This is a genomic window from Emticicia sp. C21 (assembly GCF_003418935.1).
Lineage (GTDB): Bacteria > Bacteroidota > Bacteroidia > Cytophagales > Spirosomataceae > Emticicia.
In genome coordinates, this window is record NZ_QVMT01000003.1 from 57672 (window position 1) to 115342 (window position 57671).

At 39.1% G+C, this 57671-nt stretch carries 54 protein-coding genes (2 of these 54 cut by a window edge); 25 read left to right on the plus strand and 29 right to left on the minus strand.

Features of this window, described 5'->3' with window-relative positions; translation table 11 throughout:
* From D0T08_RS07915 to D0T08_RS07945, 7 genes are all read left to right on the plus strand, one after another.
* Positions 1-771, plus strand: partial view of a hypothetical protein gene (locus tag D0T08_RS07915; RefSeq protein ID WP_116982085.1) — the 3' portion only. 498 nt of this gene lie to the left of the window's left edge; only the last 771 of its 1269 coding nucleotides appear in the window; its start codon lies off the left edge, out of view; the stop codon is at positions 769-771.
* Positions 772-830: 59 nt separating this feature from the next.
* The gene (locus tag D0T08_RS07920; protein ID WP_116982086.1) at positions 831-1700 is read left to right on the plus strand and encodes a hypothetical protein; all 870 of its coding nucleotides are present in this window, start codon (positions 831-833) and stop codon (positions 1698-1700) included.
* Positions 1697-2680 (plus strand): 2-hydroxyacid dehydrogenase, encoded by a 984-nt coding sequence (locus D0T08_RS07925; RefSeq protein WP_116982087.1) that lies wholly within the window; start codon positions 1697-1699, stop codon positions 2678-2680. Before D0T08_RS07920 ends, D0T08_RS07925 begins: the two co-directional genes overlap by 4 nt.
* A 56-nt stretch (positions 2681-2736) precedes the next feature.
* Positions 2737-3408 (plus strand): DUF2461 domain-containing protein, encoded by a 672-nt coding sequence (locus D0T08_RS07930; RefSeq protein WP_116982088.1) that lies wholly within the window; start codon positions 2737-2739, stop codon positions 3406-3408.
* A 303-nt stretch (positions 3409-3711) separates the two neighbouring features.
* The gene (locus tag D0T08_RS07935) at positions 3712-4428 is read left to right on the plus strand and encodes a pirin family protein (protein ID WP_116982593.1); all 717 of its coding nucleotides are present in this window, start codon (positions 3712-3714) and stop codon (positions 4426-4428) included.
* 26 nt (positions 4429-4454) lie between these two features.
* Positions 4455-5030, plus strand: coding sequence for an NADPH-dependent FMN reductase (locus D0T08_RS07940; protein ID WP_116982089.1), 576 nt, complete (start codon positions 4455-4457; stop codon positions 5028-5030).
* Between the two features lie 30 nt (positions 5031-5060).
* A complete protein-coding gene (locus tag D0T08_RS07945; protein WP_116982090.1) occupies positions 5061-5915 on the plus strand; it encodes a pirin family protein in 855 nt (284 codons plus the stop codon).
* Positions 5916-5958: 43 nt separating this feature from the next.
* Here the strand turns inward: D0T08_RS07945 and D0T08_RS07950 are convergent, their stop codons facing one another.
* The 3 genes from D0T08_RS07950 to D0T08_RS07960 all read right to left on the minus strand — a co-directional run bounded on the left by D0T08_RS07950 (position 5959) and on the right by D0T08_RS07960 (position 7962).
* Positions 5959-6762, minus strand: a complete 804-nt coding sequence (locus tag D0T08_RS07950; protein ID WP_116982091.1) for an SDR family oxidoreductase — start codon at positions 6760-6762, stop codon at positions 5959-5961.
* Between the two features lie 143 nt (positions 6763-6905).
* The gene (locus D0T08_RS07955; protein WP_116982092.1) at positions 6906-7400 is read right to left on the minus strand and encodes a hypothetical protein; all 495 of its coding nucleotides are present in this window, start codon (positions 7398-7400) and stop codon (positions 6906-6908) included.
* 13 nt (positions 7401-7413) lie between these two features.
* Complete coding sequence (locus tag D0T08_RS07960; RefSeq protein WP_116982594.1) at positions 7414-7962, minus strand: RNA polymerase sigma factor; 549 nt, start codon at positions 7960-7962, stop codon at positions 7414-7416.
* A gap of 169 nt (positions 7963-8131) precedes the next feature.
* On the opposite strand from D0T08_RS07960, the gene D0T08_RS07965 reads away from it, so the two are divergent.
* Positions 8132-8473 (plus strand): DUF6249 domain-containing protein, encoded by a 342-nt coding sequence (locus D0T08_RS07965; RefSeq protein ID WP_116982093.1) that lies wholly within the window; start codon positions 8132-8134, stop codon positions 8471-8473.
* Between the two features lie 21 nt (positions 8474-8494).
* Complete coding sequence (locus tag D0T08_RS07970; RefSeq protein WP_116982094.1) at positions 8495-9385, plus strand: nuclear transport factor 2 family protein; 891 nt, start codon at positions 8495-8497, stop codon at positions 9383-9385.
* A 185-nt stretch (positions 9386-9570) separates the two neighbouring features.
* Here the strand turns inward: D0T08_RS07970 and D0T08_RS07975 are convergent, their stop codons facing one another.
* Together D0T08_RS07975 and D0T08_RS07980 are read right to left on the minus strand one after the other, a co-directional pair.
* Complete coding sequence (locus D0T08_RS07975; protein ID WP_116982095.1) at positions 9571-10059, minus strand: hypothetical protein; 489 nt, start codon at positions 10057-10059, stop codon at positions 9571-9573.
* A gap of 45 nt (positions 10060-10104) precedes the next feature.
* On the minus strand, positions 10105-10587 hold the full coding sequence (locus D0T08_RS07980) for a DinB family protein (protein WP_116982096.1): 483 nt from the start codon (positions 10585-10587) through the stop codon (positions 10105-10107).
* A 104-nt stretch (positions 10588-10691) separates the two neighbouring features.
* Here D0T08_RS07980 and D0T08_RS07985 point away from each other — a divergent pair, with 104 nt between their 5' ends.
* Entirely contained in the window at positions 10692-11285 is a 594-nt protein-coding gene (locus D0T08_RS07985) for a methyltransferase (RefSeq protein WP_116982097.1), read from the plus strand.
* A gap of 47 nt (positions 11286-11332) precedes the next feature.
* Positions 11333-11854: an acyl-CoA thioesterase gene (locus tag D0T08_RS07990; RefSeq protein ID WP_116982098.1), complete on the plus strand. Its 522-nt coding sequence runs from the start codon at positions 11333-11335 to the stop codon at positions 11852-11854.
* An 8-nt stretch (positions 11855-11862) separates the two neighbouring features.
* On the opposite strand, the gene D0T08_RS07995 is transcribed toward D0T08_RS07990, so the two are convergent.
* The 4 genes from D0T08_RS07995 to D0T08_RS08010 all read right to left on the minus strand — a co-directional run bounded on the left by D0T08_RS07995 (position 11863) and on the right by D0T08_RS08010 (position 15346).
* Positions 11863-12675, minus strand: a complete 813-nt coding sequence (locus D0T08_RS07995; RefSeq protein WP_116982099.1) for a polysaccharide deacetylase family protein — start codon at positions 12673-12675, stop codon at positions 11863-11865.
* The gene (locus tag D0T08_RS08000) at positions 12650-13609 is read right to left on the minus strand and encodes a glycosyltransferase family 2 protein (protein ID WP_116982100.1); all 960 of its coding nucleotides are present in this window, start codon (positions 13607-13609) and stop codon (positions 12650-12652) included. The genes D0T08_RS07995 and D0T08_RS08000 overlap by 26 nt, the downstream gene beginning before the upstream one ends.
* Complete coding sequence (locus D0T08_RS08005) at positions 13591-14751, minus strand: glycosyltransferase family 87 protein (RefSeq protein ID WP_116982101.1); 1161 nt, start codon at positions 14749-14751, stop codon at positions 13591-13593. The genes D0T08_RS08000 and D0T08_RS08005 overlap by 19 nt, the downstream gene beginning before the upstream one ends.
* A gap of 232 nt (positions 14752-14983) precedes the next feature.
* On the minus strand, positions 14984-15346 hold the full coding sequence (locus D0T08_RS08010; RefSeq protein ID WP_116982102.1) for an HPF/RaiA family ribosome-associated protein: 363 nt from the start codon (positions 15344-15346) through the stop codon (positions 14984-14986).
* 633 nt (positions 15347-15979) lie between these two features.
* Between D0T08_RS08010 and D0T08_RS08015 the strand changes: the two genes are divergently transcribed.
* Positions 15980-18427 carry a TonB-dependent receptor gene (locus D0T08_RS08015; protein WP_116982103.1) on the plus strand — a complete coding sequence of 816 codons (2448 nt, stop codon included), beginning with the start codon at positions 15980-15982 and terminating at the stop codon, positions 18425-18427.
* Positions 18428-18592: 165 nt separating this feature from the next.
* Positions 18593-19036 carry an Rrf2 family transcriptional regulator gene (locus tag D0T08_RS08020; RefSeq protein ID WP_116982104.1) on the plus strand — a complete coding sequence of 148 codons (444 nt, stop codon included), beginning with the start codon at positions 18593-18595 and terminating at the stop codon, positions 19034-19036.
* Positions 19037-19268: 232 nt separating this feature from the next.
* On the opposite strand, the gene D0T08_RS08025 is transcribed toward D0T08_RS08020, so the two are convergent.
* The 5 genes from D0T08_RS08025 to D0T08_RS08045 all read right to left on the minus strand — a co-directional run bounded on the left by D0T08_RS08025 (position 19269) and on the right by D0T08_RS08045 (position 26685).
* Positions 19269-20174 (minus strand): M23 family metallopeptidase, encoded by a 906-nt coding sequence (locus D0T08_RS08025; RefSeq protein ID WP_116982105.1) that lies wholly within the window; start codon positions 20172-20174, stop codon positions 19269-19271.
* 292 nt (positions 20175-20466) lie between these two features.
* Positions 20467-23577 carry an efflux RND transporter permease subunit gene (locus D0T08_RS08030; RefSeq protein WP_116982106.1) on the minus strand — a complete coding sequence of 1037 codons (3111 nt, stop codon included), beginning with the start codon at positions 23575-23577 and terminating at the stop codon, positions 20467-20469.
* Between the two features lie 109 nt (positions 23578-23686).
* On the minus strand, positions 23687-24790 hold the full coding sequence (locus D0T08_RS08035; protein WP_116982107.1) for an efflux RND transporter periplasmic adaptor subunit: 1104 nt from the start codon (positions 24788-24790) through the stop codon (positions 23687-23689).
* 22 nt (positions 24791-24812) lie between these two features.
* A complete protein-coding gene (locus D0T08_RS08040; RefSeq protein WP_116982108.1) occupies positions 24813-26105 on the minus strand; it encodes a TolC family protein in 1293 nt (430 codons plus the stop codon).
* 226 nt (positions 26106-26331) lie between these two features.
* Positions 26332-26685 (minus strand): hypothetical protein, encoded by a 354-nt coding sequence (locus D0T08_RS08045; RefSeq protein WP_116982109.1) that lies wholly within the window; start codon positions 26683-26685, stop codon positions 26332-26334.
* A 341-nt stretch (positions 26686-27026) separates the two neighbouring features.
* Here D0T08_RS08045 and D0T08_RS08050 point away from each other — a divergent pair, with 341 nt between their 5' ends.
* The 3 genes from D0T08_RS08050 (at position 27027) to D0T08_RS08060 (ending at position 31156) form a co-directional block, all read left to right on the plus strand.
* Positions 27027-28487 (plus strand): TonB-dependent receptor, encoded by a 1461-nt coding sequence (locus D0T08_RS08050; protein WP_116982595.1) that lies wholly within the window; start codon positions 27027-27029, stop codon positions 28485-28487.
* A gap of 67 nt (positions 28488-28554) precedes the next feature.
* A complete protein-coding gene (locus tag D0T08_RS08055; RefSeq protein WP_116982596.1) occupies positions 28555-30120 on the plus strand; it encodes a hypothetical protein in 1566 nt (521 codons plus the stop codon).
* A gap of 103 nt (positions 30121-30223) precedes the next feature.
* On the plus strand, positions 30224-31156 hold the full coding sequence (locus D0T08_RS08060; protein ID WP_116982110.1) for a DUF4349 domain-containing protein: 933 nt from the start codon (positions 30224-30226) through the stop codon (positions 31154-31156).
* A gap of 171 nt (positions 31157-31327) precedes the next feature.
* On the opposite strand, the gene D0T08_RS08065 is transcribed toward D0T08_RS08060, so the two are convergent.
* A complete protein-coding gene (locus D0T08_RS08065) occupies positions 31328-31879 on the minus strand; it encodes a cupin domain-containing protein (RefSeq protein WP_116982111.1) in 552 nt (183 codons plus the stop codon).
* Between the two features lie 80 nt (positions 31880-31959).
* Positions 31960-32796 (minus strand): AraC family transcriptional regulator, encoded by an 837-nt coding sequence (locus D0T08_RS08070; RefSeq protein ID WP_116982112.1) that lies wholly within the window; start codon positions 32794-32796, stop codon positions 31960-31962.
* Positions 32797-32988: 192 nt separating this feature from the next.
* On the opposite strand from D0T08_RS08070, the gene D0T08_RS08075 reads away from it, so the two are divergent.
* Positions 32989-34044 carry a 3-oxoacyl-ACP synthase III family protein gene (locus tag D0T08_RS08075; protein ID WP_116982113.1) on the plus strand — a complete coding sequence of 352 codons (1056 nt, stop codon included), beginning with the start codon at positions 32989-32991 and terminating at the stop codon, positions 34042-34044.
* A 127-nt stretch (positions 34045-34171) separates the two neighbouring features.
* On the opposite strand, the gene D0T08_RS08080 is transcribed toward D0T08_RS08075, so the two are convergent.
* Complete coding sequence (locus D0T08_RS08080) at positions 34172-34924, minus strand: DUF5602 domain-containing protein (protein WP_116982114.1); 753 nt, start codon at positions 34922-34924, stop codon at positions 34172-34174.
* Positions 34925-35285: 361 nt separating this feature from the next.
* Here D0T08_RS08080 and D0T08_RS08085 point away from each other — a divergent pair, with 361 nt between their 5' ends.
* On the plus strand, positions 35286-38363 hold the full coding sequence (locus D0T08_RS08085; protein WP_116982115.1) for a 3-coathanger stack domain-containing protein: 3078 nt from the start codon (positions 35286-35288) through the stop codon (positions 38361-38363).
* A 94-nt stretch (positions 38364-38457) separates the two neighbouring features.
* Here the strand turns inward: D0T08_RS08085 and D0T08_RS28125 are convergent, their stop codons facing one another.
* Positions 38458-40470, minus strand: coding sequence for an OmpA family protein (locus tag D0T08_RS28125; protein ID WP_116982116.1), 2013 nt, complete (start codon positions 40468-40470; stop codon positions 38458-38460).
* A gap of 191 nt (positions 40471-40661) precedes the next feature.
* Between D0T08_RS28125 and D0T08_RS08095 the strand changes: the two genes are divergently transcribed.
* Both D0T08_RS08095 and D0T08_RS08100 read left to right on the plus strand, forming a co-directional pair.
* On the plus strand, positions 40662-41468 hold the full coding sequence (locus D0T08_RS08095) for an MOSC domain-containing protein (RefSeq protein ID WP_116982117.1): 807 nt from the start codon (positions 40662-40664) through the stop codon (positions 41466-41468).
* A gap of 186 nt (positions 41469-41654) precedes the next feature.
* A complete protein-coding gene (locus D0T08_RS08100) occupies positions 41655-42479 on the plus strand; it encodes a hypothetical protein (RefSeq protein ID WP_116982118.1) in 825 nt (274 codons plus the stop codon).
* On the opposite strand, the gene D0T08_RS08105 is transcribed toward D0T08_RS08100, so the two are convergent.
* Positions 42466-42708 (minus strand): hypothetical protein, encoded by a 243-nt coding sequence (locus D0T08_RS08105; protein WP_116982119.1) that lies wholly within the window; start codon positions 42706-42708, stop codon positions 42466-42468. The genes D0T08_RS08100 and D0T08_RS08105 overlap by 14 nt on opposite strands.
* Before the next feature lie 177 nt (positions 42709-42885).
* Positions 42886-43116, minus strand: coding sequence for a cytochrome b5 domain-containing protein (locus D0T08_RS08110; protein WP_116982120.1), 231 nt, complete (start codon positions 43114-43116; stop codon positions 42886-42888).
* Positions 43117-43355: 239 nt separating this feature from the next.
* Here D0T08_RS08110 and D0T08_RS08115 point away from each other — a divergent pair, with 239 nt between their 5' ends.
* The 5 genes from D0T08_RS08115 (at position 43356) to D0T08_RS08135 (ending at position 49700) form a co-directional block, all read left to right on the plus strand.
* The gene (locus tag D0T08_RS08115) at positions 43356-43796 is read left to right on the plus strand and encodes a hypothetical protein (RefSeq protein WP_116982121.1); all 441 of its coding nucleotides are present in this window, start codon (positions 43356-43358) and stop codon (positions 43794-43796) included.
* 104 nt (positions 43797-43900) lie between these two features.
* Positions 43901-44923 carry a thiamine-phosphate kinase gene (thiL, locus tag D0T08_RS08120; protein WP_116982122.1) on the plus strand — a complete coding sequence of 341 codons (1023 nt, stop codon included), beginning with the start codon at positions 43901-43903 and terminating at the stop codon, positions 44921-44923.
* A gap of 21 nt (positions 44924-44944) precedes the next feature.
* Positions 44945-46126, plus strand: coding sequence for a C40 family peptidase (locus D0T08_RS08125; protein WP_116982123.1), 1182 nt, complete (start codon positions 44945-44947; stop codon positions 46124-46126).
* An 82-nt stretch (positions 46127-46208) separates the two neighbouring features.
* Complete coding sequence (locus tag D0T08_RS08130; RefSeq protein ID WP_116982124.1) at positions 46209-49217, plus strand: PVC-type heme-binding CxxCH protein; 3009 nt, start codon at positions 46209-46211, stop codon at positions 49215-49217.
* A 198-nt stretch (positions 49218-49415) separates the two neighbouring features.
* Positions 49416-49700 (plus strand): SelT/SelW/SelH family protein, encoded by a 285-nt coding sequence (locus D0T08_RS08135; RefSeq protein WP_116982125.1) that lies wholly within the window; start codon positions 49416-49418, stop codon positions 49698-49700.
* Positions 49701-49833: 133 nt separating this feature from the next.
* Here the strand turns inward: D0T08_RS08135 and D0T08_RS08140 are convergent, their stop codons facing one another.
* From D0T08_RS08140 to D0T08_RS08180, 9 genes are all read right to left on the minus strand, one after another.
* A complete protein-coding gene (locus D0T08_RS08140; protein WP_116982126.1) occupies positions 49834-50433 on the minus strand; it encodes an intradiol ring-cleavage dioxygenase in 600 nt (199 codons plus the stop codon).
* Positions 50434-50655: 222 nt separating this feature from the next.
* Positions 50656-51411 carry a LytTR family DNA-binding domain-containing protein gene (locus D0T08_RS08145; protein ID WP_116982127.1) on the minus strand — a complete coding sequence of 252 codons (756 nt, stop codon included), beginning with the start codon at positions 51409-51411 and terminating at the stop codon, positions 50656-50658.
* The gene (locus tag D0T08_RS08150) at positions 51408-52475 is read right to left on the minus strand and encodes a sensor histidine kinase (RefSeq protein ID WP_116982128.1); all 1068 of its coding nucleotides are present in this window, start codon (positions 52473-52475) and stop codon (positions 51408-51410) included. The genes D0T08_RS08145 and D0T08_RS08150 overlap by 4 nt, the downstream gene beginning before the upstream one ends.
* Positions 52472-52981 (minus strand): hypothetical protein, encoded by a 510-nt coding sequence (locus tag D0T08_RS08155; protein ID WP_116982129.1) that lies wholly within the window; start codon positions 52979-52981, stop codon positions 52472-52474. Before D0T08_RS08155 ends, D0T08_RS08150 begins: the two co-directional genes overlap by 4 nt.
* 6 nt (positions 52982-52987) lie before the next feature.
* Positions 52988-53467: a hypothetical protein gene (locus tag D0T08_RS08160; protein WP_116982130.1), complete on the minus strand. Its 480-nt coding sequence runs from the start codon at positions 53465-53467 to the stop codon at positions 52988-52990.
* 2 nt (positions 53468-53469) lie between these two features.
* Positions 53470-53823 (minus strand): hypothetical protein, encoded by a 354-nt coding sequence (locus tag D0T08_RS08165; RefSeq protein WP_147322733.1) that lies wholly within the window; start codon positions 53821-53823, stop codon positions 53470-53472.
* Positions 53824-53849: 26 nt separating this feature from the next.
* On the minus strand, positions 53850-55343 hold the full coding sequence (locus D0T08_RS08170) for a hypothetical protein (protein WP_116982132.1): 1494 nt from the start codon (positions 55341-55343) through the stop codon (positions 53850-53852).
* A 183-nt stretch (positions 55344-55526) separates the two neighbouring features.
* On the minus strand, positions 55527-56597 hold the full coding sequence (locus D0T08_RS08175; RefSeq protein WP_116982133.1) for an SO2930 family diheme c-type cytochrome: 1071 nt from the start codon (positions 56595-56597) through the stop codon (positions 55527-55529).
* Positions 56598-56655: 58 nt separating this feature from the next.
* Positions 56656-57671, minus strand: the 3' portion of a protein-coding gene (locus D0T08_RS08180; RefSeq protein ID WP_116982134.1) for a parallel beta-helix domain-containing protein. 166 nt of this gene lie beyond the right edge of the window; 1016 of the gene's 1182 nt are visible here — the last part of the coding sequence; its start codon lies off the right edge, out of view — the gene reads right to left on this strand; the stop codon is at positions 56656-56658.

Genomic DNA, 57671 nt, shown 5'->3' on the forward strand with positions numbered 1-57671 from the left:
GCCAATCAGGCCATGGCCTGGATTGATGAAATGCCGATTACTGCCGAGACTCCCGATAAATATCTGTCACTTTTTGCGCAAAAAGTAGCAATTCCTGAGGAATTGGTGCCTACTAAAGCTGTTTCAGTTTCTGAAGTTATCAGCAGCCCGGCTTCATCTTCTTTCTTTGATTTAGAATTGAATAAACCTGTGGTAGAAGAAAGACCTTATACACCTCCTCCGGTAGTAATTCCACCACCGGTGGTAATTCCTGAGCCTAAAATACAAGAATATAATGCTTATGTGGAAACTCCGCAGTATATAGAACCACCCAGGCCGGAACCGGTAAAAGAAATAGTAGTTGAAAGACCTGTGCCTGTATTTGAGCAAAAACTCAATTTGGTGGCATCTAAAGTAAATGAATCGGCTTATGATAAATCGCCATCAAAAGAGCTGGAAGAAATGCGGTTGAATGAGAGATTGGCCAGTGAACAAAAAAGTCTGAACGACCAGACTAAAGCGAACAGAACGATTCTTGATCACCATCAGAATAACCGCATTGAGGGCATTAATAGTGCAATCTCATTGAATCAACGATTCTTATTTACTAATAATCTTTTTGGAGGGAACATACAGGCATTTTCGAATGCATTGGATGAAATTGAATTGTGCAAAGATTTCAGTGAAGCTAAAGAATTGATTCTGAAAAAATATGTTCCTCGCTACTTATGGGATATCACAGGTGCAGAGGCCGAAGAATTTATAGAAATTGTAAAGCGCAGATTTAATTGATTATTTGATTTGCCTTTTTCTGAGTAACCCCGTATTTTGCTTCAAAATCAAACGCTACCTTGGCTAAGAAAGAAGTAAAATATGGGGTTAAGTTTTTTCAGGGCAAAAGACTGAATCTTCTTTGCTTCTTTTGTCTTCTTTCTATTCATCAGGTAAATGCTTCGGGTGAACCTTTTCCCATAGGAGCCAGAAGCTGGGGCATTGGCAATGCAAATGCAGCCATTGCCGACAAACAATCCATTTTTAATAATCCTGCCGGATTGGGATTTCTGACGGATAATTATATTACCACATCTTATCATAATCGCTACACTGTTGCCGGATTGAATACTTTTTCTTTAGGTGGAAACTATACTACTCAATTTGTCAATATAGGGTTAACCGTAGAGCGTTTTGGTGATAAATTGTATCATGAAGAGAAACTGGGAATGACCTTAGCCAAAAGTACCAACAGAGTTTCTTTGGGTATAAAAGTATCTTACCTGCAAGCGGCGGTTGAGGGTTTGGCTGTTAAGCAAACAATCCTGACAGAATTTGGGGTAATGGCCAAACTGAGTTCGACTCTGCAACTGGGTTTTTGCGGGTATAACCTTACCGGTGCCAGGCTTTTTGTTTCGCAACGCGTACCTACTGTGCTTCGTTTGGGCTTGGCTTATCAACCCACTAAACAGTTATCATTGGTTGGGGAGGCTGAAAAAGACATAGTTCTGCCCATCTTATATAAAGTCGGACTAGAATATCAGATAGTCAAAAATTTTTATCTTCGTACAGGTATTACTTCTAAGGTTAGTAATGTCCATTTTGGCATTGGTTTTCAGGCAAAACAATTTATCTTTGATTATGCCGCCAGTAGCCATTCAATACTGGGTTTTTCGCATCATCTGACATTAGCCTATCAATTAGGTAAAGTACCAAAGAAATCGTTATGAAAATCGCATTTTTCAGTACAAAACCCTATGACCGGGAGTTTTTTGAAAAATATAATGAAGCAAATCAGATTAGCTTCTATGAAGTAGCTTTAAACGAACAATCCATTCGTCTGGCAGAAGGTGCTGAGGCAGTCTGCGTATTTGTGAATGACAAAATCAATGCTTCAATTATTGAGGCATTACAAAAAGCAGGTGTTCAGTTAATTGCGCTCAGATGTGCAGGTTTTAATAATGTAGATTTAGGAGCTGCCAGAAATGCCAGTATCAAAGTAGTTCGGGTACCTGCTTATTCGCCTTATGCTGTGGCAGAGCATGCTTTGGCCTTGATTATGACCTTGAACCGTAAAACACATAAGGCCTATAACCGAGTGCGTGAGGGTAATTTTTCTTTAGAAAAATTGACAGGCTTTGATTTATATCATAAAACTGTTGGCATAATAGGTACAGGTAAAATAGGAGGAATATTTGCTAAAATCATGTTGGGTTTGGGTTGTAAAGTGCTGGCTTACGATATGTTTCCTGATGAGCATTTAACAGCTGCAGGAGTAAATTATGTGGACTTTGAAGAGTTGCTCATTCATTCCGATATAGTTTCTTTACATTGCCCATTGACAGAAGCTACCCGACATCTGATTAATGCAGAGGCACTGGCACAGATGAAACTAGGAGTGATGTTGATAAATACGAGTAGGGGAGCCCTGATTGATACCCAAGCTGTAGTGGAGGCGCTAAAGAATAAAACATTGGGTTATCTGGGCATTGATGTATACGAACAGGAGGAAAATATATTCTTCAACGATTTGTCGGGACAGATTCTCCAGGATGATACGCTGGCTAGACTGATGACTTTCCCGAATGTATTAATAACCTCTCACCAGGGCTTCCTGACTGAGGAGGCATTGACGCAAATAGCCATTACCACCTTGCAGAATGTCAGCGATTTTGAACATAAAATTGCCCTGATAAATGAAGTAAAGTAGTCGGGAACTTTTCACATGAACTTATTATTTTTATAGATAAACTCAACACTATAGACATGATACAAGCGCAAACACTACAATTTTTAGAAGATTTAAAGGCTAATAATAATAAGCCCTGGTTTGATGCCAATCGCAAAACTTATGAAGCTGCCAAGGCAAACTTTGGTGAGGTTGTGGGGCAACTTATTATAGGCCTTGGTAAATTTGATGTGGGCATTGCAGAGACCAATCTACAGGTAAAAGATTGTATCTTCCGTATCAATCGTGATGTACGTTTTTCCAAAGATAAATCGCCTTACAAAACTAATTTCGGTGCATGGTTCAATGGAGGAGGGAAAAAAGCACACGGAGCTGGCTACTATTTTCATATTGATGCCAATGAGTGCTTCCTGGCAGGTGGAGTCTGGATGCCGGAAACAAACGATTTAAAGAAAATCCGTGATGAAGTTGATTATAACTACGAAGAAGTAAAAGGCATTATTGATGCCGAGAGTTTCAGAAAACAATTTCCTAATGGGCTTGACAGAGAAGCAGCTACTGTTCGTCCGCCCAAAGGATATGATGAAAGTAATCCTGCCATTGAACTCTTAAAACTCAAGAGTTTTACTGTCTCTAATGCCTTTAATGCATCAGAATCACTCAAAAAAGATTTTGACGCTACCATCCTGGCGGGCTTCGAAGCCATGCATCCATTTGTTGAATTTTTGAACAGGGCAATCAAAGGATAATTTAGTGAATGAGTGAGTTAGTGATTGTGTGATTAATCTTGAACTTTGATTTACTTGATTTATGTGATTGCACTGAAATAACTACCTATATTTTCATAAGGATAACTGATTTAACCATTCTTTATTAAATCAGATTAATCACATAAATCAGGTAAATCAAAGTTCAGACAGCTATTCACTAATTCGCAATTCGCCATTCACGATTAAAAATTAATCACTAAATCGCTCATTCACTAAATCACTCAATAGCTTTGAACTAATTCGTAAATATATATGTATATACATTAAATGTAAATGTATAAAATGAGAACAATATATTATAAAGCTGATGAAAGAGGACATGCCAATCATGGTTGGTTAGATGCCTGGCATTCTTTCAGTTTTGCAGGATTTCAGAATCCAGAAAAAATACACTTTGGTGCTTTACGGGTATTAAACGATGATATGATCATCGGTGGCAGAGGTTTTGGAATGCACCCGCACGATAATATGGAAATTGTTACCATTCCACTTTCAGGTGATTTAGAGCATGCTGATAGTATGGGTAATAAGGGGGCTATCGGTAAAGGCGAAGTACAGGTGATGTCGGCTGGTACAGGAATTTATCACTCTGAACGAAATAAGAATATCGACAGAGCACTCAGGCTTTTACAAATCTGGGTATTTCCGAAGTTGAAAGACATTCAGCCACGTTACGACCAGAAGGCTTTTTCTATTAAAGGTAGAAAAAATCAATTGCAGACAATAGTTTCACCACTTGGTTCGAAAGATGGGGGCATGGGTATGAATCAAGATGCGTGGTTCTCTCTGACTGACCTTGACCAGAATAAGGAACTGACCTATACACCTAAATTGAGTACAAATGGTGTGTATGCCTTTGTGATTGAGGGAGAAGCGGAAATAAACGGACAACTGTTAGGACGCAGAGATGCTTTAGGTATCAGCGAAACCGATGAAATTTTAATTAAAGCCAATACAGACTCGGAAATTCTCCTGATAGATGTTCCGATGTCGTTTTAAGCTAAATATCTTAAACCAGAGAAAATATGAAAATTGAAATCATTTCAGGAAGCCCAAGGCAAGAAAGCGTTACGGCGAGAGTGGCCACTTATTTACAAAAACACCTGAGCGAGATCACGGATGCCGAGGTAGGCATTATTGATGTAAGAGATTATGAATTACCTTTTGTTCAAAAAGTCTGGACTTCGGTAGACGCGGTTCCTTCAGAATGGAAATACTTGGGTGAACGTATGTTTTCGGCAGATGCGTTTATTCTGGTAACACCCGAATACAATGGTAGCTATTCGCCTGCAATGAAGAATTTATTAGACCATTTTCCGAAACAATTACATAAACCTTTTGGTATCGTAACAGCTTCGACAGGAATAATGGGTGGTATGAGAGCCAGCCAACAAGTAATAAGCCTGGTTGCTGCTTTGTTTGGTATTGCTTCTCCGCACATGCTGATTGTGCCCACTGTAGACAAGAAATTTGATGCCGAAGGGAATTTAACAGATCCGACATTCTTTAAAGCGATTGAGATGTTTACCAACGAATATATCTGGTTAGTAAATAAAATAGTAGCCAGAAAAGAAGAACCAGTATTACAACCACATGCCTAGTGTTTAAGGAAACACACTATCTCTGAAATAATGAAAGCTCGTACTATTCAGAACATTAGTTTTGCAAATGAGGTCCAGATGGGGCCCATGCGAGTAAAACAACCTTTACCTGCCACCAATATCAGACAGGTGAGTCCTTTTATATTGTTACACCATGCAGGGCCAACTTATCATAACCCTGATGCCAGTAAGCCACGTTTAAGCCCTCACCCACATAGAGGATTCGAACCTGTTACCTTTTTGTTTCAGGGAAAAATCCATCATAAAGATTCTTTAGGAAATGAAGGATTTTTGAATGCCGGAGATGTTCAATGGATGACTTCCGGCAAAGGCATTATCCACTCAGAAGGGCCATCGGCAGAATTTATGCGCGAAGGTGGTAATTTTGAGTTGATACAATTGTGGGTAAATCTGCCTCGTGCACATAAAATGACTGAACCAAAGTATCAACACCTGACTAAAGATACCATGCCTGTAATCAAGGAAGAGGGAATAGAAATGCAGTTAGTTGCAGGGAATTATAAAGGTCAGGCAGGCGCGGCTTCTACTTTTTCACCCATATTAGCAATGATGGTAAATTTTGAAGCAGGAGCCAAGACTTTCTTTGAGTTACAAGGGTCTTATAATGCCTTAGTGTATGTACTTGATGGAGAAATAAAAACCAACGAAACTATTATAGAAAAATTGAATATGGTCACATTCGACCATGAGGGAGAGGGGATAGATTTTGAGGCCATTACCAAAGGCAAACTATTGTTTCTGGCAGGCGAACCTATTCAGGAGCCACTTTCTACCTATGGGCCTTTTGTAATGAATTATCCTGCTGAATTGAAGCAGGCCATAGAAGATTATGAATTAGGATTGATGGGAGTGCTGGAAGATTGATTGAAAGCGAAAAGGGTGGTATATTTTATACCACCCCTTATTTTTACTTCTGCACACCCTCTTTAGGGCCTTGCTGTTTATAAACTCTTTCAGCCACAATTTCGTCTGGGGTTATACTGCTCATGGCTACTTGTAGCTTATTATTTAAGCCGGATACTACCATATCGTCTCCATTCATCAGGGCATTGTATCCATCCATTGCCACATCGGCTGGGTCAGCTAGTTTACCATCTTTTACTGTTTTAGAATGTAGCATATCAGCTTTTCTGAAAAAATCAGTAGCTGTTGCTCCCGGTAGGAGGGAAGTAATCACCACACCACTATCTTTTACCTCGGCTCGTATCGCTTCAGTAAATGAATGCACAAAGGCTTTAGTACCATGATAAACTGCCTGAAAAGGCCCTGGTACCTTACTTGCCACCGAAGCCAGATTCAGAATCTTACCACTTTTTCGCTCAACCATTTCTATCAGAAACAGTTTAGTCAGCGCTACCAGACTGGTAATATTCAACTGGATAATGTCCATTTCCCGCTCAATATCAGTATTAATAAATTCGCCATATTGCCCTTGTCCGGCATCATTTACTAAAATATCTATCTGTAAGCCTTTTGATTTTACAAAATCATATACCTCGAAAGGGGCATTTTTCTTAAATAAATCTTTGGCAAATGTCACTACTTCTATGGTATATGCTGCTGCTAATTCATGAGCTACTCTATCTAATTCTTCCTGACTACGGGCGACAATGATAAGGTTATGACCGTCTTTTGCCAATAATCTGGCTAATTCGTAGCCAATACCACTTGTTCCCCCTGTGATTAATACGTATTTCTTATTCTTTGCCATAATTATCTGTATAAATGATTATGCTTTAAGAAGCGCAAAAATATCACCATCATAATTTTGACAGAAAATACCAGTTGTTGGGGGAGGATTTCAACAAAACGCAGGTATTTGAGGAAGAATACCCACATGGCACGAAGAGAGTTTTACACCTGATATTTCTTTCTGTTTGAAAGAAAATAGTCAATCAAAACCAAAGAGCTAACGGCAAATAAACACGCTAACATGAGCGCAGGAAGCGCATTGATTTGCCTGATAATTTCGCCCGTAACCTGATTAATGTTACTAGCTAGTGGAAGAGGTTTATTGTTCGTTTGAGCCGATTTACCGAAAAGGCTAATTAAAGTTATAATAAAAGTGGCGGTCATACCTATACCATACCAGACCCTTTTACTGATAATAGGCTTAAAAACTACCTTACTCTCTAATCGCTCTATATCTTTCATCAAATTTTGAGTAAAATCAATAGATGGCTCTTCTATCAGATGTTTCTCCAGTAAAGCGTCTAAAGCCGGATTGACTACAATGGCTTCCTGTGCTTCAATCTTTTGGATAAGTATAGTAGTAAAATCAGCCGTTGGCTGGTCTGGTTCTACTGATTGAATCAGTTTTTTTAGCTTGTATTCTTTGTCCTGTGCCATCCTCCTGAATTTTTTATAACAAAAAATGCAATTCCTGTTCTAATTTTTTCCTTGCCCGAAACAGCTTAATCTTGATATTATTCATAGCCAATCCTGTTATTTCTTCAATCTCTTTCAACGAATTTTCGTTCAGATAATATAAAGTAATCAGCAAGGCTTCACCTTTAGGAAGCCGCTGAATGGCCTCCTTTACATATCGCTGCTCTTCTTTTGTTTCTAATGCAATAGATGGAGGGCTTGTTTCATCAATTACATAGTTCTGATGAGCCTCATCGTCAATCGTTAAAAACTCTACTTTATTTTTAGGTAACTTATTGAGTGCGGCTCTATACACAATGGTATAAAGCCAGGTTGAAAACTTTGATTTATTCTCAAATGTATGAATTTGCTGATAAGCTTTCAGAAAACTTTCCTGAATGATGTCTTCGGCATCTTCTCTGTTGTTTATAATTTTTAAAGCTACCGTAAAAGCCATGTTTTTGTATTTATTCACAAGAAATGCATAAGAAGCCGAATCTCCCTTTTTTACTCGTTCTATATAGGCTTGGTCTTCTGTATACATTAATTCTTGGGTAGTCTTTGTTGTATAGTAAGACAAACATCTGCCAGCGGTGGTTACAGGATAATCAGTATTTTTTATGAAATTTATTTTTTGAAAAATCTGTAACCAACCATTCATTCCCTTTGTCTTATGGGTGTTAGTTCGATAATCATTTAAAATTACTACAAAAATGGATGAAATATTAAGAGACGCGTTGGTATCGGTTTCTGCCTTTGCAGGGATTTTCGGTATAGTCTACGTTTATCTGACTGCCCGCAACCGCGAACGCCTACTGATGATAGAACGCGGCACAGATGCCTCAAAACTGTTTAATTCCAGAGGTCGCTTACAGTTACAGACACTAAAGTTCGGAATGCTTTTCGTAGGCATTGCCCTTGGGATTTTAATAGGGAATATTCTTCATAAAAAATATGATTTAGACAAAGGAGTAGCCTTTTTCTCGATGGTATTCCTCTTTGGCGGCCTCAGCTTAATAATCCACTTTCTTATCGATAGGAAAATCAAAGATTAAATTTAAACACAAAATTATATAATGAAAAAGCAAAGTATCTTACTGGCAGCTATCTGCCTTATGAACCTCCTTTTGCCTTTAGGTAACCTAAAAGCGCAATCAAAGCCCAATTCTCAGACTATTTTTAATGAACTAGCCCAGAAAGATAGTGTTTTGTTCAAAGCCGTATATAACTGCGAGGTAGATAAAATAGACGGTATTTTAAGCAAAGATTTCATGTTCTACCACGATGGGGGTTACTTTGGTGAAACTTCTAGTGAATCATCTGCTCAGTTTAAAACCAATTTGCAAAAGAACTTTTGCGATAGAGGAATCAAAGTAAAAAGGCAACTAGTAAAAGGTAGTTTGCAGGTCATTGTAGTGAATGAAGAAAAAGCGACGCAATCGGGGGTACAACGTTTTTATATGGGAGAGAAGCTGGTAGAAGAATCTAAATTTTCTCGTGTATGGCAAAAGCAAAAAGGCTTATGGAAAATGACACAAGAACTGGATTATCTGGTGAATACTAAGTTTGCTTCAAGAACTGAAGGAAATAAGCTCTATAATGAGATTGCTCATATGGATAGTGTATTATTTAATGCCTTTAACACACAAGATCAGGAGACAATAAAAAATGTCTTTGACCCAAGCCTCGAGTTTTATCATGATAAGGGAGGACTCACTAATTATACCCAGAATATAGATTCATTCAAAACCCTGTTTGCTAATAATAATGGATTGAACCGTAAGTTAGTTGAGGGAAGCATGGAGGTATATCCCGTCAAAGATTATGGTGCTATAGAAGTTGGGGAACACACATTCTGTCATAAAGAAAACGGAAGAGATGATTGCGGCACTTTTAAATTCCTGCATATCTGGCAGAAAAAAGATGGCGTTTGGAAAATTACAAGGGTAGCTAGTTATGACCATTGATACCACCGCGTCACGCCTCTACTCGTCCGAAAAAGGGCGTGGCACGGTTGTGCGCTTAGGTATATATATTATTACAACATCATACATATTATGTAATAATTACTAGTAGATAATTCTCCAAACGCTTTAATCGTGCCACGGACTTTCTCGGCCGAGTAGAGCCGTGGCACAGTTATAATTTACGCTTATTTAATACCCTGCAACAATTTATTGGCGCTACCTGCCATATAGCCAAGCCCATCATAATTATTATAAAAGGCTATTTGCTCATTTAATACTCTTCTGAATATCTCTTTTGTCTCTTCGCTTTTTCTATTAATAAGCCCGCTAAGGATTGTTCTTTTTTCTTCGTCAATAAACCATTGTGATAGTATAAAACCATAACTCATAATTGCATGATCATTGAATATTTCAATGGCATCGACTAATTTCTCAACATAAGTTTCGATAGGATAGCCTTCCATAATACGATTCAGGCATTCGCTAAGCCCTTCTGACAGAAAATCAAAATCTTCGCTATCGTCATAAAAGCCATGACATATGGTGTCGAAATCTTCAATCGTTAGAGTGCCTTGGTTGGATAGTTGGGCAATCTCCTCAAATACTTGATAGTCTTGATCATTAGTTAATTGACGAGCATTGATGATGGATTCTTTATTTAGCTGTGGGTTCATTATAAAGTATTATGTAAATATGAAAATTTTACTGTGCCACGATTGTTAAACATTATAAATATTCTGAAACTTACTGATAATATTTGCCTCAGGCAAAATCACCCTTAAGTGATGTTTCATATGCTCTACATAATCTTCCATAATAAAAGCAAGGGTGAAAGGTTTACTTCCTCCGATACTTATGGTGTTTTGTAGATGTGCTGGATTTACTGATTCTATAATATGTGCAAGGTGCATATTATAGGCATACCAGAAACTAATAATCTTTTGCCAATTGCTAATATTATACTGCTGTTCAGCTACCCAGAAGTCCTGCGCGTAGCCTACAAATTCAGTATGTGGTTGTGCCATGGTGCGCACAAACTTATGATGGTTGTTGGAGGCAGAATCTATCAGATGGCCTAAAATCTCTTTTTTTGACCATTTATGTGGTTGCGGTTTAATGCTGGCATCGGGCTCTGAAATGGCTTGCAAGGCAGGTAAAACCTCTTGTAATGTCTGGCGTAGGGAGTCGGCAACGGCTTTCATTTTTCTTGATATACTTGTGTTAAAGGCAAATCTGCAAATTATCGGGCTGATGTGCTAACATTTGCCTATAAATTACAGTTCATTATCAAAAAAGTAAAAAATTGATGGATACTTTGTTGAATGATGACTATTGGAGTCAACGCTATGAAGCAGGTGAAACAGGTTGGGATATTGGTTATGTATCTACTCCGTTAAAAGAGTACTTCGATCAATTGACAGATAAATCTGTTTCTATCCTGATTCCGGGTTGTGGAAACTCTTACGAGGCTGAATATTTGCTTCGACATGGCTTTACGAATGTTACCTTGATTGATATTTCGGCGGTTTTAGTAGAACGTTTGCAGGAAAAATTACAATTTTACATCGAAAATGGTAATTGTCGGGTAATTCATCAGGATTTTTTCTTCCATCAGGGACAATATGACCTGATTATTGAACAAACCTTTTTATCAGCGCTTGACCCTGCTTTAAGACCAAGATATGTAGAGCAGATGCATGATTTACTAAAGCCCGGAGGTAAGCTGGTAGGTGTGATTTTTGATTTTCCGTTTGAAGGAGGCCCTCCTTTTGGAGGTTTAAAAGAAGAATACCTAGCTATGTTTGCGCCCTATTTTCAATCTGTTATTTTTGAGAGATGCATCAACTCTATTCCTCCACGAGCAGGAAACGAATTGTTTATTCGTCTCGACCGTAAATAGTAACCTAAAAGCACTATTAATAAACAACCATATAAGAATACATTTTTATGCAAAAAGCCAGAAAAGCACAGGAATCGCTTACAGTAATGACAGAAATGGTTTTCCCGAATGATACCAATACCCTGGGTAATCTGATGGGTGGAAACCTGATGAGATTGTTAGATATAGCAGGCGCTATCGCTGCTCAGAAACACTGTAATCGCATTGTTGTGACCGCATCGGTTGATAATGTTTCATTTAAAGAAGCTATTCCATTAGGATCAGTAATTACTTTACAGGCCAAAGTAACCAGAGCATTCAATTCATCCCTCGAAGTAGGAATTGATGTGTGGGCAGAGAATATTCCGGCAGGAACAAAAATCTACACCAACAAAGCCTTTATGACTTTCGTAGCCGTTGACCAGGTAGGCAGGCCAATTGAAGTACCACCTGTTGAACCCGAAACTGCCGAAGAAAAAGAATTATACGCCGGAGCACTCCGCCGCCGTCAGTTAAGATTAGTACTGGCAGGCAGAATGAAGCCCGAAGAGGCCAAAGAGTTGAAAGAGATTTTTAAAATAGACGCATAGGCATTAGCCTATGCGTTTTTTAATGTCCGTTCAGGAAATAAATATGGTTGCTCAATTAACCACGAAGTAGTTCTGAATGTAAAACCCTCACGCTGTAAAAAAGCCATCAACTGGTTGAACCTTTCCCGCATTCTTTTCCCATTATTTCTATGTAAATAAAAAGGATACTTTGCCCCATTAAGCAAATTGATATAGTCTGTAAATTCCCATGGATGGAAATATAGATGCAGGTAACCATCGGCCTCGGCTACTTTTTTGCATAAGTAGAAAAAATACGAGAGTGGATAATTATGAAAAGCTATCCAGAATAAGGGCAAGCGCCATTTTGGAGATACTGATGCCGGCACATGAATCAGGTCATTTTGTTGGAAGACCGTTCTCGGTATATGCCGATAATCGTATCTGCCTGGCAGGTAAGTTGGGTTATAAGAAGCATTGTAGGCATAGCCTGCTGCCAGCAAATCGGCATCTGATACAGGCGCCATGCGCGGCATCCGGAAACCCTTCACTTCTTTTTGCGTAATATTTTCTAAAACCTGCTTAGAAGCCAGTAAATCTTCGGTTTTGTGGCTCGAATGATAATAATTGTGCGAAGCAATTTCGTGTCTTCGGCTCAAATCCTTGATACTTTCTGACTGCGCCTTTGCATATACCCCTGTACAATAAAAAGTAGCTGTTGCTTCGTAGTTATCTAAAATGGTTGTTAAACTCTTCAAGCCAGTGCCTGAGGTATCAATTTGTTCCTCCATCGATGGCTTGCCGCCATATTCAAAAGGCATATCAAATTCTTCTACATCAAAACTGAGAATAGCTGTTTTCATAAATATTGTGTTCCTGAACGATGTATAGTGGGCGCTCCTTATTCTGAATAAGTATTTTGCCTATATACAAACCTATGATTCCTAAAATAAATAAGTTTAATCCACCAAAAAAGGCAATGGTAATGATTACCGAACTCCAGCCGTCAACTGCTTCACCACTAAAGAAACTGTAAAGCACATAAGGCAAATACAAAAATGAAGCAAGAGCAATCAAAAGACCCACATAAATAGCGCCATGAAGCGGTTTCACACTAAAAGACGTAATACCTGCCATAGCCAGCTTAATCATTTTCTTCAGGGTATATTTACTTTCACCCGAAAAACGCTTATGCGGCTGATAAGGGATATTGATTTGCTTAAATCCAATCCACTGAATCATACCGCGCAGAAAAACGTCTTGTTCTTTTGAGTTTTTCAGGGTTTGCGCCACCTGTCTGTCTATCAGACGAAAATCTGCCTGTCCTGGTTCCAGAGAAAGGTTACTCAAATTGTTGATTACCTTATAAAACCACTGGCTTGATTGCTTCTTGAACCATGACAAATCACGGTCTTCTTCTCTCAATGTATTTACAATGTTTACCCGTTTCTGTAGCCATGTCTCAATCAGGGCTGGTATCATAGCAGGCGGATGCTGCAAGTCGCTGTCCATCATAATAATCGCATCGGCATCGATCGAATCAATGCCTGCTTTTAAGGCAATCTGCTGCCCGAAATTTCTTGAAAAAGAGAGATATTTTACCGAACTATCTTCTCGTGCGAGATTTCTGATAATCCGAAGTGTCCCATCAGTACTGCCATCGTTTACAAAGCAGAACTCGAAAGAATAAGGTAGCCCATCAATGACATTCTTAACAGCATTGTAGAAAACGAGTACGTTTTCGTTTTCGTTGTAAGCAGCTGACAGAATACAGATTTTTAGTCTTGAAATATCCATTTTTTGTCGGTTAGGGAGTGTTTGTCGGTTAGTAATTGGTAAATGCACGCAAACCATAAAACACAACAAGGGAAAGCCTTGAGTGAGTAGATGATGAAAAGGTGCCGTATATGGGAAGGAAAAACGTCAAATGCTGTGAGCGAGGTAAAGACAAGCACTGTACCAAATAAGACCCATACCCAAGGCTTAATAGGGTACTCTTGTGTAATAAACCAAATAGCTATCCCCGAAACCGCTATGATATAAGTAGAGGATTCGGAAGAAGAAGAAAAGATAACTACGAATATCAGGATAGTGGCCAGGTATCGCAGTTGGAAAATGATATTGTTATAATAATTAATACGCAACAAAGGAGCCAGTTGTAAAAGCAAACCCGGAACGATGAAGATCAGATTAGAAAGGTTTAGTCCGCCCACACGTCTGAAAAGGCCCATCAGCGATACATCCTGATAGCTGCCTATGCCCTGGCTTCCGGTCTGATTGGAAAGGTTTTTCTCAACCAGACTATGATACCAATCTACATATGATTGTGTGACAAACGCCGGAGAACTGATAATCATAGGCAATACAAAAAGTACTCCTGCCCAGAATACCGACGAGTAAATATATTTAAATTTATGTTTCGAAAATAGCCAGAAAACCAATCCTACAATCCCGTAAAGTTTTACAAAAGCACCAATCATGACAAACAAAGGTGCCCAGAAATCTTTCTCTTCTTTCACAAAATACCATGAAAGAATTATTAATGCGCCAATGCTCGGATTGACCTGTGTATTGTGTGAAGAGGTATTCAGATCAACAATACATATCATCAATACTATCCAGAGATTGACGTCTTTGAGAGGGAGGGTTTTAAATGCTTTATAAAGTACAAAAGCGTGAAAGGTTGTCCAGAGAACTAAGCCGATGTAGTCAGGGAAGACAGTAAAAGGCATTATAATCAGACCAAAAAATGGGCCGTAGTGATTGGTATCGAAATATTCGTTTGGGTAAAGACTATAAAGATTAGTTTGGGCAATGAGGTGATGGAAAACACCTTTGTAAATGGCGTAGTTATTCGAAGGACGGAAATAATGTATTAAACCTACAACAGCAGGCAAGATGAACCACGCAAGACGTGGCATCTCTTTTCTTATTCTCATAAATAATAGTAGTATGACCGAAATCTTATGCAAGATAATGAATAGATTCTGAACTACTGATATTGGTTGGAATAAATTGTATGGATTTAATTTTTAATTAATTGGCCTTATGAAATATTAATGTTTTTGCAACTATGAATATCATAGCAGATATTTTGATTTTGTCATGTTTGCACACAAAAAAAGCGGCAGCCTCTCTCGAAACTGCCGCTTTGCTTATATAGAAACCTGATTAATATTCATCTTCAACCAATTCTTCTGCTCCTATTTCTATTTCAGGTTTTTTATGCTCCACTATATTTTTCTTATCTTTAAATTTCTTAATCTGTGATTTTAGTATTTCAATTAATAAATCTGTAGCTTCTTCAAATGTATCTCCTTTTTGTTCTACAAAGATTGTCTGGCCTGGAACAATTAATTTAACTTCAACGAGTTTCTTTTGAACTTTACTTTTTTCACCTTTACCTAATTTCAAAAATACCTCAGCGCTTGTTACACGGTCGTAAAAGGTTTCTATTTTATTTAACTTGGTTTGAATGAAACCGACCAATCTTGGGTCAGCATCAAAATGTACTGCATGCACATGAATCTTCATAACTCACTAATTTAAAGTTAAAAAATATATTAACTGTTCAGATTCATAAATCAAATATTTAGTTGTGTTGTTGTTACTGCTAAATTTATGAATCTGGGGTTTCAAAGAACTATCTTAGAACTAACCTATGAAAAAAAATAATACCAGTCAAGAAGAATTTAAAGAAATTTATCTGCCGGATACCTAAATGATTGAATCTCAAAGCATTGCCGTCTATATACGAAAATCAGACTTTTAAAAAAGCATAAAAGCTAAAAATTATTAACTATTTAATAGCGGAATTAATAATTTTTTATGCTTGATAACTTGCTTATTTTCAGTGGTTTACAGGTTAAATATTGAGCAGGTCTATTAGTAAGCTAAACAGAGAAATCATCATAAATTTTTATGAATAGATTTTAGTGGTTTCTAAGCAAATTCTAATCCAATTTTATATTTTTGTTTGAGAAACAGGTAGGAACACCTACTATTACAGTACTGATGGCAAATCATGACAACAATCAACACATTGGGCATGAAAATACCCGTCTTCAGAATGCCTGGGATAGTATTTAACCCATATTGCACTGTTGAAAATGTAATAATTTGCCGACTAAAAAAGTTTATAATATACACACATTCAACTCTTTGATTATGAAAAAATTAGCGTCAATATTTGCTGTTGCTGCTATGCTGTTCGCCTTCACCTTCCCTGAGGGGCTGGCTGATAGCATTGTGAATCAATTCAATAAATATGCAGGTACTTACCCACAGGAAAAAGCTTATCTGCATCTGGATAAACCCTACTATACAGCCGGAGAAACCATCTGGCTGAAAGCTTACCTTATAGAAGCAGCAACAAACTTACCCGATACTGCAAGCATTCCGCTGAATGTCGAATTGATAGATAACCAATTGGGCAGAGTAGTTACCAAGAAAATATTCAAATTAGAAGGGGGCATGGCTGCGGGTGATTTTGCATTATCTGATAGCCTGCGTTCTGGTTACTATCGACTGCGGGCCTATACTAACTGGATGCGGAATTTTGATGAAAGCCTTATGTTCAGCAAGGAGTTTAAAGTATACAAAATTGGTGAGGAGATAGCGCCGACTAAATTCAGCGTACAGGAAATCGACTTTCAGTTTTTTCCTGAAGGAGGTCAGATTGTAGAAGGCATGGACAATAAAATAGCTTTTAAAGCTACTGATATAGTAGGCAATGGGATTGATGTAAACGGCGCGATTGTGTCTGACAAGGGAGATACAGTTATGATATTCGGGAGTGAGCATCTGGGAATGGGTGTGTTCAATTTCAAGGCTGTGCCTGGAGAAACTTATACGGCAAAAATCAAATACCGCAACATTTTTGAAAAAGAGGTGCCATTCCCCAATATAGAAAAGGAAGGATTTATTATGGGGGCAGAAGGGGTAGTTGATAAAAACCTGATACGCTTGTATGTGGGACATAATTACAACAAACCCAAAGGTAGTGGTGATATTGTAATAGTGGGGCAGTCGCAGGGAAGAATCTGCTATGTAGCCCGAACTCCGGCACATAATAAGGCCATGTCTGTAAAGATTCCTAAAGACAAATTCCCTGAGGGTGTGGCGCAATTTACTGCTTTTGATGAAACGGGTCGTCCCCGCTGTGAGCGACTGGTTTATATCTATAAAGAAGATTATGTCAATGTGAGTATCACACCCAACAAGCGGAGCTACCTGCCTAAGGAAGAAGTAAAATTGGAAATTGAAGCGAAAGATATGGACGGGCAACCGGTTGAGGGTAATTTCTCGGTGGTAGTATCTGATGGCAAGCAGGTATTAATGCCACCGCACGAAGAAAATATCCTGACTTATTTGCTCTTGAGTTCAGATGTAAAAGGTAAGATTGAGCAACCTGATTATTATTTCTCCCAAACTAAACCGGAAGTGCGCAGGCACATGGATATTCTGATGCTGACACAAGGTTGGAGACGTTTTAAGTGGGAAGATATTCTGAAACCGACATTGCCGGAACCTCTTTTCGCATTAGAACAAGGAATAGGTATCACAGGAGAAATTACAAGACCGAACGGGAAATTATTTGAAAAGCCCGTGAATATTACTTTTATGCTGTGGTTAGGCGAAGATGATCGCCGCTTTGGAACTGGTCAGGCAGACGTGGAGGGTAGATTCTCTTTACAAAACCTTGATTTTAATGGCACAGGTAAAATTCTGGTTCAGGCAGTAGTAGGTAAGTTGAACCGTAATACCAAGATTTTTGTCAACAGACCGTTACCACCTAGATTGCAGAGAAATCTTTTCCCTTTTAATCCGATAACTTTTGATGAAAACGATTTAGCCGATTATCTGAAAAGAACCGGAGATGATCTGGCCATAGAAAAATTGTTGAGAGAAAGAAGAGAGCGGATGCTTGAAGAAGTAACCATCAAAGCAAAAAGAGAAAAAGAGAAAGAGAGCAGGGTATTATACACGCATGCTTCTAACTCTTTGAAAATAACTCCTGATATGCAGGTGTCAGGCAATGTGATAGATTTGCTGAGAGGAAGAGTACCGGGGGTACAGGTATTAGGTAGTGCAAGTGACCCTACCGTAATTATCAGAGGTATCAGCTCCATTATGGGATCAACTGAACCTACCTTTTTGTTAGATGGTATGATGGTAGATAAAATGACTTTATTAAGTATTCCGGTTTTTGATGTAGACAAAATTGATGTATTGAAAGGAGCCGATGCTGCTATTTATGGGTCAAGAGGAGGAAATGGGGTAATATCGGTACTCACCAAAAGAGGAAGCTCTGGCAATGACGGCGGACCACCTCAAGGAATTGATGTAAGTGATATATTTGGTTATGCAGTACCGAAGGAATTTTACTCGCCGAATTATAACGAACCCCGTACAGAAGATTTTACAGCCAATGCCAGACCTGATTACCGATCAACTATTTATTGGGCACCTACTGTAAAAACCAATGCTAATGGCAAGGCAACCATTTCTTTTTTTAATACCAATGCCGAAACAAATGTCGATGTCAGGTTGGAGGGAATGGCTTTGATAGGAATGCCTGTGCGGGCAAAAAGTAGCTATTTAGTAAAAAAATAGCTATATTAGCTATAAATACGAGTCTCTGATGATTTTAATGCGATTGAAATAAGGGATTTATTGCAAAACCAAGAAAAAATTTTACTTTTGTTTGATTCATCCGGGAATATAGCTAATTATGCTCCGAGAATGAACCAAATAAAAATCACGTCAGCATACTAATAAATGATTTCTAAAAAAGCAAAATATGCACTAAAAGCTTTGAAGCTCCTTTCGGAAAGGTTTGACTCAAAGCAACCTGTTCTTATTGCTGAAATAGCCGAAAAAGAGAATATTCCGAAGAAATTTTTGGAAGCCATATTGCTCGAATTGCGTAATAATGGGATATTACATAGCCAGAAAGGCAAAGGAGGGGGGTATCAGTTAAGGCTGCCACCCGAGCAGGTAACTATCGCAAAAATTGTACGGATTGTTGATGGGCCTATTGCCCCTATGTTGTGTGTGTCGCTACACTTTTATGGTAAATGTGATGATTGTGATAATGAAGTAACCTGCCGTATCAGACCAATTATGGAAAAAGTAAGAGATGCGAACCTGGCAGTTTATGAACATACCACATTAAAAGACCTGTTAGAAGAAACGCCACTACTCATGGAGCATAATAATTAAAGTATTAATACAGAACAGTTATAATAGCCCTCAGAAAGAGGGCTATTTTTGTATACGAGGTATTGGTGTATTAAATATCTTCCCGAGATTTAGGAACAAATAATGCAGAAGAGAAAAAAGAGAGGGATTACCTCTCTAGGCGAGCCCCTCTCTTTCTGATAGTTTGTTCATTATGCGATTTGATCATCACACGTATATTTAAGACGTTAATTTTTTGATTGGTCACATATTCTCATGCCCTCGAACGTCTTCTCTTCTTTTTATCCTCTACAGGTAATACCTCATTTTTTACAATCTGTGCTTTAAATGCCAGCGTTGGCAAAACCTTAGCCTTTACCTTCATTGGCCTGATATTCCAATGATAAGCCAATGGTTTTAAATCGGCAGCAATGCGAGGGTCAAGCAGTGTAGCAGCATTTTTTAACCAGCCATAGGTATTAATAGGAGTCGGATTGCCCTCTTCATCTATTCTTAAATAAGTCAAATGCAAATGTGTATCCGAACGCTTCATGGCGGCATTATAGCCTGTGCGACCGATAATCGATATTTTTTGTCCGGCTTTTACTATATCACCTGTTTTTACATAGATTTCTTTCTGGTGGGCGTAGTACCAGAGTCCACCTGTAGAAGTATCATAAACCCAGATATAATTGCCTCCTCTATACTCACTGCCCGGTTGCCAGTCGTTTTCTGTGCCTATTACTACTCCATCACTTACTGCCAGAATACTTACATAATCTCCGGTTCTATCGTCTTTACAATCCTGATTTTTGTCTTTAATAAAAATATCATGTGCCGGGTGACTGCCTTTTGCATTCTGGTCGAATAAATCATAGCCAGCCGCGTGAAAACCACTACCGTTTTTGCCACCAACTGCTCTATAATCAAAACCCATTAGCGGGAAGAAGATATTTACCTGCGAAGAATCATATGATACTGTTGGGTTTGCCTCCTTCATGATATGCATAATCTGCTGAAAACGATTGCGGGCTTCTTCGGGCGTAGCTCTGTATTCGCGTATATCAACTAATAAAGGTTTATACCCATTAATGGCACTCTGGTAGTTATCATAGGTAATGGCTGAAGTATCCTTCTGATAAATCAGAAGGTTCAGGCAGAAAGCAAGAACGTTAATCATACTTTTCAATTATTGAATGGCCTATATGTGGAAATTAAACAAATTAATCAATTAAGCCTACAAATTACGCCTTTTTTGCCCAAATTATTGTATGGAATTTATCAAACGGCTTGATTTATGTTTGAGATGGGATTTATGATGTATCAATTGTGAAAGAACATTAAGTGGTGATTTGAATCTTAACCACGGAGGCTCACGGAGTTGAAAAACACGGAGTATCACAGAGTTTTTAAAATTCACTCTGTGATACTCCGTGCAAAACTCCGAGTCACTCCGTGGTTAAAAAACAAGATTACTCCAAATCCCGTAAAGTATGCACATGATGGCGATAGAAGAAGCGATAAATAATCGGGAAAATCAACAAAGTCAAAATCGTTGCTGAAATCAACCCACCAATTACCACAATCGCCAATGGTTTTTGTGTCTCCGAGCCGATACCAGTGGATATAGCCGCAGGCAATAGCCCAATGGCTGCCATCAGTGCTGTCATTACCACCGGACGAATTCTGGATTTAACACCCTCTTTAATAGCATCATCCAACGACATCCGGGAGGCAAGATTCTTGTTAAAGACCGAAATCAGAATAACCCCATTCTGGACGCATATCCCAAACAAAGCAATAAATCCAACCCCGGCCGAAATACCAAAGATAGTACCCGTAGTGTGCAAAGCCAGAATTCCCCCAATCAAAGCAAAGGGTACATTAACTAATACCAGACCTGCATCTTTAGCATTACCGAACATGATAAACAGAATGACGAAGATAGCAGCCAGACATAAGGGAACTACCTGACCCAAACGCTCACTGGCACGTACCTGATTCTCAAACTCGCCGGTCCATTCAATGCTGGCATCTCTATCCAGTTTCACTTTTTGTGCCACCTTTGCCTGTGCCTCGGCAATGGTACTACCCAAATCACGTTCACGAACTGAGAATTTCACCCCGATGAAACGTTTGTTTTTATCACGATAGACAAAGGCCGGACCTGTTACGGTTTCAATGGTAGCTATCTCTTTCAAAGGTACTTTGGTGCCTCTGGTGGTAGGAACTAACAGACTGCTCAAATCATCTTCATCTTTACGATATTCTTGCAAATAACGTATTCTGATATCAAACTTTCTTTCGCCCTCATACATGATGGAAGCAGTTTTACCACCAATCGCCATTTCAATTACCGCCTGCGCATCACTGGTTTGTACCCCATAAAAAGCCATGCGTCGCAGATTGAGATTTACACGCATTTCCGGCTGACCCACATTTCTTAAGATACCGATGTCTTTAATACCCGGCACATCTTTAATGGCTTCCAATACCTCATCTGCATACTTGTTCAGATCATCCAGATTATTCCCAAAAATCTTTACGGCATTAGAAGCATTCATCCCTGCCACTGCTTCTGCCACGTTGTCGATGATAGGTTGTGAATAGTTATAGTTCACCCCTTGAAACTGCTTCAATTCCTTATCCATTTCCTCAATCAGCCCATCAGTTGTGATTTTCCTTGTCCACTCTTTCTTAGGTTTCAGATTTACCTGCATCTGCACGTAATAAAATCCTGACGGGTCAGTACCATCATTGGAGCGACCTGTTTGTGATAGCACCCCATTTACTTCAGGATATTTCTGTAGTTTATCCCGCAGGGTATGCACCATTTTAACAGTTTCATTCAGCGACATACTCATCGGCATTTTGGCTTCTACCCATAGCGCACCTTCGTTCAATTGAGGCAAAAACTCAGTGCCTAATAAGACTGTTGAGGCAAATGTAACACCCATAAAAACAAAAGACATCAATACACTTAGGCGCTTGTTTCTATAAGTCCAGCCAAACCATGCCGTAATACCTTTATCGAAGAACCGAACAATCGGGTTGTTTTTCTCTTTTACGTTTTTCTTCAATAAAATTGAACACAAGACGGGTACGAGCGTCAACGTAAATATCAAAGCTCCTAATAAGGCAAAACCTAATGTCCATGCCAATGGGCTGAACATCTTGCCCTCTACCTTCTGAAAGCTGAAAATAGGCATCAGGGCAGTAATGATAATCAGCTTGGAGAAGAAAACGGCTTTACCCATTTCGGCTCCTGTCTTCTTAATCAAACCTAATTTGGAAAGCTTATTAAACTTTTCCATGCCCACTTTATGGGAGAGACGGTCAAGTGCCACAAATATTCCCTCAATCATCACCACCGCCCCATCGATGATAATCCCGAAATCGACAGCTCCCATTGAAAGAAGGTTGGCTGACATGCCTTTGAGCCGCAGACAGAAGAAAGCAAAGAGCAAGGCTAAAGGAATGATAATTGATACAATCACTGTCGTTCGCCAGTCAGCCATGAATAAGAGTACGATAACCGTTACCAGAACAATGCCTTCGGCCAGATTATGTAAAACGGTTTCGGTACAGAATTTCATCAGATTATCACGGTCGTAGAAAGTAACCATTTTTACGTCTGATGGCAGAATCTTGTTATTCAGTTCATCAATTTTGGCTTTTACACGTTCCAACACCTCACTCGGGTTTTCGCCTTTACGCATGACTACGATGCCCTCCACTACGTCGTCATCATCATCCAGACCTACCTGTCCTACACGTGGGAAATTTGATTCAGTTATCTGTGCTACGTTTTTCACATAAATAGGCGTACCATTGATATTTTCGATGATGATATTTTCAATATCCTCCTCTTTGGTCAATAAGCCCAGGCCTCTTACTACATAAGCTTGTCCGTTCTTTTCTATCACATCGCCACCTACGTTTACATTGCTTTTGCTAACAGCATTGTAAACCTCTAAAGGCGTAATATCATATTTATGCAAAAGCAATGGATTAACCATGATTTCGTAAATCTTCTCACGCCCACCAAAAGCCACCAAGTCAGCTACACCTGGAACGGCTCTTAACTGACGGTCAATTACCCAGTTCTGAATCGTCAACAAGTCTTTGGAATCGCGGTTCTTGCTTTTTAGCGTATAGCGGAAAATCTCACCAGTTGGACCATAAGGAGGCTGAACATCAGGCTCAACTCCCTCTGGCAGGCTAACTGTTCTTAACTGATTATTCACCTGCTGACGGGCAAAGAAGTCGTCTACATCGTCTTCAAAGATGATTTTCATTACCGATAGCCCAAACATCGTGATACTCCGCACATTGGTTTTCTTCTGCACAGAGTTCATAGCTACCTCAACCGGAATCGTAACAAAACGTTCAATTTCTTCGGCACTACGGCCGTTCCATTCGGTTACGATAATTATTTGTGTGTTAGTTACGTCGGGAAAAGCTTCAATAGGGGTATTCAGGTAACTGATAAATCCGGCAATGGATAGCACCCCTACAAAAAAGAAAGTGAAAAAGCGGTTCTTTAAAGAAAACGCTATGATATTTTTAATGAATTTATTCATGAGAAATTTGCTTTAGGAGCTAACTCAATGTGTATGATTGGCCATAGTATTCTTGCAGGATATACCATGTATACCCTTTTACGTTAGCGACAACGATTAATGGCTGGTCTTAGTCGTTCAGGGCATCATATACCAGCAATTGCTGGCTGGAAATGATTTTCTCGCCTGCATTCAGACCTGACTCTATATAAGCATTGTCTCCTACAGTTTTGAAAATCTTTACCTGACGGGTTTCTATATGCTGTCGGTCTTTGAAAACCATTACCCACTGTTTGCTCTTATCAAAAATGACAGCTTTAGCAGGAATCGCAAGCATTGATTGCGGTTCTTCATGGTATACTCTCACAATAGCAAACATTTGTGGTTTAAGCGTATAGCCCGGATTTGGCAGGCGGATACGCACTTTCATTACCCGACTTTCAGGGTCTAGTACATTGAAGATTTTATCAATTTTCCCTTTAATCTTTTTATCAGGGTCGGCCAATGTTGTAATATCGCAGGTATAACCTACTTTCACTTTATTAATGTCGGTTTCGTACACATCGGCCAGAATCCATATATCGCTCAAATCTGAGATAGTGAAGAAATTATCAATGTTTTCGATATTGAAATCCATGCCCTCTACTGCATTTTTCTCAATCAAAAAGCCCGAGATAGGTGATTTTATCTGATAAGTCGCCTCTTTGCCTATATCATAAATCTTCATGGTTTCGTTTACGCGTTTCAATTCAGATTCGGCTTTTTGCACTTCCTGACGGGCATTCACCACATTTTTTTCAGGTTCAAGCCCCGATTTGAATAGTTCTTCTTCTACACCCAGATTTTTTCTGGCGATTTGCAGGTTCGACATTGCCATGCTCAACTGATTGTCCATTTCAGCTACCTGACGGCTTCTGATAATGGCCAATACCTGCCCTTTTTGTACATAGTCACCTAACTGCACATTCAGTTTTTCAATATTGCCATCTACTCGCGGGAATACCTTCGCCACTTTGTCTTCGTTGGCAGTTACTTTTCCGCTTAGTTTTACTTCTGATAGTAGTACTTTCGTAGCCACTTCATCGAAGCCTAACTTCGACATCATGGTATCGGTCAGAACGAAGTTTCCTTTCGCGGGTTCTTCTTGCTTTTTCTCACTTTGGCAGCTCTGGAAAAGCAACGATGCCATGAGTAAAAAGCTGAATAAATAAAAAATCGGTTTTATATTTTTCATTGTCTTAAAATTTGTCTGATTATTATGGCAAGCTGATAACTTCTTTGCCTGCCATGAAATTGATTTCTTCTATGGCATTGATACGGTCGTTCTGCAGGCGATTCATCTGCACAGCGCTGCTTTTATAAGATTCATAAAAGTCGATAAATTCGAGCATGGATATAATCTGCTTCTCGAAACTGGCCTTTACATTATCAAAAAGCTTGTCGAAGTCAATCATAAAGGCTTTGTCGTAGCCTTTGTAAAGTTGGTCAGCTTCCACTGCCTTTCTGTAAGCCAGTTGTATATCACCAATCACTCTGTCTTCCTGACTTACAAGCTGCTTCTGTGCCGACTGAATACGGTATTCAGCTGCTTTGATATTCCCCTGATTTTTATTGAAAATGGGTAAACCTATCTGAAACGTAGCCGCAAAATAATTGGGTACACTACTACCTGCCCGGTCGTAGCTAAGACCAGCCTGCAAATCAGGCACTTTAAGAGCCTTCTGATACACGAGATTTTGTTGTTCGTATTTCAGTGAAGATTGTTGGAGTCTTAAATCAGGACGATTTTCGAGTGCTGTAGTAATCAGATTATCAATTGTAAGCGTCTGAATGTTCAGGGCATCAATCACGTTCTTATCTACCTGCGGAATAAAAAAGACCTCCTTACGCGTGCCTGTAATGGTGCGCAAAATTACCTGACGTTCCATTATCTGTAATTTCAGATCCTTGCGTTCGGTTTCCAACGAAAACTGTAAGGCTCTTACACGCGTAATATCTTTGATAGGAATAATCCCCTTTTGCAGCAATGTATTCATGCCTGTCAGGGTCTTCGCAAGAGAAGCCAATTCTTCATCATATATTTTTACGATACCTTGTAGAAAGTAGAGGTCGTAAAAATTATTACGCAATTCATATTTTAAGCCTCTTAGTGCATTGTAATAGTTATCTTCTGCTATTTGCGTACTTGTTTCAGCCAAAGCCGTGCGTTTGGTACGTTTTCCTGCCAGATAAAACAACTGTTGCAATTGAACCGCCTGTTGGGTAGTCGGTGAGCCTTTGGCATCGTTTAAACCTAAAACAGGCAATAGGCTTCTGGTGCTGTTATTATAGAGCATCTGCTCGAATGACAGCGTGGGGTTCTCCCATAATCTGGCCTGGATAATTGTGGCACGATTGGCCTCAATATCAAATTTATGCGCCATCAATAAGGCATTTTTCTGTAGGAATATATCTTCCAACTCCCTCAAATTTATCTTCAGAGAGTCTCCGGTAGCAAAAGCCTGCGCACAGAAAAGCCATAGAAAAGCAATTTTTTGTATTCTTTTCACGGTAATGTAATTATTGTAAATACGATTAGAAACGCAGCTTTGAAGGGGCTGTCAAAAGCTTCAACCCCACACCCCAACCCCTCCGCAGCGGCGGCGGCTCCCCATTGTTGGGAAGGGTTAGGACGGTCGCCCGCTGGCGTGGGGTTGTAAAGGCAAAATAATTTCTTACCTCTTTTTTTGAGACAGTTCCATGTTTTTGATTAGAAAAAATAAGCAGAAGAAGGTATCAGATGAGCCAGATGCAATTAAGAAGATAGATACACTGGCTTTTAAAAAAGTTTAAAGTTTTTTGAACAAATACGGCTGATAAAGCATTCTCTTTTAAGAAGAGATAAGCATAGGTGCTTAAATGACCATAGTCACTTTGTTTATCGTTTAGATTATGTATAAAGTAATAATTAGTACGGAAGTCTATCGAAAGGTAGTCGTCAGCATTTCGCGAAGTATTTTTTTCTTTGTTAGCCGTTGTACGTATGCCCTTAGCGGTAGCAAGCGAAAGCGAAGTTACTTTTTGCTCACTGGCAAAGAGTAGCCCACTCAGACTTAAAAACAGTATAAGATATGTTAACCGCTTGAACATTACTTTTTTTATAAAAGGAAGTACTTTTTATAATAACCCGAAAAGGTTTTAACGCCTGAACAAAAAGATTTGATAAAGATTGTTTTAATACCATAATCTATGCAAAACTTTCCAAATACAAAGTTAAGGTATACCGAACACTTAAGCGGACAAATGTTCCTTAAGAATTTATTAAAAGTTGTTTTTCAGTGCAAAAAGTCATTGATATTATCCTATTCATTCGGCATTAACCTTGCTTGCTTTTAAGTTATATACTTGGAAAAGTACAAATATGGGGCTAACTTTGCATAGACAAATAAGGTAAGGAGCGAAAGAATTACATGAGTAAAAAAACATCAGCAATGGAAACCATCTATGAGAAAAATCTGGGTACCAAGCAAAAAGCATTACGTATCAATCTGAACAGTCAGATTTACGGGTGTTTTGCTGAAATTGGGGCAGGTCAGGATGTAGCGGCTAATTTTTTTAAGGCAGGTGGGGCATCAAAAACAATTGCCAAAACTATGTCTGCCTATGATATGACCTTCTCTGATGCCATCTACGGCGTGATGGAGAATGGTCGGTATGTGTGTGAACCCCGTTTGATGAGTATGCTAGACCATGAGTATGGTCTGCTGATTGAACGCCTGGGGGAAAAAAGGGGTGAAACTTCTACGTTTTTTGCATTTTCGGATACAGTAGCGGCATTGAACTATCATAAAACCAATGACGCTCACGGCTGGATGGGGGTGAGGTTTCAGCTGACACCTAAGGGCGGCTACAACGATATTATTATTCACGTAAAAATGCTGGATAATGATAATGTATTGCAACATCAGGCTTTGGGAACATTAGGGGTTAACCTGATGTATGGTTGCTATTTCTATAATAAAGACCCTGAAACTTTGTTGCTCTCGTTGATGGACGATTTAACGAAAGACCGGATACAGATTGACATGATTCGCTTTGAAGGGCCGGATTTTAAGGATGTTGACAATCGTTTGATGAGCTTACGTCTGGTAAGTTATGGTTTTTCAGATATTGCCCTTTTTGGAGCAGATGGGAAGAATCTACAACCATCGGAGGTCCTTTTCAGAAAACATGCACTGGTCTTGAGAGGAAGATTCCGCCCGTTGGTGAATGTACATCTGGATATGCTCGAAACAGGCCGTAAGCAGTTTATGCGTGAGCCTGATGTAGAGAAAGATAAAGTAGTAGTGCTCTCTGAAATTACCTTGCAGGGGTTGAAACAGGCTGACTCGGAAATTGACGAAAAAGACTTTCTGGATAGGGTAGATATCCTCTGTTCTCTGGGACAAATGGTGATGATTTCAAACTATCAGGAATACTATAAACTGGTGGCGTATCTCTCAAAAATCACCAAGCTGAAGATGGGGCTGATTATCGGTTACCCGAATCTGGAATACATTTTTGAGGAGAAACACTATACCGATTTACCAGGGGGAATTCTGGAGTCTTTTGCGACATTATTCAGCAGAAACCTGAAATTATTTGTGTATCCGACCTATCAGAACAATAATATCATGAACAGTATGCGCTTCACACCGCCCATACATTTACTTGATTTATACCGTTATCTGATAGCCAATAACAAGATTGAGGATATACACCATTATAACGAGAAAAACCTTACGATTAACACCGATAAAACCCTCGAATTGATTAAACAAGGAGAGGAAGGCTGGGAAGAAAACGTCCCTGACGAAGTAATAAAAATGATAAAAGACCGTTGTTTGTTTGGCTTCCCTTGTGTAGTTGTACCGGGCATGAGCAAGCACGACATGGCTACAGAAGAGAAGTAATTGGTAACTGAAAAAGTTGATTATTACTTGATTTACCAATTTTTAAATGATTTACTGTATGATTAAAATGAGAACTAACATACTGATTTTTAGTTTATTAGTATTTTTTCAACAAGCATTCGCACAAGACTCACCAAAAATTGTTTTACCTGCAGGCACCGATTGGACACAACTGAAAGAAGGCATACCTGTTTCGTTTAACCTGAAAGTAGAGGGTAAAAATTGTGAAAAATATCGTTTCTCTATTCCGCAAGGAAAAGTAGAAGGTATGGAACTTGATTCGCTCGGTGGATTCCATTGGAATCCCTCTTTCGATTTGGTTGACCGTCTGGCCGGATTCAAGTATCAACAGGTGATTTTTGAAGCCCGTTGTGATACTGCCGCTGATGCCATTTCGTCAAAGGTGGAATTCAGGATTCAGCACGTAAACCGTGCGCCTATGGTAAGAGACCTGAAACCATTTTACGTACAGTATAATACGACAAATATCTATAAATTTGACCGTTACTCGGTTTTTGATGAAGATAATGACCCAATTGTGGTTGTACCATCAATGGAAACTCTGCCGGAGGGTATGAAGATGTCGTCGCAGGGAGAGGTTTCGTGGACACCCTCGCTTACGCAATTCAAACAGATAAAAAACCAGCCTATCTATATAGAGTTTTATGTAGAAGACCAGCCATCAAAGGCGCAGGCAAAAGGCCGTTTGAAAATAGAAGCTACGCAAATAGATTTGCCACCCGAAATAGTAGTAGTGCCTCGTGAGAGCAATTTCTTCATCAGAGAAAATCAGACAGTTAGCCTGCGGTTTTATTTGTCAGACCCGAATGGTGATGATGATATTCAGGTATTTGATTTTCTGACAGATAATCAGAACATCACGAAAGATATGCTGGTGAAGAATACGCCTAATCAATATGAGTTTATCTTCAAGCCCAACTATGATTTTGTAAGAGACCCGTTGGATACTTTGGCATTTACGGTAGATTTCTTTGTATTAGATAAAACCAAGAAACGTGATGTAAAAACCATCAGATTTGTGGTGAAAAATGCCATTAACGAAGCAGAAACCGACCAGAAATTATATAATCTGTACAGAGGAACCCTGCTAAGAGGCTGGGAGCTGATGGAGCAGTTGAAAGAGAAAGAATCTGAACTGAAAAAGCTGTATTCTCAAGCCAAAAAAGGCAAGAAGAACCGTTCGATAGTGAATGCTTCTTTAGGGGCTACTACCAGTTTATCTTCATTCCTGATTCCGAAAGAAAAGCCTGATCAGCAAAGATTGGTTTCAACCCTTGGCGGTACAACCGTGCTGACGATTGGCACATTAGAAGCGACAGAGGTAATCGGTAAATCGATGAAAGATCTGATAGACCGATTGAATTATATTATCGAAAAGAAAAATGAGATTCAAAGCAAAGGAGATATTTTTGCACGTGATTTCTCTTTAAAATCTTCCCGCAGAAGTCCTGATTTTATCAGAAAAGTCGATGATTTTATGAATGCCATGAGTCTGAAAGGCTTGGTAGTATTGGATTTAGATGCCGGATGGGAGCCTAAAAATAAGCCAACTGATAATAATATTAAGAAGACTTTTAAGGATTTTAACCCGGAACAACCAACGCCGAACTGATTCTTAAATTAATCTTAAATAATTCTTAAAATTTTCTTAAAGAAAATGCAATACTATACAATCGCATGCGTTTTTGAGGTATAATCAAAACCTTAAGAAACCTATGCGATTTTATTTTTTATCTAAAGCAGCGTTATTCGGAGCAATGGGCTGCTTCTTCATGGCTTGTTCAAGCAAAGTAGATTCTGATTTTAAGGCAGAACAATCTGACATAGCAGCAGATACTGTTATAGTAGGAGAAAAAGAGGAAACACCAAATACACCTGCCAACCCTGCTGATGCCTCTCAAAGAAAGTTCCTCCGCACAGCCGACATGCAATTTAAGGTAAAAGATGTCCGGAAATCCTCTGAACAAATCGAAGATCTCACTAATAAATATGGCGGCTTTGTTACTTACTCTCATATGCACTCAGATGAACAGGAAAAGAAAACAGTGATTATCAGTGAAGATTCATTGCTAAACATAAGTTTAGTAACTGTAGAAAATGATATTATTATCAGAGTACCCAATCAGCATTTACCAAGCATACTGAAAGAATTGAATAGCATGATGCTATATGTAGACTACCGCACTATCAAGGCAGAAGACGTTAGGCTGCAAATATTATCGAATGATTTAGCTAATAAACGACAGGAGAAATTTGTAGACCGCAATCAGAGCGTACATAAGGATAGAAAAGAGAATATAGGCACGGCCGTAGAAGCAGAAGAAACTCTGCTAGACCACCAGACAGTGGCCGATAATCATAAAATCCAGAACCTGAGCCTGCAAGACCAGGTAGATTTCAGTACACTTACCATTAAGCTATATCAGGCTGCATTTCTGAGTAAAGTAATGGTTGAAAATCGCCAGCATATTGATAATTACAGACCTAATGTTTTTATGCGCATCTGGGATTCTGTGAAAACGGGGTGGATGTTTTTGGAGGATGTGATTGTGATATTGATGAGATTGTGGGTGTTTATTTTGTTAGGTGGAGTAGGAGTTTTCTATTGGCAGTCTAGGAAGAAAACTCAGGATGTGATTAAGAGTTGATCAATACTGTTAATACGGATTCTGTTATTTCTTTTATTGTGAAACATCGTGGCCGTCGTGTACATTGTGGCAAAATAAAATATTTCCGAAAAGTTGCCGCAAAGTACACAAGGGACACGGGGACGCCCAGTCAATGTTTCACTATTTATTCTTTGCAGAGTAGCCATCTAGTTAATATTCCAAAGGTGGCCCAACCACCTGCATGTCATGGTTAGTAAATAGTTTAGCGCCTTCCTGTGGAGATGGTTCTCCCTTGATTGTTCCTATGCTGCGAAAGAAATCTTCCATTTTTCCAGATGGTTGGAATAGAAAGAACATCTGCCCTTTATCGCTCGTTTGGGCAAAAGTATGAGGTACCTTACGAGGTAGAAAAATCGTGTCTCCACCTTTAAGCGTATACTTTTCTTCTCCTACCTGAAAGAGATATTCACCTGATACCACAAAGAATATCTCATCCTGATTTGGATGAATGTGTAGTGGCGGCCCACCTTTTTCGTTGCCTACATATTCAAAAACGCTTAATTGCCCGTTGGTATCTTTGGTTGAAACCTTGATATTATTAGGGTTTTTGCCGTTAACCATCGTTTTCTCATGAAAGCGACTTTCGTTGGCTTTTACAACAAAGCCTTTTTCGGTGCGCTCTTCGGTAAATTCAGATAGTTTTGCTGATGCTATAGTGGGAGCGGCTAGTGCCGATGTCAGTAAGAAGTTTCTTCTTTGCATAGTTTTAAATGATATGATGCAAAGTTGAGATAAGTACAGAAATGTTTGGTGGTAAAAAAACGACAACTATTTAAGAATGATTAATATGTATCAGCATCCCCAAAGGCTCTTTCAGGAGAAGATAAATCTATCAAATGAAATTCGTTAGGTGTTTGTTGGGTAATTGCCTTATAATCTTTTACCAGGTGCTGATAATCGTGGTAACCATATTGGATGGCAATGCTTAACCAATCCAATTTTGGGAATTGGTTTTTTAAACGAAAGGCATTCTCAAAGCGAATAATCTTCTGATAGTATTTGGGAGATACGCCCATGCGCTCCATAAACTTACGTTCATATTGACGGGTACTCAGACAAGATTCCTTGGCTAACCAATCAATACTCAGGTTTTTCTCAGTATGCAACATCAGATTACATACTTTATCTAAGGCGTGTATATCAAGTTTGCTTTGCCTGATTCTTCTGGAAAGAAACGATTCTATACACTCAATCATGGAACTGACATGAACTGCTCCTGCCAGCCTTTCGTTTATTTCTTTTAGCTCAGCCGCCGGAAAAACTGTTTCAGCATCAACATAGGCATTGGTAATTTCATAAGAGGGAATACCTGTAAGCCGATACAAAGCACCCGGACGAAACACTATCTGAAACAGCAAAAAATCTCTCCCTACATAGCGGTTACTTACTTCATTTTGCTGTCCGAACAAGACAGATTGCAGATTTGAAAATGTTTTACCGCTACTAATATATTTAACGGTTTCGGTATCTTTTGGATAAAAACTCAGACAATGCTCGGGGCGAGGTGGATAAGGTTTAGGTGGGATAGAACTAATATCAGTAAACTGAAAATCTACCACCCGATAAGTACGGACAATATTGTTCAATGCCTGACCTGGTGGAAAGAAATACAGCCCCATATGATTAATGATAGCAGGTTTAATTGATAGCCTGATAGATAAAACCTACGCAAGGTATTGAACTAAACTGGAAAATAATGGAATATAAGACGTATTTTACTAAGTGGGAAATATAAGTACTATTCCAAGATTGTCTTGCACATTCAAGCGATTTTCTTGTAACTTCGTGGCTGGATTCAAACAGCAACAAATATGGTCAATTCAAAAATAGCAGGTATCGGTTTTTATGTACCTGAGCAGGTAGTTACTAATGCAGATTTAATGAAGGTTATGGATACTTCTGACGAGTGGATACAGGAGCGTTCGGGCATTAAAGAAAGAAGATACGGCAAGAAACACGAAGAAACACCCACCACGATGGCGGCAAACGCTGCCAGAATCGCATGCGAAAGAGCGGGCATCAAACCGGAAGAAATAGATTTTATTGTATTCGCTACCCTAAGTCCTGACTATTATTTTCCGGGTTGTGGTGTGCTATTACAACGTGAGTTAGGTATCACCCAAAAAGAAATGGGGGCTATTGATATCAGAAATCAATGTTCGGGTTTCATTTATTCACTTTCGGTAGCCGACCAGTTTATTAAAACCGGTATGTATAAAAATATACTGGTCGTAGGCTCTGAGATGCACTCAATGGGTCTTGATTTCACCACCCGGGGGCGTAATGTAGCGGTTCTTTTCGGTGACGGCGCAGGAGCAGTAGTGCTACAACCTACTACTGAAGAGGGTAAAGGTATACTGACCACACATTTGCATTCAGATGGTACTTATGCAGAAGAATTGGCCTTGATTAGCCCTGGTAGCCACGGAGGGAAACATTTAGGTAAAGAGCAATTCGGTTTCCCTGATGCTTTGTATGGAGAAATCTTTGTCTATGAAGACCTAATTGAAAATAAGACTTATTACCCGAATATGAACGGACAATTAGTGTTCAAAACAGCAGTTACAAAGTTCCCTGAGGTAATTATGGAAGCATTGAATAAAGTAGGCTTAACGCCTGCTGATATAGACTTGCTGGTACCACATCAGGCCAATCTACGTATTGCCCAGTTCGTGCAAAAGACTTTAAGATTACCAGACGACAAGGTATACAACAATATCATGAAATACGGTAATACCACAGCGGCCTCTATTCCAATCGCTCTATGCGAAGCCTGGGAAGCAGGCAAAGTAAAAGATGGCGACCTGGTATGTCTGGCTGCCTTTGGTAGTGGCTTTACATGGGGCTCGGCGTTGATTAGATGGTAGAAGAGATTGAGTGATAGAGTGAATTAGTGATTAAAAATGAAGAATAGCGATTTTAAACTATAATCACTCATTCACTCAATCGCTAAATCACTCAATATATTTTTTTTACAAAAGTCATTTTAGAATCTTATTGCATGAGCATCATAGCATCGAGGCTTACCTGAATATCATCTCTTACCTTCTTGATGCTATAATTCATTGGGTAATACCCTGCCTTCTCAAACTTGGTCGGTAACGGCAAAAGCTTATTTACATTCGGGCTTCCTTTCAAAAACTCATGGGCTATCATCGGCTCAATAAATGTCATTTTCCCGTCATAAGAGCCATAGATTAAGGTTTCAGTAAACTTGCCTGTTCCTGCTAGTTCAGGTGATTTTGGATCGGCCCAGTGAACACCCATCGCAGGTACACCAGCCGGAAGACGGATATAGCCATTAGGTATAAACCCAGCCGGAGGAAGATTATCAAACTTGGCAGGTGCCATTGGATAAGGAGGAATCGCCTCACGTTCAGCCTGAGACTGAATGTAGAAATGCATATCAAAATGCGCAACATCGTAAGTACCCGGAGGTTCATGACCCGTATGCAGATAATCAATCATGATGTGGCTGAAAGGCGTTTTGCCTACTGCCTGAGTTGGTAAAGCTAATACTAAAGCTACACCAGTGTGAGGGATGTTGTCGAGCGCTCCTTTGGTAAGCGTAATACCGATAGACAGTGGTTTGTTGTCGGCTGCAAAGGTTACCCATGAGTAGGCTTTGCCATTGCCTAAAGTTTGTTCAGTGCCTTTGTAGGTTGGGTTACCCGGAGCTTCTTCGTTTTTCTCGCAGCCCATCAGTAATACAAACGCTACCAGCGTTAAGGTAAGAAGGTGTTTCATAATACGTGAAATAATTTATTAGATTGGAAAATGATTTATAAACGGTAACAGGCAGACGACGAGATAATGCAAAGTTGGTGAAATTTATAAGGTGAACGTTAGCTCAAATAGAACAATCTTTAACTCATTTTGGACATTCTTATTGAGTGGTAGGATTAAATAGAGGATTCTACAAAACCTTTGTAAGAAACAGTATTTTTACACCACTTACATTTAATAATTGCTATAAACTGGAAAAAAAAATAATATACCACAGAATATTTTTTAATAGTATTTGAATTAATATTTTCTGTAAATTGCGCATAATCTGAATATTGTTCTAAAAATCTGTAACTAAAAAACTACCGCTCGGCGGCCACTTATGAATCTTCGATTTATACTATTCTTCTTATTAACAACTTCGTTTCATTCGTATTCACAAAGACTTTTAAAAGACATTGCCTCTTCTGATGCAAGTTCGAATATTAATCAGAGTTTCGTAGATTTTAATAATAATCTGATAAAAGGCGATACGCTATTCTTTCTGGCTCAGGATACTTCTTTTTTCTATAAACAATATAAAGATATCTGGTTTACAACTGGTACAGCAGCGAGCACAAGGAAAGTAACCAGTGGGGATTATTATTCATCAAGTTTTTATACCTTTCTGACTTCTTTTAAAGGTAAAGCTTATTTTAAAAACCTATATGAGCCAAATTTATATGCTGCTGATGGCAATACCATTACGGTTGTAAAGACTTTTAACAATAGTATTATTAAAAAGGCAGGTATTATAAATGGATGGCTCTATGTATTTGTAAGTAATAATACCAACAATACTTTAGAACTGTGGAAAACTGACGGCACTGAAGCCAACACAAGTAAAATAACCGATGTGTATAGCGGTACACATTTCTTTTATGATACGCTATATGAAAGCAATTTTTTAAGTACAGGAGAAAAAATTTATTTTAAGCTTACAACTGATGCTTATGACAACGAACCATGGGTTACAGACGGAACCTCAAATGGTACCAGACTATTAAAAAATACAGTCAATGGACCAAGTTTACTTAAGGACTTTAAGAAGGTGGGTAATACCGTCTTTTTTTGTGCTTATAACACCATTAATCAATCTAAATTATGGAAAACCGATGGCACTGAAGCAGGAACGGTTGTGGTTGCTGACGCCATTGATGGCAATCAGAATTATAATCCCCAGACTAGTATAAGCTATAACAATGAATTGTATTTTATAGCAAACGATAATAAATTCTATAAAACTGATGGGAGTACCATCACATTAGTACGAGATAATCTAACAGTATTGCATAATCAACTGATGTTGGGAGATATTGTAAAAATGAATGATCTGATGTATTTCATCAGAAAGAATGCTTTTGATTTCGAACTATGGAAAAGTGATGGAACAAACAACGGCACACAAAAGATTAAAACAATCCTGATGACCCCCTATAATAATTATATGAACATCAGAATTCTTGCCGGAACTTCAAAAATATACTTTCAATTGGCAGTGACCAGTGGTGGGGTATTTGAAAATATTACCCAGCACTGGGTAAGCGATGGCACTGCTGAGGGAACTATCAATATCAGTACGCTGAATCCTATTTTTTCTAATGGTTCTTATAATGATCAACTGGCTGTTGTTGGTGATACCTATTATTTTACTGCCTATGACGCCCTCAACGGTTTTGAGTTATGGAAATCTAATGGTACACCGATAGGTACCATGATGGTGAAGAATATCAACCAAAGTGTCACTTCTTCTGCTCCGGCACAGTTTGTAGCGTTCAATGATGAAGTCTATTTCACGGCTGATGATATAAAACATGGACGTGAAATCTGGAAAACAGATGGTGCCTCTGCCAATACTACGCTGGTAGCAGATTTGAATGCGAGTTCTATTTCTGATATAAATTATTCCTCTGACGTTTCAGGGATGATTGCCTATAATGATGTAATTATTGCGCAAATTACTCATCAGTTAGTGAAGTTTAACAAAACTATGCCTCCAACAGTTTTTTTTGTTTCAACTCATGGAAATCCAAAGAACCCTGAATTTACCAGATTTAATAATAAAATTTATTATAAGGGCTGGGTTAATGATAATAACCCCGGAGGCGGAGGCTATGAACTTTTTGCAACTGATGGCACTGATGCTGGTACCGCTAAAGTGAAAGATTTTAGTAACTATTATTTAGGCGGAGATCCGAGTAACCTGCTGGTTTGGGACGGCTTATTATATTTCATAACAGAAGATAATACCAAAATATGGAAAAGTGATGGAACCGAAATAGGTACAGTTTTAGTAAAAAACCTTACGGGGGGTACTATTAAATCAAAATTTTATGAGGCAAACGGTGTGCTGTTATTCCTTTATGAAAGCCCAACCTATGGGCTTGAATTATGGAAAACCGATGGCACAGAGGCAGGTACTGTTTTGGTAAAAGATATTAATCCGGGTGTAGGAGGGGCTGGCATCACAAATCCGGCTGTGTATAATAATAACCTCTTTTTCGTGGCTACTAACGGAAGCAGTTATGCCCTCTACAAGTCTGATGGCACCAGTGCCAATACTCAGGTTTTTAGTAGTGTAATAAGTACTAACATACCTGCAGTATTTAAGAACAAACTATTCTTTATCTCCTATGATCCAAACGGTTATGCGTTATGGGCAATAGACGGAAATTCGGCGCCGGTTAAAATACAGAAATTGACAAGTACTATGCATAATGCGGGTGCTGCTGTATTGATGAATGTGAATGAAGAGATACTTGTTTTTGACGTAGCCCCTAATACCGCCAGGCACGAATTATGGGCTTCTAATGGTACCACAGCAGGCACAAAACTGGTGAAAATTATCCGGCAAAAAGAATTCAATGATACTTCCATAAGGATTACGGAATATATTTATAATAACCGTAAACTCTATTTTGCAGTTGATGACGGAATTAATGGGAAAGAACTCTGGATGTGGGATTTCGATTGTCAGGAATTGATGACTATCACCAATCCTATCACTCAGGATTATGATTATACAGTTGATAAATATATAGTGGGCAGTAATAAAATTAATGCCAACATAAAAGCGAGTTATAATGCTAACAAATACATTACGCTCAATCCAGGATTTGAAACAAAAGCAGGTGCCCGTTTTTCGGCTACTATGAATGGCTGTATCGTGGTTGCTACCTCGTCTAATTCAAGTTCGAACGAGCCTGTTTTTAAGAATTTCCCTACAAAAGTAGATGCTATGCCAGGTATTATTCAATTTTTGAATAACCCTATAAATGCTGAATTACTATCGGTATATCTATCAGAAAAAGAGAACAATAAAGAACAGAATATAGTCTGGATTTTTGATGAATCGCCGGATAAATATATCTTAAAAATGCATGTAAATGAGAAAGAGTATATAGGTTATCTTAACAAATAGAAAATCTTATTTTACTAAAATCTTTTTAATAAGCCATAGAAACACAATAGCCCCGAAAGAATCCGGGGCTATTGCTTTATGGAGGGGGTTATTATTACTCAATTTCAATAATCTTGAACTCCGTACGGCGGTTGGTCTGGTGTTCATCCTCAGTCCTGGCATTCTTAATCAATAACTCACTTTCACCATAACCTCTGGCTGAAATACGGGCTTTATCTATTCCCTTAGAAACAATGTAATTCACGGCAGATTCTGCACGTCTCTGAGACAGACGTTGGTTATACACCTCGGTTGCACGGGAGTCTGTGTGCGAGCCTAACTCAATTTTGATAGTCGGATTATCATTCAGTACCTGAACGAGTTTATCCAACTCTATAGCAGCATCAGTTCTGATGTCCCATTTATCCAGATCATAATAGATATTTTCAACACGGAATGTTTTCTCCAAAGCTATTTCTTCCAGATTCAACGTTGTATAAAACGTAGTATCGGTAATGGCTTTAGTGAGTAGTGATTGCGGAATAGCCCGACCATTCATTGAAAAATCTTCACGTTTGGCCAGATAATTCTTTTTGCTGCCCAGAATCACATAATCACCATCTTCCTGCACACCAATAGGGCCAAACCTGCCATCTTTTCTGGTAACTATCTCGGTCATTGGCTCTTCCTGACCAGTGGTTAGGATTTTTATTCTTACCGAATCTAAAGGTATATTTTCGTTATTGGCATTTTTGGTATAAACCGTACCTGCCAGATAATATCTCACCGTTTTGATTTCAGTAGGTTTACTTAAGCTATCTGGTTTTGAAATCGGAATCAGAGGCGATTTGCTTGGGTCATTTGTAGCTACGTCAGGCTGGGGTGCTTCATAATAATAAATATCATCGTCGCCCGTACCTCCGGCTCTGTTTGATGAGAAGAAAATATCTCCTTTTTTACTCATCACCAAGCCAAAATCATCCATGTTTGAGTTATAGGGAGCACCCATATTTTCGACGGTGATTTTACCGGCAGAACGAACGGCTATAAACAAGTCAAGTTTACCCAGACCCGGATGTCCGTCAGAGGCAAAATATAATCTGCCGTCTTCTGATACATAAGGAAACATTTCATCACCTGCTGTATTTACTTCTTTACCCAGGTTCACCGGATTACCGAAACGACCAGAGGCATCCATATTGACACGATACAGGTCAATACCCCCTAAACCTCCCGGACGATTTGACGCAAAATAAATCGTTTTACCATCACGTGAGAAAGCAGGAGAACCATCCCAACTGGCAGAATCTGAGGCACTCACATAACGTGGTTCTGTCCAGCCGGTACCATCTACATAGCGCGAGATATACAAATCCATATCAGGCGATAAGTCTTTTCTCTTACCTGTATTCCCTCTGGCATAAATCATTGTTTTACCATCAGGTGAAAACGTTGGTGTACCCTCGTTACGTTCTTCATCAAAAAGCGCTGCGCTGAATTTCTCCGGTTTTCCTAGTTCTGCCATCGAACGCGCCAATCTGGCTTTATACAAACCCACGTACGGTAGACCGTTAGAGTAGGTTTTACCTTTGCGTGAAGCAGTGAAAACCAGTTCATCTCCATGTATCATCGGAGAGAACTCCGCTCCTGCAGTGTTAATCTGAGAAAGATTTTTGAAAGTAACTTCAGTTTGTTTTTTCTTTAATTCACCTATAATTTTCAGCGTATTCACCTCACGGTAGGCTTTTTCATTATAGGCTTTAATAGTGCTTTTAGAATCGATAAACTGTTGAAGCTCTCTAAGCGCCATATCATATTTTTCGGCAGCTTTTAGTGCAAAAGCATAATGGAAATGCGCTTCAGGTATCAATAATTTTGCTTCAAAAGCTTTTTCGTAATAGGGGATAGCTTCAACCCAACGATTCGACAAACGATAGGCTTCCGCTATTTTGTAATTCAAATTCGCTTTTTCACTTTCGGCAATATTATTTACCTTTGCCAGGTCTTTAATAGCCAAATCGTACTGACCTTTTTCGAAACTTGCCAGACCTCGTTTGTACATTTGGAGTTGCGCAAAAACACCATTCGAAAGGAGCAGAAGTGTAATGAGATAAAATATTTTTTTCATTGTATAAATGGGTAGGGCCACCATACACGCCCACAATTTTTATAGGTTGTAGCTATAAGTTTATTGTTAATCACCAACACAAACAGAGGCTTGCTATAACGCCTTGAATTTTCCTCCAATTTATATGTTTGACCTAATAACTCAAACGATTTTATGTGAGAATTGTTGTATCCGAAAAAATATAAGTAAATATGGCAATAATTATTACTGAAATAAACATTTACCCCATTAAATCTTTGGGAGGAATCTCGCTTCATTCAGCGCAGGTAGAAGACAGAGGGCTACAATATGACCGCCGTTGGGTGTTAGCTGATAGCGAGAATATGTTCAGAACTCAAAGAGAAAATGAACAGATGGCCCTGATTGAGGTAGCGATAGAATGCGATGGTCTGAAAGTAAGTCACCGCAAGAAAGATATTGCTCCATTAAAAGTGCCGTTTGACCCTCAAACAAATGATAATCAAATGATTACTATCTGGGACGATGTGGTGAGAGGCGTAAGAGTAAGTGATGAAGCCGATGCCTGGTTTACCGAAGTTTTAGGAAAAGAAACGCGTCTATACTACCAGCCTGATGATTCTATCCGACCGACAGACCCTAAATATTCAATCACACACGAAGAACATACAAGTTTTTCTGATGCTTATCCGGTTTTAATTATTGGGGAGTCAAGTCTTAATTACCTGAACGATAAACTGGAGGAAAAAATGGAAATGAAGCGTTTCCGGCCGAACTTGGTTTTTTCAGGTGGCAAAGCGCATGATGAAGATAATTTCAGATACTTTCAGGTAGGAGAAGCCAAACTGGTAGGTGTAAAACTCTGTGCGCGTTGTGTACTCACAACCATCAACCCCGAAACCGCTGAAAAAGGCAAAGAACCGCTGAGAACATTAGCTCAATACAGAAAAAATGGCAGTAAAATTTTATTCGGGCAGAATCTTTTAGTGGTTGAAAAGGGGCAGATTAAGATAGGGGATGAGATTGTTTTGGAAATTTAGTGATTTGGTGAATGAGTGATTGTGTGATTAGTGTCTTGAACTTTGCCGCGACGGCGGACCGTTTTAACTGATTAAGCTGATTATTATGATTAACTAGAAAAAATGGTTCTTAATTATATCAAGTAAGATTATGGTATCAGTTAAATCATGAAATCAGGTAAATCATAGTTCAAGACATCATTCTTAATGAAAACCAAACCTACCAATATCCTCCAAACCCTCCACTACTTAAGCCTGGATGTAGTGATTGGAGCACTATTGAGTAGTATCATGTTCTGGAAAATGTCTGATGCAAATAGCCAGCCCAACGCTTTGGTATTAGTAGTTTTAGCAATATGCACCTGGATTATTTATATCTTCGACAGACTACTGGATAATATTAAATCAGAGCCGCAGGATGCCCGGCATCAGTTTCATTTTACTCATCAGTATTATCTGCAGGTAGTCGTTATCGTTTTATCTATTCTGGCACTCTTTCTCGTTTTCTTTTTACCCAAGCCTGTTATCATTTTTGGAATAGTTTTTTCGGCATTCCTGCTTCTTTATTTTTTTTTACTTCAAAAGAAAACTTCTGCATCAGCCTATCATTATTATAAAGAAATTGCTACTGCACTATTGTATAGCCTACCCATTTTTGGGAGTGCTTTTGTAGGTAAAGCTGTAGGCTTCTGGCAATATTTATCGGCTTTTAATTTCATCCTGCTTGTTCATCAAAGCATCCTGGTATTTTCCTGGTATGAAATGCAGGAAACGCCAGAGGCAAAGAATTTTGCTCAAAAAATAGGAAATAAGGGTGTCAGATGGATAGTAGTAGGCATTACTATTCTGATGGGAGTCAGTTTTTCAGCAAGTGCAGAGGGCTATATGCAGAACGTATTTCTGATAGAGTTTGCTATGGCTTGTGCTACTCTGGCCGTTTTTATTTTCTCTAAAAAACTCTCCATTAACCAACAGTATCGTTGGGTAGGTGAACTGGTGTTCTGGTTGCCTGGGGTGCTTATTTTTTCTTAAGACGTTGCTCAATATTTTTAGGCTTTTCATCTTTTTTAGCTTCTGCCTCCTTTTTTTCTTTAATCTTTCTTAGGCCCCTACGATAGGTATAGTAGAGAAAACCAGCCAAAGAAAACATCAGAAAGAAATAGCTATCGCTCAAAGGTACTTTCTTATAAAGCGCCTGATCGACGAACATAACCAAAAAAGCTAAACTAGCAAAAAGTATAATTGATTCAATGAGTTTCATGAGTGAATAACTAATTAGTGATTTAGTGAATTAGTGATTGAGCGGCCGCCGCGCGGTGATTATAATCTTGAATGCGGACGTCGCGCGGGTGAATTGTGAATTAGTGAATAATAATGAAACATAGTGTGCCTTTATGTACATATTTGGTAAATTCTAATCACTAAATCGCTCAATCACTCATTCACTCAATTTTCCCACCGCCTTAAACCTCTGGAAAACACCCTCTGCGTGCGGTGCGTCTTTCAGTTCATCGGTTAGGTCTTGTCCGGCCCAGTGTTCATAGTGTTTACCGTTACGCCATAACCTTGAATGGGTTACATCATAGATAATCGACTGATAGGCAATCCAGATTTCTTCCTTATCCTGACCATTACGCAAAGCCAACTGATTTCGGGTATACTCTTTCAATAGAATTTTTTCTGCAAAGGTCGTAAAGATTTATGAATGCTGACAATGAAAATTCAGATTAATTCGTTTCCCTGATATTTAGTCGCTGATTATTACAACCATTTTCTCAAAAAATACGTCAATATAGTTAGAGAAATTTTTTTTTAGTTTATATTTAAGCCATATTTGTCGCGTGTTCTATTGCGCAACTATAATGTTGATTAAAAAAGGTTGAAAAACATATTCAAAAATAACATTCTATGAAAAAGATTGCCATTCTATTGTTTGCTTGTAGTTTTTTCATCTTTTCTTGCGGAAAAGATAATAAGACTGTGCCGGTGTCAGAAAAAATTAAAAAGAACTGGGTTGCTAATACAGTGAAAGAGGGTACTGCGATTGTGTATACCAAAGGAGCAGCCAGCAACACTAAACCAGGCTATTCAAGTTTTCAATTAAGATTATTAGCTGCGCCATCAGCTACTTTGGTAGAATTTGATGGTAATACATTTTCTGGACAGTACGAACTATCAGGTGAAACAAAATTGATTCTGAAAAACCTGAGCCCTGCCCCAACAGGTACTGGCGGAACTATAGAATTTAACATTGATTCGATTACCGATACACAATTGGTATTGACGCGTACTACACCAAGCCAAAAAACAGGTGGTACTACCAATACATATACCTTGACTATCCAGTAAGGGACAAAGGTCTTGAGACAAAGGGTGGGCTGAAAAGTCCACCTTTTTTTGTGTATCTTTGTGAAAAAATAGATATTAGCAGAGTAGAACATTGAACAGGAGCTATGGAAAGAACAGAACTGAATGCATTGGGAGAGTTCGGCCTGATTGACCGGATAAAATCAAAATTTACCACACAAAACCCTGAGACTATTACAGGCATTGGCGATGATGCCGCTGTAATAGATTTAGGTGACAAATACATGCTTATTTCGACGGATATGTTGTTGGAGGGAATTCATTTTGATTTATCTTACGCACCACTTCGCCATTTAGGTTATAAGGCTGTAGCCGTGAATGTATCTGATATTGCCGCCATGAATGGCATAGCCAAGCAGATAACCGTAAGTATAGGCTTAAGCAATAGAATATCGGTTGAAGCCGTTGATGAAATTTATGAGGGCATTCGTTTTGCCTGCGAAGATTATAAAGTAGATCTGATTGGGGGCGATACCTCTGCTTCACGCTCAGGGCTGATACTTTCTATAACCGCAACGGGCTTAGTAGATAAAGACAAAATAGCCTATAGAAATGGCGCAAAAGTCAACGATATTTTGTGCGTAACAGGCGATTTAGGTGCGGCTTATTTCGGTCTGCAGATATTAGAAAGAGAGAAGCAGGAATATCTGGCAAACCCAAATATGCAGCCTGATCTGGAAGAGAAATCTTATCTGGTAGGTAAACAGCTTAAACCTGAAGCCAGAGCGGATATTATACACGAATTGGCCGAAGCGGGCGTTGTACCCACATCAATGATTGATATTTCTGATGGGTTGGCCTCTGAAATCATCCATTTAAGCACGCAATCTGGCGTAGGAGCATTGATTTTTGAAGAGAAATTACCGATTGAAGATATTACGATGCTGACGGCATCAGAATTTAATATAAGTCCAATCACGGCGGCATTGAATGGCGGAGAAGATTATCAGCTACTATTTACCGTAAAACAGGCCGATTTTGATAAAATAAAGAACGTGTCAGATATTACGCCAATTGGCTATATGACTGAAGATAAGGCCGTAGAACTGGTATTGAAAAGTGGAGCAAAGGCAAGCATCAAAGCCCAGGGCTGGAATCATTTACAATAGTTATATACAGTGATAAACGCAATGTATTATTCCCTGAACACTCGTAACAAACTTTACTTATTAATTCTGTTTACCTGCCTGAGCAATGCCCTGTTTGCCCAGGTAAATCAAACGCCTGTTACACATCCAACGGTGCATGCCATTATTGAGCAGGTGAAGAAAAAATATGCGCCTGATAAAAGGGTAGCTGTTTTTCAGGTAGATTTAGATAGTAATTTACTGGTAGGTAAAACCAATTTACCGTTAGCCAAAAAGGAGTTAATGAGTCGTTTGAAAACCAACGGTTATAACCTGGCTGATGAAATACGGGTTTTGCCTGAGGAAGAAGAATTAGAAGATAAAATTTATGCTTTAGTGAATGTATCTGTTGCTAATATCCGTTCACAACCCAAAGAATCAGCTGAACTGGCAACACAATCATTGCTGGGTACAACGTTGAAAGTATTAGAGAAAGAACGAAACTGGTATCTGGTACAAACACCCGACCATTATATAGGTTGGGTAGATGGTGGTACTATCAAACGCAAACTCAAAGATGAGGTAGAAGCTTATCAGAATCAAGCGAAGCTAATGTATGCCAGACCTTTTGGATTTGCATTTACAGAAGCCGACGAAAATACGCAAACAGTTTCTGATCTCACCTGGGGAGATTTATTTGTGGTAAAAGACACCTTAACAGATTTTTATGAAGTGATATACCCTGATGCTCGCAAAGGTTTTATCCCAAAACATGAAGCTATATCTTATCAGGATTGGAAGAAAATGACTAACCCCAATCCGGAAGCCTTGACTAAAACAGCTTTCCGTATGATGGGTTTGCCTTACTTATGGGGTGGTACCTCATGGAAAGGGGTTGATTGCAGCGGTTATATGCGCATGGTATATCAGACCAATGGCATTTTACTACCCAGAGATGCGTCTCAACAGGCTTTTGTGGGTGAAGATGTAGCTTTTGAAAAACTAAGCGTAGGCGATTTACTATTCTTTGGCGAGAAAGCTACGCCTGAAAAACCTGAGCGAGTCGTACACGTAGGTATGTGGCTGGGCAATAATGAATTTATTCATTCATCCGGAATGGTAAGAATCAGTAGTTTTGATAAAGATTGTGCCAATTATGATGCCGGTAACGCGAATCGTTATCTGAGAGCGAAACATATATTAGGAGTAGGTGCTGAGAAAGGAGTGGTTTCACTGAAGAATTGATTTGGGATTTTTATTTGTCAAATCAACACTTATTCTATAATTTTAGCGTATCTATTCAACGCCTATAAATACAACCTGTTCAATGAAAAAATCAATCATTTTTTCTCTCTCTGTTTTATTACTGGCCGGAGCCTGTAAACAAGCCCCTAAAACGCTTCCTGATGAAGAATATGCCAAACTATCTGACGAAGACAAGCGTAAACCCGAACATGCAGTTGACGGTATACAATTAGCTGATCCTGATTTAGAAGTAACGTTGTTTGCCTCTGAACCCATGATGATGAACCCTACCAATATGGATATTGATGCCAAAGGTAGAGTATGGATTTGTGAGGGGTATAACTATCGCAATAAGCTTAATCCGCAGAATCCTTATAACAAAAAGGGCGACAGGATTCTGATATTGGAGGATACTGATAAAGACGGTAAAGCCGATAAAACAACTGTATTTTACCAGGGCGAAGAAATCAACTCGGCTTTGGGAGTATCAGTTTTAGGTAATAAAGTAATTGTTTCGTGTAGTCCTAACGTTTTTGTATTTACTGACGAAAACGGTGATGATAAAGCAGATAAGAAAGAAATACTTTTCTCGAATCTGAAAGGAAATCAACACGACCACGCTATTCATGCCTTTAGTTTCGGGCCTGACGGCAAATTGTATTTCAATGGCGGTAATGAGGTTGAGACTTTGCATGATAAAAATGGAGTTGAGCTTAAAGATGACTTAGGCAGACCATTCTCTACTTATAGACAAGGAAAAGTGTATAGATGTAATCCGGATGGCTCGAATGTTGAGTTATTAGGACAGAATTTCAGAAATAACTACGAAGTAGCAGTTGATTCGTATGGCAGAATGTGGCAGTCGGATAACGACGATGATGGAAACAAAGGCGTGCGTATCAACTATGTAGTAGATTATGGTAATTACGGTTTCAAAGATGAAATGACAGGCGCAAGCTGGCAGGAACGCCGTACCAATTGGGAAAGTGAAATACCGCTACGCCACTGGCATTTGAACGACCCGGGTGTTATGCCTAACCTTCTGCAAACTGGTGCTGGCTCGCCAACGGGTATGATTGTGTATGAAGGTGATTTATTGCCGGAGAAATACCGTAATCAGGTAATCCACTGCGATGCAGGGCCGAATATTGTACGCTCATATGCTGCTGAAAAAGATGGCGCAGGTTTCAAAGCGACCATTAATAATATCCTTGACGGCTCAAAACGCGACCAATGGTTCCGTCCATCGGATGTGACGATGGCGCCTGATGGCTCTATCTTTGTAGCAGACTGGTATGACCCGGGTGTGGGTGGCCACGCCATGGGAGATAGCCTACGAGGACGCATCTACAGAATTGCCCCAAAGGGTGAAAATTATTCAGTACCGACTTTTGATTTTGAAACACCGGAGGGTTGTGTAAAAGCTTTGCAGAATCCGAATATTGCCGTTCGCTACCTGGCTTGGACAAAGCTCAATAGCCTACAGAAAAAAGCAGAAGATGCTTTGGTAGACCTATGGGAATCAGACAATTCTCGTATGCGTGCCAGAGCTTTGTGGTTACTAGGCAATATCAAAGGAGAAGAAAAGAAATATATTGATGCGGCATTGGCTGATAAAGATGAAGACATCAGAATTACAGGTATCCGTCTGGCTCGTGAGTTGAAAATGGCGGATATTGCCATGCTGAAAAAACTATCGGAAGACCCATCTCCACAAATTCGTAGAGAGGTTCTTTTAGCGCTTCGTCATAATACAAGTCCTGAAGCTGCTGATATCTGGACGACCTTAGCTACTCAATACGATGGCAAAGACCGTTGGTATTTAGAGACACTAGGTATTGCTGCGGATAACCAATGGGATGCTTTTTTTGCGAAATACATTGCCCGTGTTGGAGATAAATGGAAAGTTGATAATAGTTCAAAAGATATTGTATGGAGAAGCCGCTCAACAGATAACGTATATCGTTTGGCTGAATTGGCTAAAACTGCTACCGGTGCTGATAAACTACGATATTTCAGAGCCTTTGATTTCCAGACAAGCCCAGACAAAACCAAGGTATTATTCGGTATGTTAGATGGGGGCAATGCACCTGCAGATATTAAAACCTTAGTATTTAAGCATCTGGATATTGAAAGTGCCAAGAAAGATCCATTATATGCCAGTTTATTGCCGAAAGTATTAGAGGGCATACAGAATCCGGCTGATTATCTTGACCTTGTGAAACGTTATCAGTTAAAAGACCAATCGCCACGTCTGGTGAATATGGCAATGATTGATAGTGTGTTTGGAGGAGAAGCTGCCAGAACGCAGGTAAGAATCAACGGTATCGGTGAGTTTCAGAAGTTAACCAAGAGTAAGGATGAAGCCGTGGTGCTGAAAGCCATTAATATGTATGGCAGTGTAGATGATAAGCCGGTAACCGATTATCTGATAACCTTATTCAATAATAAGAGCCTGAGCCAACCAGTGCGTGAAAGAGCCATGCAGGCGATGAATGGCTGGAATAGCGAAGAGATTCTATGGGATTTGGTAAAAGCTAAGAAAGTACCGGAAGATGTAATGCCGATAGCTAAAAAACTATTATTGGGTACCTGGCATGGCGATATTCGCACCGAAGCTATGAAAATGTTTGGTGCTGATATTGATAAGTCAATAGGCAATGTAAGTGATTTAGTGAAACTGGCAGGTGATGCTAATAAGGGCCATGAGGTATTTAAAATGTATTGCGCAACCTGCCACGTAGGCAAAGGTGAAGGCACCAACTTTGGCCCGGCCTTGTCGGAAATTGGCAGTAAATTATCTAAAGAGGCATTGTATACGGCCATTATGAACCCAAGCCAGGGAATTAGCTTTGGCTTTGAAGGCTTTAAGGTGAAATTGAAAAACGGCACCGAAGTGGATGGTATGATTCTGACCAAGACCGAAAACGAGATAACGATGAAAGCTTTGGGTAGTGCAACACCAACTACTTATAAGCGTTCAGAAATTGCTTCTCAAGATGCCTTGAAAGAATCATTAATGCCTAAATTCCCACTTCAGAAACAGGAATTTGTGGATTTAGTAGAATATTTATCGACATTGAAAAAATAAAATCTTAGGTTCACCGTGTCACGCCTCTACTCGGATTAATAAGGGCGTGGCACGGTTAACTGGGGAGTAGCTTACAATTAAGAAACATTTGCTAGCTTATTTCACATGCAACGCAATAACTAAAATATAATTCTCTGGAATGCCTAACTGTGCCACGCCTTATTACGGACGAGTATAGGCGTGACACGGTAAACCAATATGAAACCAAAAATCACTTTAGAATATTGCCCCAAATGCCATTGGCTGATGCGTTCAGCTTGGATGGCACAGGAACTCCTGACTACTTTCGAAGAAGAGTTAGGAGAAGTAAGTCTTCGCCCTAGCGAAGTAGCAGGGAGGTTTCAGGTCATACTAAATGAAGAGGTAATCTTCGACCGTAAACGCGAAGGTCACTTTCCAGAAATAAAAGAGCTTAAGCAATTGGTAAGAGACTTGGTTGCACCTGAAAAGTCTTTGGGGCATAGTGATAGAAAAAGCGGTTGAAACCGGAAAATGATAAATGTAAAATGCAAAACCGAAAAAGGAAAAAAAGTGAAACGATACTCTTTCAAATCTTTTATAAAACCCCTTTTACATTTTTCTGTTTTACATTTAGCATTTTTCGGTTTAAAACATATTACTCATAATTAGGGATATTCCGTCCAAGAACAATATCTCGTTTCCCAATCCAAACGCCTGTATCATTTTTAGTAAGCTTAATAAGGCCGCTTCCTCCTCGGTTTTCGTCGCGGGCTATTTCTTCTTTGGTTAAGAATTTATCTCCTTCAAACCGGTATTCGTCTATATAATATTCAGTTTTACCAGGCTCTTTAATAGTAGGGTGGATATGCGCCGGAATGGTTGCATTAGGATAAGAAGCAGGTCTGATGCTAACAAGTTTATATCGGCCTAAATTATCGGTTTTTACCCATCCCCGAAGTTTGCCATGACGTTTGGTGCATGCATCGCCCGTACCTCTTGAATAATTACCTTTTGCGTCGGTATGATAGACATAGAGAATCACGTCAGGGGCAGGTGTTTTGCCATCTTTCTGATAGATGATTCCTGTAATCTCCATAGGCTCACCTTCCTCATCTTTATCCGAAATCCGGGTTGCCCAGGATAAGTTGGCGGGCATTCTTTGATAAATAGCTTCACAGCATTCACAAGGACCACCTACTTTTTTTTGAGCTGATAGTCCAAAGGGTAATAAGAGCATTAAAACTAACTTTTTCATGTTGAAAATGTTTAAAAATGAACAATTGATAAAAAAAAGCAAATAGCCAGCTAAATGATAAAGTCGTAAACTCTATCATTACCCTTATTTTAAGCATTACATACAGATGTTTAAATAATTGAGCGAGTTAGTGATTGAGTGATTTGTTAATTGCTTTAATAAATAAGTGATTGTCAGATAGTATGTTTTTTTAATCACTCATTCACTAATTCACAAAATCACTCAATGTATTAAGTTCTCCTTATAATTCCGGCTCATGCGTAATACCTTAGTGTTTTTTAGTATTACTGAGTAATCGCCGTTGAAGTGTGATTGTATTTCTTTAATAAAATTGATATTGACAATAGTGGAGCGATGGATTCGTACAAAAGTCTTAGGATTGAGTTTTTGCTCAAAACTAGACAGCGTTTCATATAGCAGATGCTTCGATTTCTCGGTTTGCAGGCATATATAATTCCCCTCGGCTTCTATATATATCAGGTCAGCAGTTTTTAATAATTGTATCCGTCCACCATCTTTTACTGTCACAATTTCGGGATAGTTAGGCTGGGCAAATTGCTGAAAAAACTGACTATATTTATCAAAAATGGGAGTTAAATCTTGTTTATTGGTTAATTGTAATTGCTTTAATGCCTTCTGAAAAGTTTTGTCGAAACGCTCTTTATCAAAAGGCTTTAGCAGGTAATCAATCGCATTGGCTTCAAAGGCTTGCAGAGCATAGTTATCAAAAGCTGTTACAAAAATAATGAGTGGTAATTTATCTGTATTCAGGCTTTTGGCTAATTCTATTCCATTCAGTTCTGGCATCTGAATATCAAGAAAAACCAAGTCTGGTTGGTGTTTATCTATAGATGCTAGCGCCTCTTTACCATTTTTACAAACAGCTACCACTTGTGCCTGCGGATAATCCTGCAATTGTTTTTGCAGAATTTCTCTGGCTATCGATTCGTCGTCGGCTATCAGAACTTTGTAGGTCATTTTAATAGGGGTAAAGTGATAGTTACCGTAATGCCGTTGTCGGGGGTATTGCTTGCAATATCGAGTGTTGCTTCTTCGCCAAAAAGATTCTTCAAGCGTTCCTGAGTATTCATCAATCCAATGCCAAAGCTGAAATGCTGAAAGGTTTCAATACCATTGTCTTTTACCAATAATTTCAGTTTGTTTTGCCCATTCTGTGCCGAAATCTCTATTTTACCTTGTTTGGCAAATGGCTCAATGCCATATTTTACTGCATTTTCCACCAAAGGTTGCAGGAGCATAGGCGGTACAAAAACTTTCTGTAATTCGTTATTGATAAGTATCTCATAATCTAACCGTTCTTCAAACCGTACTTTCAGAATATCTAAATATAATTGCAAAAGATGTACTTCGTTTTTAAGTGGAACGAGATCATCGTTATTTTCTTTCAGACTCAGGCGTAACAAATCGCTTAGTTTCATCAGCATTTTAGTGGCCTTTTCGGTATCTCCTTTTTGCATTAAGCCAATGATATTATGATGCGTATTGAAAAGAAAATGCGGTTGTAACTGCATTTTCAGAAAGCCTAGTTTGGCATCAGATAACTGTTTTTCGAGATAAGCTTTATCCACCTGCGCCTGTTGAAACTGACGGAAGATACTATAAGCTTTATGCGCTGCCAGAATTATCCAATAATTGACAAACTCATTAAAAAGAGAAACCGCCAGATTCCGTTTGAAAATAACATGAAATTGTGTTTGTCCGATAAACAGATTCCAGAACCAGGTAACAAGTACTGAATAAACTATTACGGCAAGAAAACTGATACCCAAAGAAATCAATAGATTCAATAATAGATTCCGGACTAGATGAGGTGATTGCAGAGGTAACTTTTCTCCTAGCCAGAACACCACAAAAGTGATGGGTATATATAGCAACCATTTAATCTTGAAAATCAAAGTATCAGCCCATACTACAGGATGGCCCCTTAAAGCACTGAACAGCAAGTCTTGCCCAATCATTAATAAAGTAACGATAAGCCAGAATGCCGGAATCAGGTAGTATTTGAGTTGCTTGATTTTCATTCTACTGTTTTCTTCTGAACTCTGTTGAGCGTATAGTTAAAATGCTCATTGCCTGTCAGAATGTTTTTATCATTATCCAGGAAAAACAATACATTGTCATCTCCTTTCAACAGGTAAATAGTTTGCTGGTTAGCTGCTTCTAAAGCAAACACAAAGTCGTCGGAGTCTTCTTTTGTGCCTTTTATAATATGCCAGTTGCCTTTACGGATATCCTGTCTGAAAAACGAACCCTCTAAAACATAGGTAGTAGGAGCTTGTGTATCAGGATTCTGATAAAGATAGAGCCCCCATTTAGTTTTAAAGCATTCCGGCGAAACCTCTTTTTTTAAGGTAGCAGCTAATTCCTGGCACGCTCCTCTTCCCTCGAAAACACCGTAAACATCTTTGCCTGATGGAAAAGGTTTAGACGAAGTAGTCGGATAAGGCTCATTTTCTACACCTTTCGTTTGGGGATAGGCATTGAAACAGGTTAGAACCACTATAAATTTTAGCATGATATTTTTCATAATTTATCAGAGTTTTGCTTTACTAAAGGTATAACTATAACCTGAGTTTCCTATCATCAGTCCACGTTGACTGTCTAATAGATGAATGGAATTATCGCTCAATTTAACAAAAAGCAGATTCTTGTCTATACCATGCAATGTAACCTGATAAACAATGGCATTGGGCTTGGTTTTTGTGCCTTTCTGAATAGTCCAATGGCCTGAAAACTCAGCTTTCTTCTCATCTATAAACCCGCTTGTGTTCGATCTACTCATGCCAAATCGATAGACTAATTTCACGGCCGCAGGTGCATTGGCTTTCTGCGGTGAAAGGGTCATAGTCCATTTGGTAAAATCACATTCCTTATCATCTTTAATGCCCAATAAAGGTTTGATAATGTTCCCACAGGGGCTTGTTCCAACAAAAGTTGCAAATGGTTTGACTTCCTGTGCATAAGCCACAAAAAATACTCCGTTGAGGATTAACAATTGAATGATTTTTTTCATAGTTAAAGTTCTCTTTTTTTGCCGTCTTTATCAACTAATACCAGTTTGGTGCCATCCTTTTTTGCCAGGGCATGTAGACCTACTTCGGTTGAATTGTTAAGCAAAACCAAACCCGAACCGTTTTCGTCTGCACCTAATTTTACGCGGATGGTACCTGTTTTATCTATCAATCGCATAATTACGGAACCATCGTCTTCAGTTTTGAATGAAACGCGTTTTACACCTGCTTTGTCGACCAGTTCAAATTCTTTTACTCTGATTTTATCGAAGTTTTCCTCACTGGGTTTGGCTGCAATAAACAGCATTAACAATAAGTTAAAGGCGCTAAGCAAGATTGGCAATCGTTGATTTTTCATTGTTTTATCTATTTAGAGTTGAAGTATCAGAAATTTAATAGAGAGGTAAAATTTTCTTTATCCGTATCGAAATTGACGAATTTTTTTGTAATAACCCGCTTTTTATAGGCAAAAATGGTATTCTTTACTTTTGGATTTATTTCGTAAACTCCTGCCGTTTCTGCATCAGTCGGAGAGGAGATAAAAGTAAAGGCTACATTCTTTAAGTTTAATTTTTTAGCGTAATCGCTTAGTTTTTGTTTTAGTAGACTTTCATTCTCATGTTTGGGATTCATGAAAACAATAAAGGTTTTCCAGTTATTGGCGTTTTTAGTCAGGTATTGAGCCTCAAGAAAACTTAGCATCTTCTCATAATCTTTTAAGTCGTCGTTTATCCAAACCATGAGTCCTTCGGTTTTAGCACCGTATTTACACATAGGGCAGGTTTTAGTGCCTTTGTCTTTGCCTGATACATGATAAGGGTCGAAAGCAGGCGCGCCTTCACCTACAGCAATGCCGGAATTTTGTGCCATAGCATTGAAAGTAATAAAAAAGATAAGAAATGATGCCTGGAGCATAAGGCGGGATGATTTCATAACAGGAAATTTTTTGCTGAGGAAAAAGAGTAAAATGCTACCGAAAAATAAACAAAACAGATTAAAAATCAAAAATTCAATATCAGATTTTTCAGAGGCTACTTTCGATAAATCAGTCCGATTCACTTTAATCACTCTTACCTGATTGAGATCATTATTTTCTAATACCCATAGATTACCAACTTTATCAAATAAGCCACCTGTAGGATGCCAGCCTAACGGACTAGTATAAGCAATAGTGACTTTCCCGTTGGGAGCAATTTTGCGGATTTCACGGTTTTCGTAGATAGTTACATAAACATTTTCATTGTTGTCTGTCCACATGCCAAATACACTATGATTAGGCGTAAGCCTCAATTTATGGCCTCGTACATCGTCTACGTTCAGAGAAACCATTGTTACTTTGCCGTCTTTTATTTTCATTAAGTCGTTATCATCCACATAATAGAAAGTGCCATCATCCTGGCAATACTGCCAGCGTACATCAGTTGTTTTAAGGGTCTGCACGATGGCTACCTTACCATCCGGAGTACGTTTCATGAGAATACTCTCTTTTTTGCCGCGTTCTATCCAATACATATTCTCCTGAGCATCGCGGGTGAAGCTATAATTGCTCAAAAAACCTTCGGTATTAGGTATTACTTTGGTGAACTGGCCTTTAGCATTATATTTCCATACAAAATGTCCCCATTTATCAATGGCTTCGCCTTCATACCAGAGATTTTCTCCAAATAGGTTGTCCTGTTTATCCATATAGAGTTCATGGGTATGAACGTTCGGTACTACTATGGTTTTGGTTTTACCGTCAGCTGATACTTTCCAGACTTTGGCTAAGTCGGTGTAGAATATCTCTCCTTTGGAATTAGTAACAATACCTATACCTGGGTGTGCCAGAATATTAACAGAGACTGAAAGACAAATGATGATGAATAATAGCTTTTTCATAATCCTTAATGATTTTGATGAACAAATCTATAAGGGATATAGAAGCTATTAAATGAGATTATGATAAGACGATGGAATGGTGTGGTGAGGTGAGGGAAAAATGCCCCAGCCCCTAAAGGGGAGTTCTTGCAAAAACAACTTTGGCGATTTAACGGTCAATCATTATGGAAAATGTAGTACGATTTAAGGCTTCTTCATCTGTTTTATCCACTCTTTCATCAATTCTATACCTTCTTTGTGGTTGGTTTTTCGGCCTACTTCGGGCATCATTTCGCCGGGATCGGTTGATTCTATGCGATATAATAAGATGGATTCATCAGGCTTACCCGGTACAATATCAAATTTACGATTACCCGACCCACGACCTGCCGCTACAGGTGTTTTAAGAATACCCATAGCTAAAGGGTCTGTTTCATGAATACTCAGATTTAAACCGGAAGTCTGGGCGGGTCCGCCTAACCGATGGCAATGCGCACAGTTAATATCTAACCAGATGCGTGCCCTTTCTTCGATGCTTCCTGATTCCGGTTTGTTCCAGACAGGAGCTTTAGGTACTTGTTCGATGGCCGGTAAGTCTTGAAGGATACCTGTTTTTTGCCAGGCTGTTAACTGATTTTCTGTGCCTTCCGGTAATCCCCATGCCCGATAATTACCATTGAGTTGTCGGGCTGATGGACCGATTGGTGACATCTGCTCACTACGGTTGTGACAGCCCTTACACTGATTCAGATTCGGTATGCTGTATTCATGTTTCTTCTTTTTGCCGTTCAGGTCAATATAGCTTACTTCTTTGGTATCACCTGCTACTTCCAGAAAGGCATCAGTTTGCTCATCATTCCAGACATAAACCAGTGCTTTCCAGCCATCATTTTCATGGATTAACAGACGGGTTTCCATAATTCTGCGACCTTTATCTGTATTTCTGAAATCGTTGGGATAGTAGAAAGTTTTAATAAGCGTTGTTCCTACCGGAAAGCTTAATACTTCTTTGTCGTTGTAAGTCGCTTTTGTGCTTTCAGGTAATTTGACAAAGCGTAGTTTTTCAGCATAATCGCTGAAAAGAGGGGTATTAAGTGAAAAAGGGATTACACCTTTAGCGGGTTTTTGTTCGGCTAGGGTGCCTTCAAAAAAGGAATAGTCTGAGAGTTTTTCCTTGGGCATGCTTGGTTGTATTTCCTGTTTAACATCCTGTTGATTGAAGGAAGACAAACCAAAAATGCCCAGGGCTATCAATAATAATACGAATCTTTGCATTGAGAATAAAAGAAACAAGAGCGACTAAGAGTCCTCAAATCATTCCATGGTATGTGTTTTAATCAATTTTTGCCATTTTCAGACTTTCCAGACTGCAGTCATGTGCCGAGGCATCGCGGGAAACATTCTTGAAATTATTCGCTACATCTAAATTGGCAAAACTTACATTTTTATTGTTTTTGATACACAAAACTTTGGTAGGATTTTTTGCGTCTACAATGCCATCCCACTGGATATGTGGTACGTCTTTACCAAATCTCAGTTTGAATCTATACATCTGTCCGAAACGACCCTTTCCGGTAGCTTTAACGTTCTCACGCTCATAAACATTGTCATGAATATTAATAGCTTCCGGATATGGATAATAAGTCGGGTCTTTGATAGGATTTTCTGTAGTGAAATACGAGATAATTCCTGTGCTCACTGACTTGTTGTTTACAATCTGATTATCGAATATCTCTACATGATTGGCCGCTAAAATCAGTATGCCAGTGCCATCAGGTACTTTACCTACGATATTACCTTTTGGGGCAAAATTAGGTAGGTTGTTGTGGTGAATATTGTTTTTATAAACACGCGTATAGCCGCCTTTTTTCAGAATCAAATCTGGTAAGTCGAAAACAAGAATACCACCGGTGTTTTCGGTAGCTTCATTTTCGTATACATCAGCATTCAGAGAGTTTTCAATCTCGATGCCTGCCACATTGTGGTAAGCACGTGATTTACGTACAATAATATCTTTCGACTGCCCTACATAGATGCCCGCATCAGAAGCGCCGATGGCTTCACAGCCCTCAATCAATACCTTTTCACATTGAACTGGATACAGTCCATAAGAGCCATTTTCTTTTTTAGGTTTGCCTGTCCATTCAGTTTTTACGTTTCTGAAAGTGATGCCCTTTACATTCATGGTTTTTACGGCATCACCTTTGCTATCCTGCACGGTCAGGTCTTCGATAATGATGTTTTCAGCATTGGAAACCCGGATTCCCTCGGCGCCTTCGGTTTGTCCTTTGAACGAAAGAATGGTTTTGTCTTTACCTTTTCCTTTGATGGTGATGTTCTTTTTACCTT

Coding starts and splice junctions, on each gene's coding strand:
- D0T08_RS07925 (WP_116982087.1), top strand. CDS start 1,697: ATGAAAATCGCATTTTTCAGTACAAAACCCTATGACCGGGAGTTTTTT.
- D0T08_RS07930 (WP_116982088.1), top strand. CDS start 2,737: ATGATACAAGCGCAAACACTACAATTTTTAGAAGATTTAAAGGCTAAT.
- D0T08_RS07935 (WP_116982593.1), top strand. CDS start 3,712: ATGAGAACAATATATTATAAAGCTGATGAAAGAGGACATGCCAATCAT.
- D0T08_RS07940 (WP_116982089.1), top strand. CDS start 4,455: ATGAAAATTGAAATCATTTCAGGAAGCCCAAGGCAAGAAAGCGTTACG.
- D0T08_RS07945 (WP_116982090.1), top strand. CDS start 5,061: ATGAAAGCTCGTACTATTCAGAACATTAGTTTTGCAAATGAGGTCCAG.
- D0T08_RS07950 (WP_116982091.1), bottom strand. CDS start 6,762: ATGGCAAAGAATAAGAAATACGTATTAATCACAGGGGGAACAAGTGGT.
- D0T08_RS07955 (WP_116982092.1), bottom strand. CDS start 7,400: ATGGCACAGGACAAAGAATACAAGCTAAAAAAACTGATTCAATCAGTA.
- D0T08_RS07960 (WP_116982594.1), bottom strand. CDS start 7,962: ATGTATACAGAAGACCAAGCCTATATAGAACGAGTAAAAAAGGGAGAT.
- D0T08_RS07965 (WP_116982093.1), top strand. CDS start 8,132: ATGGATGAAATATTAAGAGACGCGTTGGTATCGGTTTCTGCCTTTGCA.
- D0T08_RS07970 (WP_116982094.1), top strand. CDS start 8,495: ATGAAAAAGCAAAGTATCTTACTGGCAGCTATCTGCCTTATGAACCTC.
- D0T08_RS07975 (WP_116982095.1), bottom strand. CDS start 10,059: ATGAACCCACAGCTAAATAAAGAATCCATCATCAATGCTCGTCAATTA.
- D0T08_RS07980 (WP_116982096.1), bottom strand. CDS start 10,587: ATGAAAGCCGTTGCCGACTCCCTACGCCAGACATTACAAGAGGTTTTA.
- D0T08_RS07985 (WP_116982097.1), top strand. CDS start 10,692: ATGGATACTTTGTTGAATGATGACTATTGGAGTCAACGCTATGAAGCA.
- D0T08_RS07990 (WP_116982098.1), top strand. CDS start 11,333: ATGCAAAAAGCCAGAAAAGCACAGGAATCGCTTACAGTAATGACAGAA.
- D0T08_RS07995 (WP_116982099.1), bottom strand. CDS start 12,675: ATGAAAACAGCTATTCTCAGTTTTGATGTAGAAGAATTTGATATGCCT.
- D0T08_RS08000 (WP_116982100.1), bottom strand. CDS start 13,609: ATGGATATTTCAAGACTAAAAATCTGTATTCTGTCAGCTGCTTACAAC.
- D0T08_RS08005 (WP_116982101.1), bottom strand. CDS start 14,751: ATGAGAATAAGAAAAGAGATGCCACGTCTTGCGTGGTTCATCTTGCCT.
- D0T08_RS08010 (WP_116982102.1), bottom strand. CDS start 15,346: ATGAAGATTCATGTGCATGCAGTACATTTTGATGCTGACCCAAGATTG.
- D0T08_RS08015 (WP_116982103.1), top strand. CDS start 15,980: ATGAAAAAATTAGCGTCAATATTTGCTGTTGCTGCTATGCTGTTCGCC.
- D0T08_RS08020 (WP_116982104.1), top strand. CDS start 18,593: ATGATTTCTAAAAAAGCAAAATATGCACTAAAAGCTTTGAAGCTCCTT.
- D0T08_RS08025 (WP_116982105.1), bottom strand. CDS start 20,174: ATGATTAACGTTCTTGCTTTCTGCCTGAACCTTCTGATTTATCAGAAG.
- D0T08_RS08030 (WP_116982106.1), bottom strand. CDS start 23,577: ATGAATAAATTCATTAAAAATATCATAGCGTTTTCTTTAAAGAACCGC.
- D0T08_RS08035 (WP_116982107.1), bottom strand. CDS start 24,790: ATGAAAAATATAAAACCGATTTTTTATTTATTCAGCTTTTTACTCATG.
- D0T08_RS08045 (WP_116982109.1), bottom strand. CDS start 26,685: ATGTTCAAGCGGTTAACATATCTTATACTGTTTTTAAGTCTGAGTGGG.
- D0T08_RS08050 (WP_116982595.1), top strand. CDS start 27,027: ATGGAAACCATCTATGAGAAAAATCTGGGTACCAAGCAAAAAGCATTA.
- D0T08_RS08055 (WP_116982596.1), top strand. CDS start 28,555: ATGAGAACTAACATACTGATTTTTAGTTTATTAGTATTTTTTCAACAA.
- D0T08_RS08060 (WP_116982110.1), top strand. CDS start 30,224: ATGCGATTTTATTTTTTATCTAAAGCAGCGTTATTCGGAGCAATGGGC.
- D0T08_RS08065 (WP_116982111.1), bottom strand. CDS start 31,879: ATGCAAAGAAGAAACTTCTTACTGACATCGGCACTAGCCGCTCCCACT.
- D0T08_RS08070 (WP_116982112.1), bottom strand. CDS start 32,796: ATGGGGCTGTATTTCTTTCCACCAGGTCAGGCATTGAACAATATTGTC.
- D0T08_RS08075 (WP_116982113.1), top strand. CDS start 32,989: ATGGTCAATTCAAAAATAGCAGGTATCGGTTTTTATGTACCTGAGCAG.
- D0T08_RS08080 (WP_116982114.1), bottom strand. CDS start 34,924: ATGAAACACCTTCTTACCTTAACGCTGGTAGCGTTTGTATTACTGATG.
- D0T08_RS08085 (WP_116982115.1), top strand. CDS start 35,286: ATGAATCTTCGATTTATACTATTCTTCTTATTAACAACTTCGTTTCAT.
- D0T08_RS28125 (WP_116982116.1), bottom strand. CDS start 40,470: ATGAAAAAAATATTTTATCTCATTACACTTCTGCTCCTTTCGAATGGT.
- D0T08_RS08095 (WP_116982117.1), top strand. CDS start 40,662: ATGGCAATAATTATTACTGAAATAAACATTTACCCCATTAAATCTTTG.
- D0T08_RS08100 (WP_116982118.1), top strand. CDS start 41,655: ATGAAAACCAAACCTACCAATATCCTCCAAACCCTCCACTACTTAAGC.
- D0T08_RS08105 (WP_116982119.1), bottom strand. CDS start 42,708: ATGAAACTCATTGAATCAATTATACTTTTTGCTAGTTTAGCTTTTTTG.
- D0T08_RS08115 (WP_116982121.1), top strand. CDS start 43,356: ATGAAAAAGATTGCCATTCTATTGTTTGCTTGTAGTTTTTTCATCTTT.
- thiL (WP_116982122.1), top strand. CDS start 43,901: ATGGAAAGAACAGAACTGAATGCATTGGGAGAGTTCGGCCTGATTGAC.
- D0T08_RS08125 (WP_116982123.1), top strand. CDS start 44,945: ATGTATTATTCCCTGAACACTCGTAACAAACTTTACTTATTAATTCTG.
- D0T08_RS08130 (WP_116982124.1), top strand. CDS start 46,209: ATGAAAAAATCAATCATTTTTTCTCTCTCTGTTTTATTACTGGCCGGA.
- D0T08_RS08135 (WP_116982125.1), top strand. CDS start 49,416: ATGAAACCAAAAATCACTTTAGAATATTGCCCCAAATGCCATTGGCTG.
- D0T08_RS08140 (WP_116982126.1), bottom strand. CDS start 50,433: ATGAAAAAGTTAGTTTTAATGCTCTTATTACCCTTTGGACTATCAGCT.
- D0T08_RS08145 (WP_116982127.1), bottom strand. CDS start 51,411: ATGACCTACAAAGTTCTGATAGCCGACGACGAATCGATAGCCAGAGAA.
- D0T08_RS08150 (WP_116982128.1), bottom strand. CDS start 52,475: ATGAAAATCAAGCAACTCAAATACTACCTGATTCCGGCATTCTGGCTT.
- D0T08_RS08155 (WP_116982129.1), bottom strand. CDS start 52,981: ATGAAAAATATCATGCTAAAATTTATAGTGGTTCTAACCTGTTTCAAT.
- D0T08_RS08160 (WP_116982130.1), bottom strand. CDS start 53,467: ATGAAAAAAATCATTCAATTGTTAATCCTCAACGGAGTATTTTTTGTG.
- D0T08_RS08165 (WP_147322733.1), bottom strand. CDS start 53,823: ATGAAAAATCAACGATTGCCAATCTTGCTTAGCGCCTTTAACTTATTG.
- D0T08_RS08170 (WP_116982132.1), bottom strand. CDS start 55,343: ATGAAAAAGCTATTATTCATCATCATTTGTCTTTCAGTCTCTGTTAAT.
- D0T08_RS08175 (WP_116982133.1), bottom strand. CDS start 56,597: ATGCAAAGATTCGTATTATTATTGATAGCCCTGGGCATTTTTGGTTTG.